At 52.0% G+C, this 57,671-nt stretch carries 55 protein-coding genes (2 of these 55 running past the window's edge); 40 read left to right on the top strand and 15 right to left on the bottom strand.

Features of this window, described 5'->3' with window-relative positions; genetic code table 11:
• The 7 genes from B4C79_RS03655 to B4C79_RS03625 all read left to right on the top strand — a co-directional run.
• A protein-coding gene (locus B4C79_RS03655; protein WP_291743164.1) for an NADH-ubiquinone oxidoreductase-F iron-sulfur binding region domain-containing protein crosses the window boundary here: on the top strand, nt 1-268 show its 3' end. It extends 1,454 nt beyond the left edge of the window; the window shows 268 of its 1,722 coding nt (coding positions 1,455-1,722); its start codon lies beyond the left edge, outside the window; the stop codon is at nt 266-268.
• On the top strand, nt 265-3,003 hold the full coding sequence (fdhF, locus tag B4C79_RS03650; RefSeq protein ID WP_291751341.1) for a formate dehydrogenase subunit alpha: 2,739 nt from the start codon (nt 265-267) through the stop codon (nt 3,001-3,003). Before B4C79_RS03655 ends, fdhF begins: the two co-directional genes overlap by 4 nt.
• 154 nt (nt 3,004-3,157) lie before the next feature.
• Complete coding sequence (locus B4C79_RS03645; RefSeq protein WP_291739296.1) at nt 3,158-5,026, top strand: hypothetical protein; 1,869 nt, start codon at nt 3,158-3,160, stop codon at nt 5,024-5,026.
• An 83-nt stretch (nt 5,027-5,109) separates the two neighbouring features.
• Complete coding sequence (cfa, locus tag B4C79_RS03640; RefSeq protein ID WP_171096896.1) at nt 5,110-6,270, top strand: cyclopropane fatty acyl phospholipid synthase; 1,161 nt, start codon at nt 5,110-5,112, stop codon at nt 6,268-6,270.
• 86 nt (nt 6,271-6,356) lie between these two features.
• Nucleotides 6,357-6,794, top strand: coding sequence for a MarR family winged helix-turn-helix transcriptional regulator (locus B4C79_RS03635; RefSeq protein WP_291739297.1), 438 nt, complete (start codon nt 6,357-6,359; stop codon nt 6,792-6,794).
• Nucleotides 6,791-7,207, top strand: a complete 417-nt coding sequence (locus B4C79_RS03630) for a PaaI family thioesterase (RefSeq protein ID WP_291739298.1) — start codon at nt 6,791-6,793, stop codon at nt 7,205-7,207. Before B4C79_RS03635 ends, B4C79_RS03630 begins: the two co-directional genes overlap by 4 nt.
• Nucleotides 7,207-7,674, top strand: a complete 468-nt coding sequence (locus B4C79_RS03625) for a PaaI family thioesterase (protein WP_291739299.1) — start codon at nt 7,207-7,209, stop codon at nt 7,672-7,674. The genes B4C79_RS03630 and B4C79_RS03625 overlap by 1 nt, the downstream gene beginning before the upstream one ends.
• A 9-nt stretch (nt 7,675-7,683) precedes the next feature.
• Here B4C79_RS03625 and B4C79_RS03620 read toward each other — a convergent pair whose 3' ends face one another.
• The 4 genes from B4C79_RS03620 to dnaA form a co-directional block, all read right to left on the bottom strand.
• A complete protein-coding gene (locus B4C79_RS03620; protein WP_291739300.1) occupies nt 7,684-9,186 on the bottom strand; it encodes an MFS transporter in 1,503 nt (500 codons plus the stop codon).
• 93 nt (nt 9,187-9,279) lie between these two features.
• Nucleotides 9,280-11,805 (bottom strand): DNA topoisomerase (ATP-hydrolyzing) subunit B, encoded by a 2,526-nt coding sequence (gene gyrB, locus B4C79_RS03615; RefSeq protein WP_105027771.1) that lies wholly within the window; start codon nt 11,803-11,805, stop codon nt 9,280-9,282.
• A gap of 32 nt (nt 11,806-11,837) precedes the next feature.
• Nucleotides 11,838-12,944 (bottom strand): DNA polymerase III subunit beta, encoded by a 1,107-nt coding sequence (dnaN, locus tag B4C79_RS03610; RefSeq protein WP_291739301.1) that lies wholly within the window; start codon nt 12,942-12,944, stop codon nt 11,838-11,840.
• 228 nt (nt 12,945-13,172) lie between these two features.
• On the bottom strand, nt 13,173-14,561 hold the full coding sequence (gene dnaA, locus B4C79_RS03605; protein WP_171101578.1) for a chromosomal replication initiator protein DnaA: 1,389 nt from the start codon (nt 14,559-14,561) through the stop codon (nt 13,173-13,175).
• Between the two features lie 283 nt (nt 14,562-14,844).
• Between dnaA and rpmH the strand changes: the two genes are divergently transcribed.
• From rpmH to mnmE, 5 genes are read left to right on the top strand one after another with little or no spacing between them, the layout of a single operon-like run.
• Nucleotides 14,845-14,979 carry a 50S ribosomal protein L34 gene (gene rpmH / locus B4C79_RS03600; RefSeq protein ID WP_008247028.1) on the top strand — a complete coding sequence of 45 codons (135 nt, stop codon included), beginning with the start codon at nt 14,845-14,847 and terminating at the stop codon, nt 14,977-14,979.
• 33 nt (nt 14,980-15,012) lie between these two features.
• Nucleotides 15,013-15,372 (top strand): ribonuclease P protein component, encoded by a 360-nt coding sequence (locus B4C79_RS03595; protein WP_168426848.1) that lies wholly within the window; start codon nt 15,013-15,015, stop codon nt 15,370-15,372.
• Nucleotides 15,279-15,584 carry a membrane protein insertion efficiency factor YidD gene (yidD, locus tag B4C79_RS03590; RefSeq protein WP_341714850.1) on the top strand — a complete coding sequence of 102 codons (306 nt, stop codon included), beginning with the start codon at nt 15,279-15,281 and terminating at the stop codon, nt 15,582-15,584. The genes B4C79_RS03595 and yidD overlap by 94 nt, the downstream gene beginning before the upstream one ends.
• 28 nt (nt 15,585-15,612) lie before the next feature.
• Complete coding sequence (gene yidC / locus B4C79_RS03585; RefSeq protein WP_171101301.1) at nt 15,613-17,313, top strand: membrane protein insertase YidC; 1,701 nt, start codon at nt 15,613-15,615, stop codon at nt 17,311-17,313.
• A complete protein-coding gene (gene mnmE, locus B4C79_RS03580; protein ID WP_291739302.1) occupies nt 17,285-18,664 on the top strand; it encodes a tRNA uridine-5-carboxymethylaminomethyl(34) synthesis GTPase MnmE in 1,380 nt (459 codons plus the stop codon). Before yidC ends, mnmE begins: the two co-directional genes overlap by 29 nt.
• Before the next feature lie 16 nt (nt 18,665-18,680).
• Here mnmE and B4C79_RS03575 read toward each other — a convergent pair whose 3' ends face one another.
• Nucleotides 18,681-19,082 carry a hypothetical protein gene (locus B4C79_RS03575; protein ID WP_105027765.1) on the bottom strand — a complete coding sequence of 134 codons (402 nt, stop codon included), beginning with the start codon at nt 19,080-19,082 and terminating at the stop codon, nt 18,681-18,683.
• A gap of 224 nt (nt 19,083-19,306) precedes the next feature.
• Here B4C79_RS03575 and B4C79_RS03570 point away from each other — a divergent pair, with 224 nt between their 5' ends.
• Complete coding sequence (locus B4C79_RS03570; protein ID WP_168426847.1) at nt 19,307-19,963, top strand: response regulator transcription factor; 657 nt, start codon at nt 19,307-19,309, stop codon at nt 19,961-19,963.
• Between the two features lie 6 nt (nt 19,964-19,969).
• Here the strand turns inward: B4C79_RS03570 and B4C79_RS03565 are convergent, their stop codons facing one another.
• The 4 genes from B4C79_RS03565 to B4C79_RS03550 all read right to left on the bottom strand — a co-directional run bounded on the left by B4C79_RS03565 (nt 19,970) and on the right by B4C79_RS03550 (nt 24,890).
• Nucleotides 19,970-20,569, bottom strand: coding sequence for a hypothetical protein (locus tag B4C79_RS03565; RefSeq protein ID WP_291739303.1), 600 nt, complete (start codon nt 20,567-20,569; stop codon nt 19,970-19,972).
• Nucleotides 20,570-20,588: 19 nt separating this feature from the next.
• Nucleotides 20,589-20,975, bottom strand: a complete 387-nt coding sequence (locus B4C79_RS03560; protein WP_146106599.1) for a hypothetical protein — start codon at nt 20,973-20,975, stop codon at nt 20,589-20,591.
• 207 nt (nt 20,976-21,182) lie between these two features.
• Nucleotides 21,183-24,179, bottom strand: coding sequence for an ATP-binding protein (locus B4C79_RS03555; protein ID WP_105027761.1), 2,997 nt, complete (start codon nt 24,177-24,179; stop codon nt 21,183-21,185).
• 36 nt (nt 24,180-24,215) lie between these two features.
• Nucleotides 24,216-24,890 carry a response regulator transcription factor gene (locus tag B4C79_RS03550; protein ID WP_105027760.1) on the bottom strand — a complete coding sequence of 225 codons (675 nt, stop codon included), beginning with the start codon at nt 24,888-24,890 and terminating at the stop codon, nt 24,216-24,218.
• A 246-nt stretch (nt 24,891-25,136) separates the two neighbouring features.
• Between B4C79_RS03550 and B4C79_RS03545 the strand changes: the two genes are divergently transcribed.
• Nucleotides 25,137-25,625, top strand: a complete 489-nt coding sequence (locus tag B4C79_RS03545; RefSeq protein ID WP_146106598.1) for a hypothetical protein — start codon at nt 25,137-25,139, stop codon at nt 25,623-25,625.
• A gap of 13 nt (nt 25,626-25,638) precedes the next feature.
• On the opposite strand, the gene B4C79_RS03540 is transcribed toward B4C79_RS03545, so the two are convergent.
• Together B4C79_RS03540 and B4C79_RS03535 are read right to left on the bottom strand one after the other, a co-directional pair.
• Nucleotides 25,639-28,017 (bottom strand): GAF domain-containing protein, encoded by a 2,379-nt coding sequence (locus tag B4C79_RS03540; RefSeq protein ID WP_291739521.1) that lies wholly within the window; start codon nt 28,015-28,017, stop codon nt 25,639-25,641.
• A 119-nt stretch (nt 28,018-28,136) separates the two neighbouring features.
• Complete coding sequence (locus B4C79_RS03535) at nt 28,137-28,598, bottom strand: DUF1499 domain-containing protein (protein WP_291739520.1); 462 nt, start codon at nt 28,596-28,598, stop codon at nt 28,137-28,139.
• Between the two features lie 66 nt (nt 28,599-28,664).
• Between B4C79_RS03535 and B4C79_RS03530 the strand changes: the two genes are divergently transcribed.
• Complete coding sequence (locus B4C79_RS03530; RefSeq protein ID WP_105027756.1) at nt 28,665-28,934, top strand: TIGR03643 family protein; 270 nt, start codon at nt 28,665-28,667, stop codon at nt 28,932-28,934.
• Between the two features lie 52 nt (nt 28,935-28,986).
• On the top strand, nt 28,987-30,015 hold the full coding sequence (locus B4C79_RS03525) for a hypothetical protein (protein WP_291739519.1): 1,029 nt from the start codon (nt 28,987-28,989) through the stop codon (nt 30,013-30,015).
• Between the two features lie 6 nt (nt 30,016-30,021).
• Here the strand turns inward: B4C79_RS03525 and B4C79_RS03520 are convergent, their stop codons facing one another.
• Nucleotides 30,022-30,627, bottom strand: coding sequence for an MOSC domain-containing protein (locus B4C79_RS03520; protein WP_171101287.1), 606 nt, complete (start codon nt 30,625-30,627; stop codon nt 30,022-30,024).
• Nucleotides 30,628-30,885: 258 nt separating this feature from the next.
• On the opposite strand from B4C79_RS03520, the gene B4C79_RS03515 reads away from it, so the two are divergent.
• The 22 genes from B4C79_RS03515 (at nt 30,886) to B4C79_RS03410 (ending at nt 54,089) form a co-directional block, all read left to right on the top strand.
• Nucleotides 30,886-32,727: a phosphoenolpyruvate carboxykinase (GTP) gene (locus tag B4C79_RS03515; RefSeq protein ID WP_171101285.1), complete on the top strand. Its 1,842-nt coding sequence runs from the start codon at nt 30,886-30,888 to the stop codon at nt 32,725-32,727.
• A gap of 97 nt (nt 32,728-32,824) precedes the next feature.
• Complete coding sequence (locus B4C79_RS03510; protein ID WP_291739518.1) at nt 32,825-33,625, top strand: TSUP family transporter; 801 nt, start codon at nt 32,825-32,827, stop codon at nt 33,623-33,625.
• 749 nt (nt 33,626-34,374) lie between these two features.
• Nucleotides 34,375-36,327: a tRNA uridine-5-carboxymethylaminomethyl(34) synthesis enzyme MnmG gene (mnmG, locus tag B4C79_RS03505; RefSeq protein WP_291741123.1), complete on the top strand. Its 1,953-nt coding sequence runs from the start codon at nt 34,375-34,377 to the stop codon at nt 36,325-36,327.
• On the top strand, nt 36,324-37,001 hold the full coding sequence (rsmG, locus tag B4C79_RS03500) for a 16S rRNA (guanine(527)-N(7))-methyltransferase RsmG (RefSeq protein WP_291741122.1): 678 nt from the start codon (nt 36,324-36,326) through the stop codon (nt 36,999-37,001). Before mnmG ends, rsmG begins: the two co-directional genes overlap by 4 nt.
• 30 nt (nt 37,002-37,031) lie before the next feature.
• Nucleotides 37,032-37,808 carry a ParA family protein gene (locus B4C79_RS03495; protein ID WP_171101279.1) on the top strand — a complete coding sequence of 259 codons (777 nt, stop codon included), beginning with the start codon at nt 37,032-37,034 and terminating at the stop codon, nt 37,806-37,808.
• Nucleotides 37,809-37,829: 21 nt separating this feature from the next.
• Nucleotides 37,830-38,711, top strand: a complete 882-nt coding sequence (locus B4C79_RS03490; RefSeq protein WP_171101276.1) for a ParB/RepB/Spo0J family partition protein — start codon at nt 37,830-37,832, stop codon at nt 38,709-38,711.
• Nucleotides 38,712-38,859: 148 nt separating this feature from the next.
• The gene (locus tag B4C79_RS03485; protein ID WP_291741121.1) at nt 38,860-39,192 is read left to right on the top strand and encodes an ATP synthase subunit I; all 333 of its coding nucleotides are present in this window, start codon (nt 38,860-38,862) and stop codon (nt 39,190-39,192) included.
• 2 nt (nt 39,193-39,194) lie between these two features.
• Entirely contained in the window at nt 39,195-40,055 is an 861-nt protein-coding gene (gene atpB / locus B4C79_RS03480) for a F0F1 ATP synthase subunit A (RefSeq protein WP_105027748.1), read from the top strand.
• A gap of 59 nt (nt 40,056-40,114) precedes the next feature.
• Complete coding sequence (atpE, locus tag B4C79_RS03475; RefSeq protein WP_008247085.1) at nt 40,115-40,357, top strand: F0F1 ATP synthase subunit C; 243 nt, start codon at nt 40,115-40,117, stop codon at nt 40,355-40,357.
• A gap of 75 nt (nt 40,358-40,432) precedes the next feature.
• A complete protein-coding gene (locus B4C79_RS03470) occupies nt 40,433-40,903 on the top strand; it encodes a F0F1 ATP synthase subunit B (RefSeq protein WP_105027747.1) in 471 nt (156 codons plus the stop codon).
• 24 nt (nt 40,904-40,927) lie between these two features.
• Nucleotides 40,928-41,461 (top strand): F0F1 ATP synthase subunit delta, encoded by a 534-nt coding sequence (locus B4C79_RS03465; protein WP_105027746.1) that lies wholly within the window; start codon nt 40,928-40,930, stop codon nt 41,459-41,461.
• 32 nt (nt 41,462-41,493) lie between these two features.
• Nucleotides 41,494-43,035, top strand: a complete 1,542-nt coding sequence (atpA, locus tag B4C79_RS03460; protein WP_008247088.1) for a F0F1 ATP synthase subunit alpha — start codon at nt 41,494-41,496, stop codon at nt 43,033-43,035.
• 73 nt (nt 43,036-43,108) lie between these two features.
• On the top strand, nt 43,109-43,978 hold the full coding sequence (gene atpG, locus B4C79_RS03455) for a F0F1 ATP synthase subunit gamma (protein WP_105027745.1): 870 nt from the start codon (nt 43,109-43,111) through the stop codon (nt 43,976-43,978).
• A gap of 38 nt (nt 43,979-44,016) precedes the next feature.
• A complete protein-coding gene (gene atpD / locus B4C79_RS03450) occupies nt 44,017-45,408 on the top strand; it encodes a F0F1 ATP synthase subunit beta (protein WP_275271713.1) in 1,392 nt (463 codons plus the stop codon).
• 69 nt (nt 45,409-45,477) lie between these two features.
• The gene (locus tag B4C79_RS03445; RefSeq protein WP_105027744.1) at nt 45,478-45,897 is read left to right on the top strand and encodes a F0F1 ATP synthase subunit epsilon; all 420 of its coding nucleotides are present in this window, start codon (nt 45,478-45,480) and stop codon (nt 45,895-45,897) included.
• A gap of 134 nt (nt 45,898-46,031) precedes the next feature.
• Nucleotides 46,032-46,421: a hypothetical protein gene (locus B4C79_RS03440; RefSeq protein ID WP_105027743.1), complete on the top strand. Its 390-nt coding sequence runs from the start codon at nt 46,032-46,034 to the stop codon at nt 46,419-46,421.
• A 35-nt stretch (nt 46,422-46,456) separates the two neighbouring features.
• The gene (locus B4C79_RS03435) at nt 46,457-47,281 is read left to right on the top strand and encodes a metallophosphoesterase (RefSeq protein ID WP_171101268.1); all 825 of its coding nucleotides are present in this window, start codon (nt 46,457-46,459) and stop codon (nt 47,279-47,281) included.
• The gene (locus B4C79_RS03430; protein WP_291741115.1) at nt 47,278-48,087 is read left to right on the top strand and encodes a hydroxypyruvate isomerase family protein; all 810 of its coding nucleotides are present in this window, start codon (nt 47,278-47,280) and stop codon (nt 48,085-48,087) included. Before B4C79_RS03435 ends, B4C79_RS03430 begins: the two co-directional genes overlap by 4 nt.
• Nucleotides 48,088-48,118: 31 nt before the next feature.
• Nucleotides 48,119-48,547, top strand: coding sequence for a CoA-binding protein (locus B4C79_RS03425; RefSeq protein WP_240605646.1), 429 nt, complete (start codon nt 48,119-48,121; stop codon nt 48,545-48,547).
• Between the two features lie 25 nt (nt 48,548-48,572).
• Nucleotides 48,573-49,667, top strand: a complete 1,095-nt coding sequence (gene hemE / locus B4C79_RS03420) for a uroporphyrinogen decarboxylase (RefSeq protein ID WP_105027738.1) — start codon at nt 48,573-48,575, stop codon at nt 49,665-49,667.
• Nucleotides 49,668-49,939: 272 nt separating this feature from the next.
• A complete protein-coding gene (locus tag B4C79_RS03415; RefSeq protein ID WP_291741114.1) occupies nt 49,940-52,042 on the top strand; it encodes a primosomal protein N' in 2,103 nt (700 codons plus the stop codon).
• Between the two features lie 46 nt (nt 52,043-52,088).
• Entirely contained in the window at nt 52,089-54,089 is a 2,001-nt protein-coding gene (locus B4C79_RS03410; protein WP_291741113.1) for a UvrD-helicase domain-containing protein, read from the top strand.
• A 31-nt stretch (nt 54,090-54,120) separates the two neighbouring features.
• On the opposite strand, the gene B4C79_RS03405 is transcribed toward B4C79_RS03410, so the two are convergent.
• The gene (locus tag B4C79_RS03405; protein WP_291741112.1) at nt 54,121-54,771 is read right to left on the bottom strand and encodes an NAD(P)H-binding protein; all 651 of its coding nucleotides are present in this window, start codon (nt 54,769-54,771) and stop codon (nt 54,121-54,123) included.
• Nucleotides 54,772-54,844: 73 nt separating this feature from the next.
• On the bottom strand, nt 54,845-55,741 hold the full coding sequence (locus tag B4C79_RS03400) for an SDR family NAD(P)-dependent oxidoreductase (protein WP_291741111.1): 897 nt from the start codon (nt 55,739-55,741) through the stop codon (nt 54,845-54,847).
• 112 nt (nt 55,742-55,853) lie between these two features.
• On the opposite strand from B4C79_RS03400, the gene B4C79_RS03395 reads away from it, so the two are divergent.
• Nucleotides 55,854-56,522: a TetR/AcrR family transcriptional regulator gene (locus tag B4C79_RS03395; RefSeq protein ID WP_291741110.1), complete on the top strand. Its 669-nt coding sequence runs from the start codon at nt 55,854-55,856 to the stop codon at nt 56,520-56,522.
• 65 nt (nt 56,523-56,587) lie between these two features.
• Here B4C79_RS03395 and B4C79_RS03390 read toward each other — a convergent pair whose 3' ends face one another.
• Nucleotides 56,588-57,136, bottom strand: coding sequence for a c-type cytochrome (locus tag B4C79_RS03390; protein ID WP_291741109.1), 549 nt, complete (start codon nt 57,134-57,136; stop codon nt 56,588-56,590).
• A gap of 236 nt (nt 57,137-57,372) precedes the next feature.
• On the opposite strand from B4C79_RS03390, the gene B4C79_RS03385 reads away from it, so the two are divergent.
• Nucleotides 57,373-57,671 carry the 5' portion of a cytochrome b gene (locus B4C79_RS03385; protein WP_291741108.1) on the top strand. The gene runs 250 nt beyond the window's last position, so the window shows 299 of its 549 coding nt (coding positions 1-299); the start codon lies at nt 57,373-57,375; the stop codon falls past the right edge of the window.

Genomic DNA, 57,671 nt, shown 5'->3' with positions numbered 1-57,671 from the left:
CAGCGCTGTGAACATGGCCCGCAATCTGATGCGGTTTTTCGTGCATGAAAGCTGCGGGCAATGCACTCCCTGCCGCACCGGAACCGCCAAAGCCCTGGCCTTGATCAATCAACCCAAGTGGAATGTGCCTTTGCTGCAGGAGCTTTCTGCCGTCATGCGCGATGCCTCCATTTGCGGTCTGGGCCAGGCGGCCCCCAATCCGATTGATTGTGTCATTCGCTACTTTCCTCAGGAATTGGAATTCGAGCCACGAGGCAGCCAATCATGAACGCCTCGCAAATGATCCGCTTACAGCTCAACGGCGAAACTGTTGAAGCCCTGCCTGGTGAAACCCTGCTGCAAGTTGCCCAACGCGAAGGCATCCAGGTACCCCACCTTTGCTACAAAGCCGGCCTTGAAGCCGCTGGCAACTGCCGCGCCTGCGTGGTCGAAGTGGAGGGCGAGCGCACCCTGGCCGCCTCGTGTTGCAGGCAGGTCGTAGCGGGCATGGTGGTGCAGACTGATTCAAACAAAGCCATCGCCGCGCAAAAAATGGTGCTGGAACTGTTGCTGGCCGACATGCCCAACCATGCAAACCCAAAAGCGCTGAAAACCGACAATGAATTGACCCACTGGTGCCAGCAAATGGAGATTGAAGGCAGCCGGTTTGACGCGCGAGCAGCCGTGCCTGCCGACCTGTCCCACCCAGCCATCGCGGTAAACATGGACGATTGCATTCAGTGCACCCGCTGCGTGCGCGCCTGCCGGGACGTGCAGGTGAACGATGTCATTGGCCTGGCTTTTCGCGGTGAACATGCCGCAATTGTGTTTGATCAAGGTGATGCGCTGGCCCAATCCACCTGCGTGGCCTGCGGCGAATGCGTACAAGCCTGCCCCACGGGTGCGTTGAGCCCAGCCAAAGCTGCGGCACACCAGCCCGCAGATAAAACAGTGGATTCCGTATGCCCTTATTGCGGTGTGGGCTGTCAGCTTACTTACCACGTGAAGGGCAATACCATTTTGCGTGTCGAAGGTCGCAAGGGGCCCGCCAATGAAGGCCGCCTGTGCGTCAAGGGACGCTATGGCTTTGACTATGTTCATCATGAACAACGGCTCACCCAACCGCTCATTCGCCGCGAAGGAGTTACCAAAAACCCGGTCGATCTGCTGGATCCAGATCAAGTGAATAGCGCATTTCGCCCAGCCACTTGGGACGAAGCACTGGCCTTGATCGCCGGCCGGTTCAAGCAAATTAAATCCACGCATGGCGGCCATGCACTGGCTGGTTTTGGCTCCGCCAAATGCAGCAACGAGGAAGCCTATCTGTTTCAAAAACTGGTTCGCACCGGTTTTGGTACCAACAATGTTGACCACTGCACCCGCCTGTGTCACGCCTCGTCAGTGGCCGCATTGCTGGAGGGTATTGGGTCGGGAGCCGTGTCCAACCCGGTGATGGATGTAAACCAGGCCGAAGTGATCTTCGTAATTGGTGCCAACCCCACAGTGAATCATCCTGTGGGCGCCACCTGGATTAAAAACGCGGTTAAAAACGGCGCCAAACTGATTGTGGCTGACCCCAGGCGTTCAGACCTGGCACGGCACGCCACCCATTTTTTACAGTTCAAGGCCGACAGTGACGTGGCATTGCTCAATGCCTTGTTGCACATCATCATCGAAGAAAACCTGATTGATCGGGAATTCATTGATCAACGTACCGAAGGCTTTCAGGAACTGAAATCGAATGTAGCCAGTTGTACGCCCGAGGCCATGTCATCCATCTGTGGCATTTCACCGGCTGAATTGCGTGCAGTGGCCCGCCTGTATGCCACATCCAGTGCATCCATCATTTTGTGGGGCATGGGCATTTCACAGCACACCCACGGCACCGACAACGCGCGCTGCCTGATATCACTGGCACTGATCACCGGTCAAATTGGTCGACCTGGCACGGGCCTTCATCCCTTGCGCGGTCAAAACAATGTGCAGGGCGCATCAGACGCCGGGCTGATCCCCATGATGTACCCGGACTACCAACAGGTGTGCAATCCCGAAGCACAAAAGCGGTTCGAAGCCCTTTGGAACACAGCACTTTCCAACACCCCCGGGCTCACCGTGGTCGAGACCATGCAAGCCATTCTCGCTGGTGAGGTCAAAGGCATGTACATACTCGGTGAAAATCCGGCCATGTCTGACCCCGATTTAAACCATGCCCGAAAGGCACTGGCCGCACTCGATTTTCTGGTGGTGCAAGACATCTTCCTGACCGAAACGGCAAGCCTTGCCGATGTTGTTTTACCCGCCAGCGCCTTTCCTGAAAAAACCGGCACTTTCACCAATACCGATCGCCTGGTTCAACTTGGGCAACAAGCCATCGACCCGCCCGGTCAAGCACGGCAAGACCTTTGGATTATTCAAAGTATTGCTCAAGCCATGGGGCTGGACTGGGATTACAACAGTGTGGAAGAAGTATTTGATGAAATGCGCCGCGCCATGCACAGCATTGAGGGCATCACCTGGCAACGCCTGCAACGCGAGCACGCTTTGGTTTATCCCTGCGCCCATGAAGGAGACATTGGCCAGGCCGTGGTGTTTACCGAGCACTTCCCGACACCCAATGGAAAAGCTCGCCTGGTGCCAGCCCGATACCGTGGGGCCGCTGAAACACCTGATCTCCAGTTTCCCTTTGTATTGATCACCGGACGACAACTGGAACACTGGCACACTGGCAGCATGACCCGTCGCGCCAGCGTTCTGGATGCCATTGAACCCGAACCCACCGCACTGCTTCATCCCGAAGATTTAAAAGCCTTAAACATTAAGGCTGGCAACACCATTCGGCTTCAATCCCGCCGCGGTAAGGTAGAACTGTTTGCACGCGCCGACACGGGCACACCACCGGGCCATGTGTTTGTGCCTTTTTGTTATGCCGAGGCAGCAATCAACAAACTAACCCACGCAGCACTTGACCCCGACGGAAAAATTCCCGAGTTCAAGTACTGCGCTATTGCGGTGCACAAAAAATAGGGGAAACCCTGATTTTGTCAAACTTTAATGAATAAAGTGACACACAACGAGTGACACCTATTTGCCCGCTTTTGGACAAATTCACAGTTTGTGACATGTTTAGGGTCAAAGAAAAAATGAAATGCACTCGAACTGTGCGTTCTGGAGACCTGTCGTGGCCCTGCAAATTACTGTCTCACCGAACATGATCACGCCCGCGCTTGACCGTGGGATGAAGAACAATATTGCCCGTAAATCAGGCAATAAACACGTGCATGGTGACGTCTACAAACAGCGCACTGCCTGGAAAAAAATCTGTGACTTTGTGAGCTCCACACGTGCCATTCAAGTGGTTGCCAAAGCGCATTTTGAATCCAAACAATACTCCGAAGCAGCCATTCTGCGCAAAGATTACCAAGCCACCCAAAAATCAGACGCGCTGGGCCGCGCACTGACAGAAGACGAGTATGACGACACGGTGTGGAATTCAAGCGGTGTTCAAAACCGCTTGATGCGGGAAGATTACATTCGCTACAGCCCCAATTACTACGACAAGAAAAACGGTACGACCTCTCGCAACCTGTGGGCCCGCCGGTTCTCCAAATTAAGCCATGCCTTGCATGGCCTGTGCGAAATGAATGCCGCACCCACTGGCATGAGTTACAACGTCGTGCGCAACGCCGGCGCGAGTGGCGTTGATGAAAAAAGCACCAAAAACAAAATTCTCATGTTTGGTTTGCTGGGGTTTGTTGGTGTGGCCACTACCGAATTATTGAGCGCAATACGGGGCCTCTCCAGCAACAGTGCCACTTTCCTGGGTCAGGGTATTTTGACTTTGCTCATCGCATTCCCGGTGGCTTCTTCTGCCCTGGGTTTCTTGGGCTTTTGCGCTGGCCTGGCCAGCCAAATCGCGGTTCAAAAACACAAGGTCAACACGAAACAAAAAGAAAACCTTTCAAAAGACGTCAGCGAAAATCTTCAAAAAATACTGTCACAACTCAAATCCATCAAAGGCAAACCCGAGCTGATCCAGATCATGGCCAAAGCAATGCAGGGCAAACATCACATTCTGAAAAAAATCAAATCGAACAGTCTGGATGCTCAAGGCGTTCCCATTGTTTTGAATGCTGCACTGGCCGCAATTGACCCCGGCAAAAGCGACCTTGAAAACATGCAGGCTCTTAAAACCGCTTTGGGGCAATACATGCAGGTTGAAAAACCGGCAGGCGAATCAGCCACCCTTTGGGCACGCTACCGCTATGCCAAAGCAGTAACCACCAAAGAAAGTCACTATGTTGCGCTGGCGAGCACTGTAGACCACATGGATGTTAACAACCCGCATGCAAAAGCCATTCAAGATGCCCGTCGACAAACCGAAGAAATTCTTGCGCCTGCCATCCACAATTTTGCCCTTAAAACACTTGCCTACCCCGCGGCATTGCTTGATCGCGTGGCCAACACCCACATAGCGCCCACCTTGCGAAAATGGGCCAGCGAGAGCTACCAAAAAGCACATGCCAAGAAAATGAGCGACCCCAGCAGAGCAGCAAAAAACTGTTTTAAAGGCGAGTACATGGCCAAAAATATTCACCAATACGGCCCCGTCACACGTGCTTGTATAAAAATTGCCGAAGGCATGCGTTTGTTCAACATGAATGTGGTCTTGGCATCGAATGCCAACCTGTCGCGAATATTCAACAACATGGCACTTTTTGTGAACAACGCTGTGGGTACCAGCCCTGCGTCACGTTCCATGTGCAACAGCCTGGGGCGCTTTTTCGGGGGCGCCGTGTTGGCACTTATCTTCGGTACTTTCATTCCAATTGCCGCCGACGCCACAGGCGGTCCCTCGACTGTCAGCACCAACGGGAATTTCCCGGTGGATTTTTCCATGACCAACATTGGCATCCTGATGTTCCTGCTTTCCGCACCCACCTTGCTGGTTCAAGGGCTTGCACACGTGGCTGCACGGATAGAAGGCTGGGAAGGCAATATCAACAAAACACCCCCGGCTGGAGTTCCCACATTCCGGTTTGCACGCTGAATTCTTACTCCGACAGCTTGTTTGGCAAGCATTAGTCAAGTCTGCAATAATCGGTTTGTCGTCATAGCCACTTCACAGGTTCTATGAAAACACACCCGCACGATTTGGTTGATGCCCAAAAGGTACCCAAGCCTATTGCAGGCCTGTTGCACAGCGCTGGCATACACATTAACGGCACTGAACCCTACGACATTCAGATACTCGACGAACGCTTGTTCAACGCTGTACTCAGCCATGGTTCTATCGGCCTGGGCGAGGCCTACATGAATGGTTGGTGGACCGTGGCGCGACTCGACGAAATGATGTTTCGATTGATGCGAAACAATGCCGACGAACACACCAAAGCCTGGACCAAAATGCAATGGTTAATGCTTGCTTTGCGCGAGAAAGTCATTAATCTGCAAGCGCCCACACGCGCATTTCAAGTGGGTGAACACCATTACGACACTGGCAATGACCTGTTTGAAGCCATGCTCGATCCGCTCATGATCTATTCATGTGCTTACTGGGAACAAGCCCGGGATCTTGAACAGGCACAGTTGCACAAACTCGACATGATTTGCCAAAAATTGCAGTTACAGCCTGGTGAAAAATTGCTGGACATCGGTTGTGGCTGGGGTGGGTTGGCTTGGTACGCAGCAACTCATTTTGATGTGCAAGTGCTGGGTATCACCGTATCGGCGCAGCAACAACAATATGCCCGGGCGCGTTGTGCCGGTTTGCCTGTAGAAATTGAATTGATTGATTACCGCGACTTGCAAGGCCAATACGACAAAGTGGTGTCCGTGGGGATGTTTGAACATGTGGGCTTAAAAAACTACCCAGCCTATTTTGACGCGGTGCACCGTCTTTTAAAACCCGATGGTCTTTTTTTGTTGCATACCATTGGCGGCTTTAATAAAACCGAGGCCACTGATCCCTGGATCGACAAATACATTTTCCCGAACGGAAAAATTCCCTCACCCAGCGAAATTGCCGAACATGTTGACGGCAGACTGGTGCTGGAGGACTGGCACAATTTTGGCACGGATTACGACAAAACACTGATGGCCTGGCATGCCAATTTTGAAAAGGCTTGGCCCACACTTCAAGCCAATTACGATGAACGTTTTCACCGCATGTGGACATATTACCTGATGACCTGCGCAGCTTACTTCCGTGCCCGCAAAGGCATGCTGTGGCAATTGGTTTTCAGTCACCGCGAGAACTCACAGGTCTATCGCAGTAAACGACCCAGGTTCTAACCCCGTTTGATTTATTACACACACGTATTAATTGACGACCCCACTTAATTTCAATATATTACGCATACGTAATAATTGGAATGTACATGGATCGTCGTCTTTTTTTCATGCTGAACCGCGCGCGCGCTGTACTTTATCGCCACGCCGACAGTGGCGTTGAACAAGCCATTGGTGTACCGGCCGCACAAGTCAGTTTGCTGTTTGCGCTGGACAAGTTTCCACAGGCTTCCATGCAAGAACTTGGCGAAGTGCTTGGTTTGAACAGCTCCGCCATGACGGGTCTGGTGCAACGCATGAAAACCGCCAAACTGATTGAACGGGTAGTTTCACAAGAGGACGCCCGCGTGGCTCACCTGAGAATGACCAACAAAGGCAGGGACAAAATGCAGGCGGCCAAACCCTTGTTGGTCAAATTAAACAAACAACTGGTCGAAGGTTTCACCACGGAAGAAATTGATACCGTGCTGAAGTTTTTGAATGCCGTACAAACGCGTTTCTCGCAACCCAAAGGAGACACTGAATGAACACCACGCGCCTGGCCCAAACATTGGCCAGCAGTCCTTTTTTCCAGTTTGCCAAACTGAGTACTGTGAACAAAAACTCAGAAGAACATGTTCAACTGGGTTTTGATTCTTTTCTGAAAAACCACATTGGAACCCTCCATGCTGGCGCCTTGTTTACCGCCGCTCAAGCAGATGCAAAAATGCAACTGCTACAAGCATTGGCACTGCACAGCCATGGCTGGAAAATCGCGGCTTATACCAGCAGAATCGCTTACAAACGACCTGCGAAAGGGCCTGTTTGGATCCACACCACAGCGCCCACAATTGATTTCGACAACAGAGTGGCGCACACGGTGAGCACCTTGAACAACGAGGCCAACGAACCCTTGGCGGAACTTCACATTCAGTTCCGCTTGACCCAAGGAGAGCAATAATGCTGGACACACTGCTTACCCTGATCATGCGACCCCTGGTCAAGATGCAAATGGATGGCAAAGTACCTTTTGCCAAAGCCTGTGGCGTGCGGTTAAGCAGCATGGGCGATGGCGTGGCGCGTTGTGAAATGGCACAGAAGCCCGAACTGCTAGACGACACCGGCAAGCTTGCTGACGGCGCTCTGTTTACTTTGGCCGAGACCTGCTCCGGTGCAGCCATGGCGGGTGGCTTTGCCTCGGTTATTTTGGGAGTTCGACCAGTGGCCGCCCAAGTCGAATTTGAGGTGCTGAAACCCGCACTTGGCCTGATCAATGCCCAGGCCAAGGTGGCGCAAGCCATTTCACCGCTGAAGAAGACACTCCGCACCACTGGAAAAATCAATTTTCCAGTTGAAGTGGAGGTCAGCGATGCGAGCGGGCACAGCGTGGCCCGCATGCGTGTTACCTGGAACCTGAAGAAAAATTAAAGGGTCCGCCTAATGCGCAGTAGGCAGGTGTTTCAGGCTTTTGTACGCCAGTACACTGGCCAGCAACATGAGCACCGCGCCAGCGATTGAAGTCAGTTGCATGCCTTCCATAAAGGCATGCCTGGCGGCCTGTAACAAACTGATTTGTTCAATCGCGGGCAATTGAACGGCCGAAGCCACGGCCCCACCCAGAGTGTCCTGGGCCGCACGCTGAATGTCGCTCGGCCAGGCTGGGTTTAATAAACTCTCCATGCGATCACGGTAAATAGCCACACCTATGCTGCCGAATACCGCAATGCCCACGGCACCTCCGAATTCAGCGCCGGTTTCTGCCAATGCAGAAGCCGCGCCAGCCTTCTCGGGTGGGGCACTGCTGATGATCAATTCTGTGCCCAAAGTAAACATTGGGGACAAACCCAAAGCAAGTATCACCGTGGCCAACACCAGCAATCCCATATCCGCTTTAATGCTCAACAAAGCCAGGCCTGCAAAGCCAATCGCCGTACCCAATAATCCAAACACAACCAATTTGGCGTGCCCCAATTGTTTGGCCAGCCAAGGCGTGATGTTGGTGCCCACCACAAAAGCCAGGGCCCAGGGCACTGTCCATGCACCTGCCACCAAAGGTGTCAAGCCCAGCACCAATTGCAGGTATTGGGCAATGTAAACATAAACACCAAACATGGTCAGGCAACTCAACAGGTAAGTGCCCAGCACAGCCTTGAAGCCGGGTGCCTTGAACAGGTTTAGATCAATCAATGGGTCCCTCAAATTAGCCTGCCTGCGCACAAACCAAACGCCAAGCGCCAAACCCCCTCCGAAACTCAAGGCGCCCATCGTGTTCACGCCCTGTTCGGCAGTGTTTTTCAGTGCATAAATGAGGAGAAGTACCGCACTGAGTGAAAGCGCTGCACTGGGCAGATCCATGCGACCTGCAGATTCATCCTTGTATTCAGGCAACAGGCGTGGTGCAAGTATCAACAGCAAAATCATCACCGGAACATTGATCAAGAAAACCGAGCCCCACCAGAAATATTCCAGCAATACCCCGCCGACCAAAGGCCCCATCACTGCGCCAATTGAAAAACTGCTGATCCAGATACCAATTGCCTTCATGCGCTCGGCGGGATCATCGAACATGTTTCGAATCAGTGAAAGTGTGGAGGGTGCAATTGTGGCGCCTGCCAAACCGTGCAAAGCACGGGTCACGATCAGCATTTCCGCAGTGTTTGAGAATGCCGCCAAAACCGAAGCCACACCGAATGCAGCGGCACCAATCATCAACAAACGCCTGCGACCTATTCGGTCACCCAGTGTGCCCATAGTGATTAGGGCACCAGCCACCATGAATCCATAAATATCAACAATCCAAAGTAGCTGCGTGCTACTGGGTTGAAGGTCTGCGCTAATTGCGGGTATTGCGAGATTTAATACCGTCAGGTCCATGGAATAAAGTACACAAGCCAATGCAATAACAGACAGGCCGATCCACCTTGCTTTGCTGGATTCCATGAATTTGCATCCCCAATAAAAAAACCCCACAACAGAGTGTGTGGGGTTTGAGCTTAATCGAAGATTGTGATTATCTGATCAAGGACGTTGTGCTTAAACGTCAATATTGCCGGCTTTCAAAGCGTTGCTCTCGATGAACGCACGACGGGGTTCAACTTCATCGCCCATCAGGGTCGTGAAAATTTGATCTGCCGCAATCGCATCTTCAATTTGAACACGCAGCAAACGGCGCACTGTGGGGTCCATGGTGGTCTCCCACAACTGCTGCGGGTTCATCTCACCCAAACCTTTGTAGCGCTGTTTGGTAATTGCCTTTTCAGCTTGTTCGCGCAACCAGTGCATGGCCTCGCGGAAGCTTTGCACTGCTTGCACCTTTTGCTTTTCACCTTCGCCACGCTGAATTTCGGCGCCTTCGGAAATCAAGCCTTTGAAGGTTTTTGCGGCATGGGCCAACAAGGGGTAATCCGCACCATGAACAAAGTCAGGATCGATTGTGGTGACACGCACGTTGCCATGGTGGCGACGGTGAATCAACACACGGTGCTTGTCACTTTGCTCATCGAACTGCGAAAACACAGTCATGATTGCGGGGTCGAGTACGGCCTGCAAACGGGCTGCGCTGGCTTTGGATGCTTGTTCTGAATCAAGATCCAGTTCAACGCCTTCCACAATCGCGTTCAGTACATCGGGATCGATCATTCGGCTTAAACGACGCACCACTGCTTCCACAGTCACAAACTGTCGAGCCAGTTCTTCCAGTGCTTCACCCTTGATTGGGTCTTTGCCTTCACCAGGAATCAGCGCCGCTTTTTCCATGGCAATGGTCAGCATGTACTGCGCCTCTTCCTGATCGTCTTTCAGGTAACGCTCATCTTTACCGTGCTTTACTTTGTACAGCGGCGGTTGCGCAATGTACACATGGCCGTGTTCAACCAATTCCGGCATTTGGCGATAAAGCAGAGTCAGCAAAAGTGTACGAATGTGTGCGCCGTCCACGTCCGCGTCGGTCATGATGATAATGCGGTGGTAACGCAGCTTGGCCAGGTTGAAGTCGTCCTTGCCAATGCTGGTACCCAAGGCAGTAATCAACGTGGTAATTTGCTCCGAAGTCAGCAACTTGTCGAATCGTGCTTTTTCAACGTTCAGCACCTTGCCGCGCAGCGGCAAAATGGCCTGAAATTTACGGTCACGTCCCTGTTTGGCTGAACCACCCGCAGAGTCGCCCTCAACAATGTAAATTTCGCATTTGGCGGGGTCACGTTCCTGACAATCGGCCAGTTTGCCGGGCAAACCAACACCGTCCAGCACACCTTTGCGGCGTGTCATGTCGCGCGCTTTGCGCGCAGCTTCGCGAGCACGCGCTGCTTCAACAATCTTGCTGCAAATCAGCTTGGCATCGTTAGGCCGTTCTTCCAAAAACTCACTGAGCACCTTGGCCACAATGTCTTCTACAGGTGCACGCACCTCGCTGGACACCAGTTTGTCTTTGGTTTGGCTCGAAAACTTGGGTTCAGGCACTTTCACCGACAGCACGCAGCACAGGCCTTCGCGCATGTCATCGCCTGTCACTTCCACTTTCTGCTTCTTGGCAATTTCATTGACTTCAATGTACTTGCCAATCACTCGGGTCATGGCGGCACGCAAGCCGGTCAGGTGGGTACCACCATCACGTTGCGGAATGTTGTTGGTGAAACACAGCACCGATTCATTAAAGCCGTCGTTCCATTGCATCGACACTTCAACACCAATGCTGGTGCCGGGAATGCCACCATAAGTTTCGGCTGGGCGTTCACCCGCTGCATAAAACGTATTCGGATGCAAAATTTTCTTGTTGGCATTGATGAATTCAACAAAACCCATCACGCCGCCACTGCCGGCGAAATCGTCTTCCTTGCCAGTGCGCTCGTCTTTCAGACGAATACGCACCCCATTGTTCAGGAAGCTTAGTTCACGCAGGCGCTTGGCCAGAATTTCATAGTGAAAATCGTTGTTGTGCTGAAAAATTTCAGTGTCGGGCAGAAAGTGAACTTCCGTACCACGCTTGTCAGTGGTACCCACAATTTTCATGGGCGACACATCCACACCGTCTACCTGCTCAATGATTCTGTTTTGAACAAAACCACGGGCAAATTCCAGCTGATGCACCTTGCCTTCACGGCGAACAATCAGACGCAACCAGCTCGACAAGGCGTTCACACAACTAACACCCACCCCGTGCAAACCACCTGAAACCTTGTAACTGTTTTGGTTGAATTTGCCGCCAGCATGCAATTCAGTCAGCGCAATTTCAGACGCAGAGCGCTTGGGCTCATTCTTGTCATCCATCTTTACGCCGGTCGGAATGCCCCGCCCGTTGTCGGTCACGCTGATTGAATTGTCTGCATGAATGGTTACCACGATGTCATCGCAGTGACCCGCCAAGGCCTCGTCAATCGAGTTGTCAACGACTTCGAACACAAGGTGATGCAAACCGGTACCATCGGATGTGTCACCGATGTACATGCCAGGACGCTTTCGGACTGCTTCCAGGCCTTCGAGAATCTGGATTGAACCTTCGCCATAATCTGCGTTGTTGCCTTGTACGGGCAAGTCACCGCCATTCTGTGTTTCTGAAGTCATAAGAGTGTTGTTGTTTTCGTTTTATTGTCGTTTTAAATACGCATGGGCATGACGACATACTTGAAATCGTCTTTGCCTGGGGTGGTCACCAGTGCACTGCTGTTTCCGTCTTGTAACGTAAACTGCACGGTTTCCGACTTGAGGTTGTTCAACACATCCAACAGGTAGTTTACGTTAAAACCCACGTCAATCTCGGGACCTTGGTATTCGACTTCCATTTCATCCCGGGCTTCTTCCTGATCCGAGTTGTTGGCCACAATGGTCAAACCATTGGCACCCAACACCCAGCGAATACCGCGGAATTTGTCACTGGTCAAAATCGAGGCCCGCTGAAGCGAGTGCAACAAGGCGTCGCGGGAAATAACCACGTGGTGCTGATGGGTTTTGGGAATTACCCGTTGATAATCGGGAAACTTGCCTTCCACCAACTTGGTGATCAGGGTGATATCCGAGAAGGTGAATTTCGCCTGGTTGCTCGCCAAATCAATGGTTACAGTGTCATCGGTGTCATTCAGCAAACGCGACAGCTCTAGTACGGTTTTGCGCGGAATAATAACCTCATGCTTGGCGGTGCCGCCTTGACCAGGTGCATCGGCATAGGCCAGGCGGTGTCCATCGGTAGCCACAGCGCGAACGCAGGCACTTTCAATCACCAACAAAACACCATTCAGGTAATAACGCAGGTCTTGTTGAGCCATGGAGAAGTGAACCATGCCCAACAGGTTCTTCAACATTTTCTGCGGCAAACTAATTTGTGTGACCCATTCCTTGGGTTCCTGCACCAGCGGGAAATCTTCTGCAGGCAGGGTTTGCAGTGCAAAGCGGCTTTTTTTGGCTTGCACCGACATCTTCTTGCCGTCCAGTTTCACCATCACATCTGAATCTTCAGGCAGCGATCTCAAAATATCCAGGAATTTTCTAGCAGCCACAGTGGTTGCGGTGTCTTCACCACCTGCACCCACTTCAGCACTGGTTTCAATCTGCATTTCAATGTCTGAAGACAGCAGTGTCAGCAGGCCGCCCTGTTTCTTCAACAGAATGTTGGCCAACACCGGCAAGGTGTTTCGACGTTCGACGATGTTGCTGACGATTTGCAGTTTTCGAACCAATGCATCGCGTGAGCTATGAATTAATTCCATTTAATATTTCCTTATAGGATTAGTTAATAGAGTTGATTCAATTCTGTGGACAACTCTATTTTTCCCTTTGAATTGAGCTTCTTAGGTTCTTTCAAAATTGGTGTAGAACTTCTGGGACTCGATCTGCATACTGTGGATAACTTTTTTCGAATTTCCTGGGTTCTTTTTTTTCTGTGGATAACTCGTGTTGTTGTGCACGGTTGTTACACAGTTATCCACAATTCTAAATCAACCCTTCAAGGTTTGGTCCAGCACATGCAGCGCATGGTTCAACTCTGAGGATTGATTTCGCAATTCCGATATCTTGTTTACTGCATGCAGCACGGTGGTGTGGTCTCTTCCGCCAAACAACTCACCAATTTCTACATAACTTTTCTCGGTCAACTCTTTGGCCAAGTACATGGCCACTTGGCGCGGCAGCACAATTTGCGCCTGCCTGCGCTTGGAAAACATGTCTGCAACCTTGATTTTGTAGTAATCAGCCACTGTTTTCTGGATGCTTTCCACGGACACCTGGCCATGGTGCACTGAAATCATGTCGCGCAAGGCTTCACGCACCAGGTCCATGGTCACGGGCTTGTTGTGAAAACTGGCAAATGCCATGATTCGTCGCAGGGCGCCTTCCAGCTCGCGGATATTGCTGCGCATGTGCTTGGCCACAAAAAAGGCCACGTCTTCCGAAAACATAATTTTTTGCTGTTCGGCTTTTTTCAGCAGAATGGCCACTCGCATCTCGAGTTCGGGGGGTTCAATCGCCACAGTCAAACCGCTGTTGAATCGGGAAATCAGCCGGTCGTCCATGCCCTGAATGTCTTTGGGGTAGGTATCGCTGGTGATGATAATTTGCTTCTTGGCCGCAATTAATTGTTCAAAAGCATAGAAAAACTCTTCTTGCGTTCGGCTTTTACCCCCGAAAAACTGAATATCGTCGATCAATAGCAAGTCGAGCGAGTAATAAGAGCGTTTGAATTCTTCAAATGCCTTTTTTTGATAGGCCTTCACCACATCGCTGACATATTGTTCTGCGTGAATGTAACGAATCTGCGTATTGGGGTTCTGCTCCAGCAGGCGATTGCCGATGGAGTGAATCAGGTGGGTTTTGCCCAAGCCCACCCCGCCATACAAAAAAAGCGGGTTATAACTGACGCCCGGGTTGGACGCCACTTGTTCAGCGGCAGCCCTGGCCAGTTGGTTGGCACGGCCCGAGACAAAATTGGAAAAACAAAGGTCACGATTCAAACGGCTGCGTTCGTAAACTGTGGCAGCAATTTCGTCGCGTTTGACGGCGGCAACCTTGGGTGCACCTTGCGTGGCAGCTTCACTGTTGTTTTTGGCCGAAGCCGGGGGAGGGGCCACCAAAGGACTGGCCTGTTTGGCGGCCACTTGCCATTGAATGGCCATGTCGCAACCAAAAAACTCAGTGGCCAGTTCATTGAAACGGCCGCCATAGTTATTCAGTACCCAATCCAGCTTGAAGCGGTTTGGGGCAGCCATGCTCAGGCTGGCGGTGTCTTCATCAAATTCAACCACAGTCAGTGGTTCGATCCACAGCTTGATTTGTTGGGCTGGAATTTCCTTCCGAAGCGCTTCAACACAGTGGTTCCAGAATTGATCAATCACGTTATGAACAGCCTTATTATTCGGATGAACTGCTTTGCAGGAATTAAAACTCAGCGCTCCATTGTATCCAAACCCCCACGGATTGAGTGAGTGATTGGCTGCCTTCACGCGAACTTGCAGATTTTTCTAGGTTTTTCCCGAATTTGCCTCTATAATTTCGGGTTCCCTTGGTGTGAGCTTCGATCCTTGTTGGATTTGTCTTATATGCCGAACCTGGGGCCAAACCAGTTTTAAACTATTTTTCGCCAAATTTTAAGCCCATGTGGGCCAGAGGCTTGCCATGAAACGCACTTATCAACCTTCTAAAGTTCGCCGTCAAAGAACACACGGCTTTTTGGTACGTTCACGCACCCGTGGTGGTCGTGCCGTGCTGCGCGCACGTCGCTCCAAAGGCCGTGCACGTTTGTCCGTTTAAACCTGGCGCTTTGAACATTCTGAATTGCACAGGGTGGGTTCTGGGTCGCATGCGACAAAAATCACTCGATCTGAAACATTTGGTGGTCTGTTAAAAACCAGGCCAGTGGCCAAAACAGATCGATTGATGCTTCACGCACTGTTCGAAGACACCCCACCGCAGTTCGGAATACTGATCCCGAAGCGCTTGGCCAAACGGGCCGTGGATCGAAATACGCTAAAACGTTTGATCCGCCATGCCTGCCAAGAAGCATTGGGTAACTACCAAGGCAAATTCCTGGTTCGCTTAAGCAAACCAGTGTGTGCAGTAGGTCATTCAGATCGAGCGGCGTGGTGGATAGAACTCCAACAACTTTTCAACGATCTCTCACGGCGCGTGCCATCACAGCACTGATCCGTGGCTATCAGCTTGCTGTAAGTCCTCTTTTCCCGCCTTCTTGCCGTTTTTACCCCAGTTGCTCGGAATATGCCCTTGAAGCAGTTAAAATTCATGGCGCATGGAAAGGCGCGGCTTTGTCTTTAGGCCGCATTTGTCGATGCAATCCCTGGAATGCTGGCGGTTTGGACCCTGTTCCTGAAACACGCCGCACCAGTCGCGACTCTTAGTCATTAAGCTCAGTAATTAAGGATTTAAATGGAAACGCGCAGGCTAGTCCTCTTGATGATATTCAGTTTGTCTCTCATCATGCTTTGGGACAATTATCAGGCTTCTATTGGTAAGCCAACCTTGTTCGGCCTCAGCACTGGCGCGCAAACCAGCGACAAAGGCGATGCTACCAAGGCTGGCGGTTCGTCAGCTGGCTCCGGCGCGGCCAATGACTTGCCTCAGGCAGTGGCTCCAACGGCTGGTGATGTTCCAGCTGATCCGAATGCAATCGCTTCAGGCACTGCGGAAGCCGCACCCGCTGCGCAAACCATTACTGTTAAAAACGATGTGCTTGAACTGCAGTTTTCAAGCCAGGGCGCACAACTGATTACTTCAAAGCTGCTGAATCACCCTGCTGCCGAGAATCCGGAATTGCCGGTTCAACTGTTTGAACAAACAGCCAATCGAACCTATGTTGGCCAAGCTGGCTTGGTAGGTGTACCTGACGCGCCCAACCACCGTACCTTGTTTGAACTGGTGTCGGGTTCTACCGAGTTTGCGCCCGGCCAGGATCAATTAAAGCTTGTATTCAAAGCCACAAGCGGTGGTGTTGAAAACACAACCACTTACACCATTTTCAAGAATCGCTACGACATTGACCTTGTGATCAATGCACGCAACGCAGGTGTTGAGCCGGTATCACCCAGTGCTTATGTGCAAATTACCCGCGATGGCAACCCGCTTGAAAGCGATTCTTCCCTGTACGCAACTTTCACGGGCCCGGCTGTTTACACACCCGAGAAGAAATACCAGAAGATCGACTTTGAAGACATCGCTGATCGCAGTGCAGACTATGTAAAAACCGCTGATTCCGGCTGGCTTGCCATGATTCAGCACTACTTTGTGTCGGCCATTATTGGTCAGGATGGTCCCCGCGAGAATTACACGCGCCAGGTAGATTCCAACCTGTATTCCATTGGTTTGGTCAGCAGCCTCGGCACTTTGGCGCCCGAACAAACGGCGACGTACACGGCCAAACTGTATACCGGTCCGCAAGATCAAAGTGTGCTGGAAGCCCTGTCACCCGGGCTGGACCTGGTAGTGGATTATGGCTGGCTCACTGTAATTGCCCAGCCCATCTACTGGTTACTGGAAAAAATTCACAGTTACATTGGCAATTGGGGCTGGGCCATTGTGGTACTGACCATTTTGATCAAGTTGGTGTTTTTCCCCTTGTCAGCAGCCAGTTACAAATCTATGGCTAAAATGCGCAAAGTTGGCCCGCGCATGCAAAAGCTGAAGGAACAATATGGCGATGACAAAATGGGCTTCCAGCGCGCCATGATGGAAATGTACAAACGCGAGAAAATCAACCCCTTGGGCGGTTGTATGCCCATTCTGATTCAGATTCCCGTGTTCATTGCCCTGTACTGGGTGTTGCTGGCCAGTGTAGAAATGCGCAATGCGCCTTGGTTGGGTTGGGTAACCGATTTGGCTGCGCCGGACCCCTTCTATATTCTGCCTGTGATCATGGCGGTGACCATGTTCATTCAAACCAAGTTGAACCCAACGCCACCCGATCCCGTTCAAGCCAAAATCATGATGATCATGCCCTTGGTGTTCTCGGTCATGTTTATTTTCTTCCCGGCAGGTTTGGTGTTGTACTGGGTTGTAAACAACATTTTGTCCATTGCCCAACAATGGGTAATTACGCGTCAAATTGAGTCTGCACCAGCCACAGCACGGTGATCCCATCGTCGCCATCGCCACCGCGCCGGGCAAGGGCGGGGTGGGGGTGGTGCGGTTTTCTTTTCCTTCCCCCTCTAGTTTTCAGGCCTTTTGTACGGCATTTTGCGGCAAGTTGCCCAAACCCCGCCTGGCAACTCTTTTAACGCTTCGTGATTTTGATCAGCATGCCATCGATGAAGGCATTGCCCTGTTGTTCAATGCACCCGCATCGTTCACTGGTGAGAATGTGCTTGAGTTTCAGGGCCATGGTGGTCAAGCGGTGTTGCAAGGTGTGGTGGGGCATGCCCTGGCCTTGGCCCGGCAACTGAATATTCCGTTGCGCCACGCCATGCCAGGTGAGTTTACGCAGCGCGCATTTTTAAACGACAAGCTTGATCTGGCCCAGGCCGAAGCGGTGGCCGATTTGATCGATGCCGGTTCTATAGCCACTGCCAAAGCCGCTGCGGCTTCGTTAAGTGGTGTGTTTTCGAAGCAGGTGAATGAGCTGGCCGATCGCATTGTGCATTTGCGTTTGCTGCTCGAAGCCACACTTGATTTCCCTGAAGAGGAAATCGAATTTCTTGAGAAGGCAGATGCCAAAGGTCAACTTGCGGATATCTTGAACGCACATCGACAGTTGCTCGGTGCAGCGCAGGAAGGAGTGAAGTTTCGTGATGGCTTGCAAATTGTGCTGGTGGGCGAACCCAATGTGGGCAAGTCGAGTTTGCTAAACGCTTTGGCCGGCGAGGAAATCGCAATCGTGTCGGCCATTGCGGGCACCACACGTGATCGAATCAAACAGGAGCTGAATATTCGCGGCGTGCCTTTGGTGCTGGTTGACACGGCGGGTTTGCGTGACACTGCAGATGAGGTGGAAAGAATCGGCATAGCGCGAACCCGAAAGTCGGTGGAAGAAGCCGATTTGTTGCTTATTTTGAAAGACGCAACACAGGGTCTTCAGGATGCATTGAATACCCACCTTGAACTGCCTCTTCATTTGCCCACCATCACCGTGTTGAACAAGGTTGATTTGCTGCCTAAGGTGCCGCAATTGTTGAATGATGTATTGCCGGTATCTGCAAAGAACGGTTTGGGACTGGAGCAGTTAAAAGACGCCATACTGGCCAAGGTGGGCATTGCCCACACGCCGGACCATGGTTTCATGGCACGGCAACGACACGTCGATGCCTTGATGGTGTGTGGTCAGCATTTGGCGGTTGCGCATGAGTTTGCGCAACAGGACGATCGGATTCTGGATTTGTTTGCTGAAGAGTTGCGCCTGGCGCATGATGCTTTGGGAGAAATCACCGGGCGTATGCTGCCCGATGATTTGCTGGGATTGATTTTCAGCCGGTTCTGTATCGGCAAGTAAGGTTGGCAACTAAGGTTCAGTCGCAAAACACCAGTTGTGGGTCAGCAAAGGCCATTTGTTCGATCAGTTCTGATTCCTGCTCAAACACGGCACTCAAAAAGACCAGCTGCTCGCACAGCGATTCAATCGATTCATTGTGGCTATCCGGATCCAGATGTACCACCTGCTGGGTGCGTTCCACTTCGTCCAGGTACTGCGCCATCAGGGTTTGCAGGGTTGGTTTGTTCAGTGCCCAGGTTTTAAGCTGGACCACCAAGGCGAAGCGTGCCTGTGCTGAGGCGGTTTTGCGCAGTTGTTGGGCAAAGTGGTTCAGGCCATGCGCCACATTGTCCAGTTCCATGGTGACTCGCGCCTCGGACTGGCGAAAGTAAAGTGGTTCACAGTCGTGTTGCTGATGTTGGACCAGTGCAATTGTCATGATGGCTTGCTCCGCAAAGGATTCGGTATGAGTCCATCTTACTGAGTTGAATTTTCCTGCCCATTCCGTGAAATGAGGATGCTTGTTTCTGATGCCCCCCCGAAATGCGGAACCCTTTGTAAAAAAAGGCAAAAAGCAGGCTTAATTGTTCCCCTGAATTCATGTACTCTTGGGGTGGAAGAAGAGACCCTAAGGTCCTGTGTGCCCGACTTAGCCTGCGAACAATGAAAAATCAAAAAATATTGGTGCTCGAAGATCATCCGCTGATTTCGATGGTGATCGAGGACGTCTGCAAAGACATGGCCCCTCACGCCCAAATTCATGTGGCGACCAGTCTGGTTCAAGCCCGCGAACACTTGTTTGAAAAACCTGACCTGATTATCTTTGATCTTACCCTCACCGATTCCAAGGGACAGCAAACGATAGACTGGCTGGACTCCATGTTCCCGAAAGTGTGTGGGTTGATTTATACCGGTTTTGTGAATGAGGACATTCAAACCCGCGCCGCGCACTCGGGCTACTCGGTGGTGGAGAAAACCTGTAGCCAGTCGGCTTTGGCCCATGAAATTGAGTCTGTGCTTTTTAAATCCGGCATTTTGAATGGCAGTTCATCCGACAGCGCGCCAGCCAACGAACACCAATCCAATATTGTGGCCTATCCCGGCGCAAAACCATTGACTTGGCGACAAGTGGAAATCATGAGAATGACTGCTGAAGGTTTGTCTGCAAAAATGGTTGCGCAGCGAATTGGGCTCAGTCCGGAAACCGTGCGTGGTCATATTCGGGAAATTTTCAAACGCTTGGAAGTATCGAACAAGGCGCAGGCGGTGAACGTGTTTCTGAAGGCTGAACGCAGCGTGAAAATGAAGCTGAACGATTGATTTTCGTCAGTGGTTGGGGTGGGGCACGCGTTTTAGATCCACGCCCACCGTCAGGGTGCCTATCATGTAATCCCCGTCGTACACTGGCACGCTTACTTGGGCAATCATGGCTTTGGTGCTGTCGTCCCAGCGGGCGCGGGAAATATGCGAATCGGGTTTTCTGGACGGCAGATTGGTATCAAAAATTGCGGTGAATTTTTCTTCATCACCTTGCCAATAATCGGTGGTCACCATATTCATGGCGACGGTTTCCCCTTGGTTGCCCGTCAAAATCGCTTCTTTAAAATAACTTTGTTTGTTCATCGCCGCGGTCAGCAAGGCGGAAACTTTTGAGTTCATGATTTGATCGGCCTCGGGCAAACGGCCTTTCAGTTTGATCCACCTCTCATCCAGTTCCATGATCCTTTCTTTGCCAAGTTGACGGGCATTGGACGCCTTGATGGCCTCAATGACCTCAGGCTTGTTTGCCAAGGCTTTGATCTCCTTGATCAAGGTGCCTGCGCAAAAGGCGTAGGCGTTGGCGTTTGCAAGAAAGAAGGCCGTGAACAACAGACCCAGGTTCAACCAAGACCTTCTGCATCCAAACTTGACGTTGTACTTATCCATGTTCTGCTTATTTGGCGAGTTACTCGGCCAGTACCTTGATGAGTTTCAATTTAGACTTGGTCGGATTGCCTTGCAACTCCTTTCGGGTAAGGTAGCCCAATGCATTGGGATTGTTGGTCAGCAGGTCGACCATGTGTTGGCTGTTGCGCGCAACGGTGGGTGTTTTGCTGATGCCGATGCATTCCAGAAGTCGCTGAACCGTTCGAAATTCCTCGGTGGTGAAACCCAGGGTGCCTGAAATAAAGCGGCTGCGTTCACCAAACTCATCGTCCCGATCAATGACCAGCACGGTGGAATCACCCACAGCCTGGCTTTGGCCTGTGTACAGATCGCGCAGTTTTGTTTTCGAAATTTCATTGAAATGGATGCTGCTGGAACCCACCAACACCACTTCGGCGTTAGCCACGCCGGGGGCTCCTACCATCGTCAACAATGCGAGGCTGGTAATCACTGAATGCAAAAAATGTTTCACGTCAAACCCTTGAAAATACTTTGACTACTTTGGGTAAGTTCTTGACACCACAAATACTATGAACTTTTTATTTTGTTAAATCTTGTGAACTCAGTGTAAGACATGCTGTGTGCGAACACAATTACTTGCGCACAGCTTTGCTCAATGTTTTCCAAAACGATTAATCAACACCAGAATTTTCTCGGCTTCGTCCACGATGGTGGGCCACACATCTTTGATTTCTGTCATCACCATGGTTTGTGCGGTCGGATCTTCCAGTGATTTATCCATTCTAGAGAACTGTTGTTTGACACTCTCTGTACCCAACATGCCCAGTACGCCCGCCAGGGAGTGAATTTCTCGTTTGAAGGTTTGAATGTCATTGTTTTTTGCGCAGTCTTCCAGGCGTTCAATCAGGTTTTCACTGGTTTGTAAAAATTTGCCCAGGTACTTTGCCATTCGCTCTGGCTCAAAACTGTCTACTTTAAAAATTGCAGAATGGCGTGGGCTGGTGGCTGGTTCGGTGGCTGTGGCCGCATGCTCGGACAAGGGCATGCGGGGTGTGTCATGCCTGGTTTCAAATCCTGTCAACACACCTTCTTTGTTGCGCAGGCAGCGCTTGATGGCGTCGAACAGGTTTTTCTCGTGAAATGGTTTGGTGAGCACGTCGTTAATGCCGTGTTCTTCGCAACGCACACGGGTTTGCTCGAAGGCGTGTGCGGTTAGCGCCATGATCGGAGTTACACAATGCACCGCATTTTCCCGAACCCAGGTTGCCAGCTGGTAGCCGTCAACAAAAGGCATTTCAAGGTCTGAAATCATCAAGTCAAATGGTTCGGGCGTGTTTTTAAGTATCTGTATTGCTTCGCGACCATCCTTCGCACAGCGGATCTGGTAGTTTTTCGGACTCAGGAAATCCAGCAGCAATTCCATGTTCAAAGGGTGATCTTCTACTATCAACAGTTTGGCTGAACGCACTTCCGTTTTATCAACGGCCGGTGTTTCGCTGGTTTTGGCAGCTTTGCGTGAAGTGGTGGTTTTTGTGGCTGGTGCAGGTGCAGATTGCTGCACCTGGCGCTCGGCCAGTTTCATCAGGTGCACCGGCAAAATGGGTGTGGTCAACACCCGGTTGTTGGGGTCTGCGCCGTGAATGCGTTGCAGTTCGGTTGCGTTGCGGTTGGAAAGCCAAACCAGGTTGTTGTTTTGGTTCAGGTGATTTGCTTTGAGCAGAGACAAGAGTTCGGGCGAGGTGGTGGCAATGTCGCTGTCGATGAACACAATGTCTTTGGTTTCAAACGGCCGTTGGTCGGTGACCAGTTCTTCCGCCGAAAGCGCGGCCAGTGGCACATAAAACTGGTCAAGAATGCTGGAGATGGAGCGGTGCAGCTTTTGGTCCAGCGAGCAGATGTAGGCTCGTTTGATGTCTGGGCCATGCAGCAAATTCGGATTGCGGGCAGGTGCCTCGGCTTCCTGGGTTTTCAGGTTCAAGGTGAAATAAAACACCGAGCCGCGCCCCGGTGTGGAATGGGCATGAATGTCGCCCTCCATCAGGTGCACCAATTCTTTGGCAATGCTCAGCCCCAGGCCGCTGCCGCCGAACATGCGTGTGGTGCTCGAATCCGCTTGCGTGAACTTGTCGAATACGCGTTGCAACTGGTCTTTACTCATGCCAATGCCAGTGTCGCTGACACTGAATTGCAGGGTAACCTGGTCGTCGAGTTGCTTGAGCACTTTGACGGTGAGGTTGATGTGCCCTTCGCTGGTGAACTTGATGGCATTACCGATCAGGTTCTTCAGAATTTGACCCACGCGCAGAGAATCGCCAACCAGTCGGTTCAGGGTTGATTGCAGGCCTTTGCCTTGAAGGGTGTACAGCAGGCGAATGTTTTTATCCAGCGCTGAGTTACCCAAGGTGCCAAATACTTCTTCCAGCACATCGTCAAGGCGAAATGGACGCTGCTCCAGCTTGAACATGTCGGATTCAATTTTTGACAAGTCCAGAATGCTGTTGAGCAAGTGAAGCAGATTGTCGCCTGACAGTTGAATTTTGGTCAGGTAGTCTTTTTGCTTTTCGTTCAAATCGGTTTTCAGCGTGAGTGCTGTCATGCCGAGAATCGCATTCATAGGCGTTCGAATTTCGTGGCTCATGTTGGCGAGGAACGAGCTCTTGATTCTCGATTCATTCTTCGCACGTTCTTTTTCCACGTTGGCGAGGCTGACCTCTTCAAGCGCTTGTTTCACGCGTTCGCTTTTTTCCAGGTCGCGCTGGAATGAACGAATCATTCGGTTGAATGCGCGAATCAGCAGGTTGATTTCATGCGAGCCCGTGCGGTTGTTTACACGTACTGTGTAATCGCCCTTCATGATTTCTTCACTGGCGTTGTAAAGCGAATTGATAGGGTCGATCACCTTTTTCTTGATGGACACCAAACCGATGAACAAGCCCAACAAAAAGAGCAGGGTGAACACCACATCCAGATAAACGCTGTAGGTGAGTTCTTTGCGAGAGGCGTCAATCAAACCCAGGTAGCGGCTTTTTTCACGCGCAATGAACGAGGACAATTCTGCGGACAATGCATTGGTCAGTTCAATGTGTTCACGGTCGAACAACACACCGAATGTTTCTTTGACTTCGGGCGGCGACAAGTATTCGCCTTCCCGTTTGTCAACGAAGCGGGTAATACCGCTGGCAAACGCGCTGAGTTCGTTTTTCTCAAGTTGATGGCGCAGATCGAGGATTCGCTCAATGGCAGGCTCGTTTTCAGCGATGAATCTCAGCGAGTAAAGCCTTTCACTGAGGTTTTGCCCGATACCCCAAGACACGGCAGAATCTTTGTTTTGACCCGTAATTACATCGACCCAGTAGTCAGCTTCCACCTCGGTGGTGTAAATACGGCTGCCGTTGTGCAGGCCCACAATGTCGAGGTAGTGGTTAATGTACTCTGGGTTGCGGCTGGCTGCGTACAGCAAGACCAGCTTTCGCATGGCTTCAAACTCGGCCAGCGTGCGGGTCAAAATGGCTTCATCGGAGGCCCAGGCTTGGTAATAATCTTCCTGAACGGTTTGCTGGTGAATCGAAATGCTCTTCACACCGATGCCGAATACCGAGAACACCAGAATGAGTAAGCCAAATATTCGAATCAGCAGGGTCAGTTTCATGGGCCAGCCTTGTTATTGGTATTGTTCGGCCCAGGTTCAGTGACTTTGCGCTTCTTCAAGTAACCGCGATTGTCGTTCTGCCTTGGTGAAAATAGACACTGCATGGGCTCGATTCTGAGCGCCTAGTCTAACAAGGACTTCACGCATGTGGGCGCGAACAGTCTCAGGACTCAAGTTCATGTCGCGGGCAGCCTCTTTTGCGGTCATTCCCACAGCAATGCGACGCATGATTTCGACTTGTCGCCAAGTCAGCGGTTTTTTGGAGCCTGGCGCAATGATGTTGGATTGAAACTCGTTTTTGGACTTCATTTTGTCCGCACTCATTCCTTCCTGGCAACTCACGCCTGTGGCCATCAACCCTTTCATGACTGCATCCAACAGTTCATGGTAATCGGCAGATTTTCGCACACAAGGAATTTCCATTTCGTCCAGTTCCTGGAGGATGTCGTCGTGTGTGGTGCCCGTAAATGCCAGCAGTTGCGAGAACGGGAACAGGTCGCGTACGCGTCTGGCAGAGGCGACGCCTTCGCAGTCGGGCAAGTTCAGATCAAAGATGACGAGGCGCGGATTCTCATGAATGTGCTGTTCACTGGCCTGAATGGTGGGCACTTTGAGCACACTCAGGTCTGGTGCATGCTCGGTCAGCATGTCAGCCAGCATCATGGACACCAGTGGATGATCTTCAATCAAAAGTACAGCGTTGGGGTTCATTCGGCAACCTCCCAATTTGTTTGCCAAAAATAAAAACCGGTATTACCGATATGTTTGAATAATCTTACGTGTGAACCCTCGAAGCGATGCCCCTTCATTTGGAGGATGGCTTCATTTGAAGCGTGCGGGTACGAAATGATTTCTCCCTCAAATAGGGGGGGGGTCTCTTTGTGTTGATGGTGTCAAACCTGCCATCCACTAACCTAACGGTATCGAGTCTAAATGCCGTTTGGCCAGGTGAATGTTGTGAGTGAGTCGGAATCAAAACCACTGGAAGTCTGGGTCGCTGAAGATTCACCGTTCTACCGGCTTGTGGTGGAAGAGGCCATTGAAGAAATTGCCAAGGTGACTTATCTGTCCATTTCGCTGACGGTGTTTGAGCGCTTCGGTGATATCCGTGCAGCGTTCAATCAAGCTGAACGGGGCTTGCGGCCTTTGCCTTCTGCCGTGTTGTCAGATCTCCATTTTCCCGACAATGCGCATGACGATTTGCAAGACATTCTGGTGTTCTACAGCAGGTATGTGCATGCTGTGCCAGTGTCTTACATGTCTTGTAATCTGGAAAGCCTGGAGCTTGCTGAAAGCCTTGCGGAGCACCGCTCAGACGCTATACAGCCAGCTCGGTTTTTGCGCAAAGACACCGCAGAGACAATGACCAATCTGGTGAAAACCATTCATGCGATGGTGTTTGCGCCACGCACTCAGCATTCAAGCCTTGGTGCTACGCTGGCCTAAGCCCAGCTTTCACTCAGTTCTCAAAAACCCGGAAGACAATCAGGAAACAAGGCGCGTTTCGCGCAGTGTCCAGAAATGGTGAAATCAGAATGTCGCAAGGTACTTTGTTGTCCGGGTTGATCTCGTATTCTGTTTTTACAAGAATTTTTTGGTGACTTAGAAACCCGACAAGCAACTGGCGATAGTGCCTTGTCGGGATGCGACCGTGGATGAGGTGATATGGATTGCGCCCCAACCACTTGTCTCGCCCCTGGCCCACAAATGTCTCGAATGCCGAATTCACATACAACAAACCAAATGGGTCTTTGGTGTTGCGAATGTCGTTGGTCACCATGATGACTTCGCGAATCTGTTCAATCGCTGAATTCAGCATGTACAAATCGCTGCTTTGATTTTTGCGCTTGGTGATGTCTTTGATCAGGATGGTATAACCAGTGCCCGATTTGAAGACACGCAATGAAATCCAGCGTTTGATGAATCCCACAAACTGTTCAACAGATTTGGAGAAGCCCACTTGGTTGACTGTCTCCAGCAAAGATGCAAACTGGTTTTTGTCCAGGTCCGGAATCAATTCATTCAAGGGCATTGCATGGACAAAAAGTTCTTTGTCTTTTTGCAGCAGGCTTTTTGCATTTCGGTTCACAAAGCTGACATTCAGGCTAGAGTCGATTTCAACAAGACCATCGGTAAGGTTGTCGACAATTAGGTTGTAGGTCAGCAGATTCTTTTCAAGTGATTGCTCCACTCGGCGCGTCTCAGAGATGTCGACAATTGAGCCGTACAGTCCCATCGGCACGCCCTCGTCGCTGATGGAAGGGCGAATCATCATGCGAAACCATTTCTTTTTCTCGTGTTGCCCGAGTGCTTCAAACTCAAGGCTGGCCGGTTTACGGTTGTTGATGCATTCAATAAAAAGCACCGCGATATTGCGGCCAGACAACCTGGAGAGAATGGAGCTGAGGTGAAAAATCGAATTGAGCGAGTCTTTGTTGGAGCCCAATACCTCGCGCAGCATTTCAGTGGTTTTAAGCGATCCACTTTCGAGGTGGTAATACCAGCCGCCCACTTTGGCCAGAGTACCGGTCAAATTCAAAAGACTTTCATCAAAAATAGATTTTTGAACCGAAGACGATTTGTTGATCATCGCCGTAAAATTGGCGATCACCGATGGTTTTTTAAATGCAGTGAATCCCTTTTTCGGGCAAAGCTCCATGCGCAGCCAAGTGCTGTTTTCATCCTGAAAGTTCAGGCGCACCCAAGCTTCCGAGGGCAAATTGCTTTTCAGGCATTGATTCAGGATTTTCGAGAACGTTTCTTGGTCTTCGCCGTAAAGCAAATCAATAAAACTTTCCTTGAGTTTTATTTTTGTGAACTCTTCATCACCTGCGCTGGCCAGGCCGGTGATTAATCCCTGGTGATCGAGTGCGAGCCGGCCTTTCACGGTTTCCCTCAAAAAAGACTTGGGAAACTTTTTCAGGTCCAGATGGGGCTCCATGCGCGACAAACTGTCGGAATCGTTTGACACTTCTTGGTGAAGGGCTTCCAGCGCAGGTTCGCTGATTTTTTTCACCAAACCAAACAAGCGTGTGTCACCTGCGTTGCCGCTGTCATAAACCTGTTCTTCAAAGCGCACAATGTCGCCGCTGGGCAAACGGACGCGATACACAAACGCATTTCCATCGCGTTTAAGTCGCGCTTTCTCGACCATTTCCCGGTCTTCGTCGATTGGTAAGTTATGGAACCAGCTGGCCTGTACCACACGGGTTTGCGAAAGGTTGAGCCATTTTTCCATGGAGGGCGACAGTTCGATCAGCCCACCGTGATCTGTGTTCTTCCAGCTACCCAAACCTTGATTGTTGTAGTTGTGTTGTTGTTTGGAATTCAATTCGTTTGATTCTTTGGCTTTCAGTGCACGCTCAACAAGACTGTGTTCAACCAATTTGGCCAAGGCAATTGCAACGGACACTTCAGATTTTGTCCAGGTTCTCGCAGTGTTGTCGAGCAGGCAAAATGTGCCAATGTTGTTGCTGTTCACCGAGCGAATGGGGATTCCCAAATAAGCGCGAATCCAGGGGCTACCAAGTACCAGGGGGTTGGTCTTGAACACTGGGTGTTCAAGGCAGTCGTTGATGACATGCGGTTGATCATGTTGAATGGTGTGAGAACAAATGGAAAGGTCGCGTGGAACTTCCTTGACTTCGAAACCGCGTTTTGCTTTAAACCAAAGTCGATCAGAATCTACAAATGCAATGAAGCAGAATGCGCAATTGAACGCTGACAAACCCAGGTCCACTAGCGCTTCAAAGTACTCTTCTTTTTCCGTGTCCAGAATATCAAGTTGGTAAAGCTCGGTGAGCCTGACCGCCTCGTTGATTTCTTTTGGACTGCTCATTGTGGAAGTGTCTCCGTCCCTTTTCCTCTCGGTAACCACTTTACACTTTGTCACCCGTACGAGGGACCACACTTTTGAACTACCCAATAAAAAATAGGAAAGTTTCGTGGGTAATTACCCTAGTTCGTGCTTAACAGCGCCCGTATTTGCTCTACACGTTTGCGGTTTGCGTCCAGGTCGCTGTATCCAACCCGCGAGGCCGAACGAACATGAAGTAATCCACTGCCCTGGTCTATGCGAAATTCCACATCGTCCACAAAGCCGAAAAAATCGCTTGTGAAAGTGCTGGCCATGTATTGATCATTGGAAAAGTTTACATCGCCGCCCAAGAGTTCGATGACTTCTTTCACCTTCAGCAAAGGTTCTTCTCCCATGCCTGGCGTGATCGGCAAGGCGGCGATGGAGTGATCATCCGACGGAGAACTCTCGCTGCTTACACAGTTGGGTTTGTTTGGGCAGGGTGCCAACTGCCCATTGGCCAGACCGGGGGGCGCACCGGTTTCTGAGTACAGGCCAAGGCCAAAGAAAACGATGATTACCAATGTGATCAACACGATCAAGCTGAGCAATGCTCTTTTCACGTAAAAGCCCCTTCTGTCATATACTGATTGTTGAATTTTCTCCAGTTTAGCGGTCAGTGAGATCAGATGTCCAAGCCTTTGCAGTTTAAGTTGTCCGAGGAAGATGTTTCCCGCATTGTCGAAATGGCCTGGGAAGATCGAACACCATTTGAAGCGATAGAACTTCAATTTGGTTTGAATGAATCTCAAACCATTGAACTCATGCGCGCAAGCATGAAAGCCAGCAGCTTCAAAATGTGGCGCGAGCGTGTCACTGGTCGCAAAACCAAGCACCTGAAGTTGCGTGGCTTTGTTCGCACCAAAGCCTATGCGCCGGGGCATTACAAAATTCGCTGATGGAGTTCGTTCACTGAGTAACCAGGCACCTGCTTGAACAGGGAGGTTTTAATTGCTAAAAGAACAGCACAACTCCCCATTGGCAGCGCGCAGTGGGCAGGAATGGATGCTCTGGTTCGGGCGGGCTTCGCAGCATCTGCCCGATCTTCACCGCGCATTCCAGTTTTTGGAGAGCAGTTGTGAGCTTCTCGACTCAAATGATGAAGCCGACTTCAAGTCCAGGCCAAGAAAGCTGAAACAACTGATTAACCGTTTTGTTGGTCAGGCGCGTTGCCCCTCTGCGCAATCCTGCGAGCGAATAGCAATTCGCACCCAGGTTCTTGATGGCTGGCTGCAATCGGAATTGCAGCGCCAACACGACCCCAATTTGTTGGTTGAACTGGGCGCGCATGGGCTGCAAAAGTTGCTGGCCATTTGCGAGGGTGCCGATGACAAGCATGGCTTGTTGCTCAAGGCAGTGCGCGAATTCACGCGCGACTGGTTGAGCATTGTCTCAGCGCGAATTGAAAACCCCATTGAGCGTGCGCACCTGGTGTATCCAGTAGCCATGTTGGATCAGGCTGGTCTGGTAGACCCTTCCTGGTGGTGGAAGCAAATCGCTTTGTGTGATCGCCACACCGTGCTGGGTTTGCTGGAACTTGAAATCAATGAAATGAATGAAATGCAGCCCACCAGCAATGTAAGTTGGCGTTCTTTCGACAAGCGGTGGAGAAGGCTGCGCGTTCGCGCACTTCTTGAGTATCTTGGTGAAAAGCGCCTGTTGGCCGAGTTGCTCAGGAAGTCGGCCGTTGATGATTTTGAAGCCGTGGTGGCAGTTCGCATGTTGCGCGATGCCGGTCGCTCGCGAGATGCGATTGTGCAGGCCGAGCAGTGGCTGCGTGCTTTGCCCAGAAGCCCGGTGTTGGCTGAAGCGCTGTTCGATTTGTATTGCGAGGACGGCTGGGATGAAGAGGCCTTGGCATTGGCTGTGACCCACCACGGTTACGACCCCAACCCCGTGTGGATTGAGCGTTTGGGGCGACTGGTGTTGCCCGCAGCCAAAGCGCAAGCCAAAGTTTGGAAAAAACAGCTGGCTGCCTAGGCGGTGTTACAACAAATCCATTTGCCCCTTGCGGGTTTTATAGCGGAACGATTCAAGCACAGTCTTGCCCTGCGGGTTGACAAAGTGTTTTAATTCGATGCCCGCATGCAACTGCCCTGCCTGCACCACGCGCAAATACCAGCCGCAATTGCCCTGCTGAATCATTTGTTTTGGGGCTGCGCCAAAACCCATGCGAATGGCAAACTTGTGACATGGCTCGCGTGGGTCGGTGACCCGCAGCCGAACCTCTCCCAATTCAAACTCATCTCCAATTCTCACCTGGGTTTCATCCAGACCCTCCACCACCAGGTTTTCGCCCAAAAATCCCCAGGGCAAATCGGTGTCCAGGTTTTTCTCCTGGCGGCGCGCTTTCCAAAACTCATAATGCTCAGCGGGCATCATGTACACGGCCTTGTCCAATCCACCATGCACTGACAAATTGCATTGCTCATCGCCTTCCAGACCCAGCTTTTTCAGTTCAATGGGGATCGGGTTTTGTTCAGTGCTTACAGCCTGTTTTTTGATCCCGCTTGCCTCGGTTTTGATGTCACCCGATGCCGTTCGATAGACAAGTGGGGCAACCAGGCCCGTGCAAATTGCAATCAGCTTCATGAGGTTTCCGTAGTCGTGCAGTTTCGCCACTTTACATGGCCTGTGTCGGAAAGCAAACACCGTATGCGATTAGGCGATAATGCCTATAGGAAAAACTTATTTCCGTTTGCTTACAACATGTTAAACTCGAGGGCTAAGTTTGCGGATAAGCGACAAATCGATCGCCCGTGTGCTTGGTGTCATGTTCCGGTCACACTGTAGAGCAACGCCAAAGCCCCCGCACAAAAGAATTACATTTGTCTATCTGGAGGTTTTAGCATGAGTGCAGTGCTGTCTATGGTCAGCCAGACCGTGCCATCGTATGTCAAGCACAAGAAACTTGTGGCCTGGGTGCAAGAAATTGCTGCCCTTACCGAGCCCAAGAATATTGTGTGGTGTGATGGTTCACAAGAAGAGTACGATCGCCTTTGCGCAGAAATGGTTGAAGCAGGAACACTGCGCAAACTCAACCCTGAAAAGCGCCCCAACTCTTACCTGGCCTGGTCTGATCCTTCAGACGTGGCCCGCGTGGAAGACCGTACCTACATCTGCTCTGAAAAGAAAGAAGATGCAGGCCCCACCAACAACTGGGAAGATCCCGCAAAAATGCGAGCTACCTTGAACGGTTTGTTCAAGGGCTCCATGCGTGGTCGCACTTTGTATGTGGTTCCGTTCTCCATGGGCCCATTGGGCAGTCCAATTGCGCACATTGGTGTTGAATTGTCTGATTCCGCCTACGTGGTTGTGAACATGCGCATGATGACGCGCATGGGCAAAGCTGTGTATGACGTGCTGGGCGAAAACGGCGAATTTGTGCCTTGCGTACACACAGTGGGCGCGCCCTTGGAAGCTGGCCAGAAAGACGTTGCCTGGCCTTGCAACCCAACTACCAAGTACATTGTTCACTACCCTGAAACTCGTGAAATCTGGTCTTATGGTTCCGGTTACGGCGGTAACGCCTTGCTGGGCAAGAAATGCCTGGCTTTGCGTATTGCCTCTACCATGGGTCGCGATCAAGGCTGGTTGGCCGAGCACATGCTGATTCTGGGTGTTACCAACCCAGAGGGCAAGAAGTACCATGTGGCTGCAGCCTTTCCCTCGGCTTGCGGCAAAACCAACTTCGCCATGTTAATTCCACCCGCATCCATGAAGGGCTGGACTGTTACCACCATTGGTGACGACATTGCCTGGATCAAGCCCGATGCAAACGGTAAGCTTCGCGCCATTAACCCGGAAGCGGGTTATTTTGGCGTGGCCCCCGGCACCAACACCAAAACCAACTCCAACTGCATGGCTTCGCTGAACGCCAATGTGATTTTCACCAACGTCGCTCTGACAGATGATGGCGATGTGTGGTGGGAAGGCTTGTCCAAAGAAGCGCCTGCGCACTTGGTCGACTGGACTGGTCAGGACTGGACCCCGGATTGTGGTCGCAAGGCCTCTCACCCCAACGCCCGCTTTACCGTGGCCGCAGAACAAAACCCTGTGATCGACAACAACTGGGACAACCCAGCAGGTGTTGAAATCGACGCTTTCATTTTTGGTGGTCGTCGTTCAACCACCGTTCCGCTGGTTACCGAAGCCCGCAATTGGGTTGAAGGTGTTTACATGGCAGCCACCATGGGTTCAGAAACCACAGCGGCGGCTTTCGGTCAGCAAGGTGTGGTTCGCCGCGATCCGTTCGCCATGCTGCCATTCTGTGGTTACAACATGTCTGACTACTTCCAGCACTGGCTCGATTTGGGCAAGAAGCTGGAGTCGTCTGGTGCCAAGTTGCCCAGCATTTTCTGCGTAAACTGGTTCCGTACCGATGCAGATGGCAAATTCATTTGGCCTGGTTTTGGCGAGAACATGCGAGTACTGGCATGGGCCTTGGAGCGAGTTGAGGGCAAAGGCAAGGGCGTTGACCATGTATTTGGCACCTCACCGAGCTACGACGACATTTCTTGGGATGGTCTGGAGTTCAGTAAAGAGCAGTTCGACTCTATCACCGCGATTGATAAAGCGGCTTGGCTTGAAGAGTTGAATCTGCATGCTGAATTGTTCGAGAAACTGAAGTACAACCTGCCAGCTCAACTGGAAGAAACCAAAGCACAAATCGCAAGCCGCTTGGCGGCCTGATTTGGCTTGAACGTTTTGACTTTTTTCTGATACTCCGGAATTAGTCCTATGGCGGGCGCCCACAAGGCGCCCGTTTTCTTTTCTGCGGAATTTCTTCATGTTTGAAAACATTGAGTTGTGGGTGTTGCTCGCCTTGTGCGTCGCTGCATTTGGTGCGGGGCTGATCGATGCCATGGTAGGTGGTGGGGGGTTGATCCAGATTCCGGCCCTGTTCGGGTTAATGCCTTCCCAGGGTCATGCCACCTTGCTGGGCACCAACAAAATATCCAGCGTGGTGGGTACCACATTCGCGGCTTACAAATACGCCAAGGCCATTCAGGTTCCATGGAATGCAGTTGTGCCAGCCACGGCGATGGCGCTGATAGGCGCCTACTGCGGCGCATACATCGTGACGCAAATTTCGACCGAGGTGCTGCGTTTGATGTTGCCCTTGCTGTTGATCGCTGTGGCCATTTACACCTTTTTGCGCAAGGACCTGGGCAGTGTACATGCACCCAAGTTAGACAAGAATCGTGAACGATTCTTCGGTGCTTGCGTGGGGTTGGCAATTGGTTTTTATGACGGGTTTTTCGGCCCGGGCACCGGTTCGTTTTTGATGGTGGCTTTTGTTGTGTTCTTCGGCTTTGATTTTTTAGCCGCCACCGCAGGCGCAAAAATGGTGAACATTGCCTGCAACCTGGCTTCGCTTGCCTGGTTTGCGCCCGCAGGGCATGTGATTGTTGCTTTGGGTTTGTTGATGGCTGTGTTCAACCTGGCCGGTGCAAGGGTGGGTGCCAGTTTGGCCATTCGCAAGGGCGCCGGGTTTGTGCGTAAAGCGCTGTTGGCGGTTGTGTTTTTATTGATACTGCGCACCAGTTACGACAGTTATTGGCCATACTTGAAAGCGTGGTTTGCGTGATTGTTCCACGTGGAACATGTGGGGAAGTCGGGTTTGGCGCAATATACGGGATGCTATATGGATGATCTGAGGCTTGTGTGCTGCACCAGCTGGCCTAAGCAAGTCTTCTGATTCCGGCTTGATGCCTCTGGCTTGGGGCATGCGAAACGCGAACGCGTCTTCGCATCGACCTTTCAGGTCGCCCCGCGCTGCGAATCCGCCGGGAAGCCTCGCAAAACCGGCAAGGCGACACAGCACCCAAGCCTTGCCCTAGCTAACGAACGCAGTTTCCGTCGCTGTCGCATGCACCGTCGCCAGCGCACTCAGGCTGCAATGCCCTCGCAGCGCCGATCAAGAAAACCTGCCCTTGGTGTTGAATTCACCGTCCGTTCGGCAAGGCCGAAAGCGCAGCCCGCCCGCTGTTTAGCGGGTGCGCTTAGGGCGGTTAATCAACAACAAGGGGGTTATCAGGTTTTCTGGCGAAAGAGGGTATGCGCCTGAGCAAGCGACGTAAGCGAGGTGCGAGGTAAGGAGTCGAGTGAGACAAATGGGCGCGCGAGCAGGTGTGTACCAAAGCAGCCGATCAATCAGGAAAGTATGCGATTGAGCAACCTTGTCTGTTTTCTGTTCCACGTGAAACATGTTCACTTGGGCAAAATCATGCCGAAGCATATAATTGCGCCATTGTCGCCGAATCAAGTGTGTTTGATTTCGGCATTTGAATGTTGAATCCCATGTCGGATTCCGGCACCCAGTGCCAGGAGTGAATCATGTTTTATCCCGAAGAGTTTGATGTCATTGTTGTGGGCGGTGGTCATGCAGGTACCGAGGCCGCACTTGCAGCCGCGCGCGCTGGAAGCAAAACCCTGCTGCTGACCCACAACATCGAAACACTTGGGCAAATGTCGTGTAACCCGTCGATTGGTGGTATTGGTAAGGGCCATTTGGTCAAAGAGGTGGACGCCTTGGGCGGTGCAATGGCCATCGCTACCGACGAAGCTGGGATTCAGTTCCGTATTCTGAACAGTTCCAAAGGCCCGGCTGTGCGGGCTACCCGTGCGCAAGCAGACCGTGTTCTGTACCGCCAGGCCATTCGAACGCGTCTCGAGAACCAAACCAATTTGAGTATTTTCCAGCAGTCTGTTGAAGATCTGTTGTTGGAAGGTGATCGAGTGTGCGGTGCGGTTACGCAGATCGGCTTGAAGTTTAAGGCCAGAGCTGTGGTGCTGACGGCGGGTACTTTTTTGAATGGCAAAATCCATGTGGGTTTGCAAAATTACTCCGCTGGTCGGGCAGGGGATCCTCCCTCGATTGGTTTGGGCATGCGTCTGCAAGAAATGAAGTTGCCGCAAGGTCGCCTGAAAACCGGTACGCCGCCACGTATCGATGGCCGCAGCATCGACTTTTCAGTGATGCAGGAACAGCCCGGTGATCTGGATCCTGTGCCCGTATTTTCTTATTTGGGCAACACAGCCATGCATCCGCGGCAGTTGCCTTGCTGGATCACGCACACCAACCAGAACACCCATGACATCATTCGCGGTGGCCTGGACCGCAGCCCGATGTACACAGGCGTGATCGAAGGTGTGGGGCCACGTTACTGCCCATCGATCGAGGACAAAATCCATCGCTTCGCGGACAAGGAATCTCATCAGATTTTCCTGGAACCCGAGGGCTTGAGCACCAATGAGTATTACCCGAACGGTGTTTCTACGTCTTTGCCATTCGACGTTCAGTTGAAACTGCTTCACTCCATTAAAGGTTTGGAGAATGCGTACATCATGCGGCCAGGGTATGCGATTGAATATGATTATTTCGACCCGCGCGCGTTGAAAACCACGCTTGAAACCAAGGCCATTGAAGGTTTATTCTTCGCAGGCCAAATCAATGGTACTACGGGTTATGAAGAGGCGGCCGCCCAAGGTTTGTTGGCGGGCGTGAATGCGGCACTGATGGTGCAAGGCAGAGAGCAATGGACTCCCCGCCGTGATGAGGCGTATCTGGGCGTGCTTGTAGATGATTTAACCAGCAAGGGTGTGGCAGAGCCTTACCGCATGTTCACCAGCCGCGCAGAGTACCGTTTAAGCTTGCGTGAGGACAATGCAGATCAGCGCCTCACGCCAATTGGCCGCAAGCTCGGTTTGGTCGATGACACCCGCTGGAAGGCTTTTTCAGAAAAGCGGGAGTCAGTGGAGCAGGAAAAGCAGCGTTTACGTTCCACGTGGATCAATCCGAAAATTGTGACCCAGGCCGAGGCAGAGCGAGTGCTGCACAAAGGAATTGATCGCGAGTACAACTTGTACGACTTGCTTAAACGCCCGGATGTCAGTTATCACGATCTCAGCACGCTGAGTAAAGAGAATGGCGAAATGGCTTTGAGCAATCCTTTGCAACAGGGTGATTTGGTTTCTCAGTTGGAAATCGAGGTGAAGTACGCCGGTTATGTGCTGCGCCAACAGGCTGAAGTAGAGCGTGGTGCGGGCAATGAATCAATCCGACTCCCAGCGGACTTTGATTATTCGGGTGTAAACGGTTTGAGCAAAGAGGTGCAGCAAAAGCTGAATACCCAGAAGCCGGAAACCATTGGTCAGGCTGGTCGTATTCAAGGTATTACACCCGCAGCCATTTCCTTGTTGCTTGTTCATCTAAAGAAACGTGATTTGCTGAATCGAAGTGCCAATGCCGATAAGTCTTCCGGTGGAACCACGGAGCAAGTGGCTTGAATTCACTGCACCGAAAACCAAAGTCTGAAATCCTGGGGGTTTCAGATCAGGCACTGTTGGAAGAGGGGATCGCCAGTCTACGTTTGGGGTTGAATTCAGACCAGCATGCGCAGCTTTTCAAGTATGGCCAACTGATTCAGAAGTGGAACCGGGTTTATAACCTCACTGCCATTCGTAACAATCGGGAGTTGATCACACACCATTTGCTGGACTCCTTGGCTGTGTTGCCTGAAATCTCATTTGCTTTGCAGGCTACGACCAATCCAAGAATTCTGGATGTGGGTGCAGGCGCGGGCCTGCCCGGTTTGGTGTTGGCGATTGCGCAGCCCAGCTGGCAAATCACACTGATTGACACGGTTCAAAAAAAAGTCGCTTTCATGCAGCAGGCCATTGCCAGCCTGGGTTTGAAGAATGCGCAGGCTGTGCACGGGCGGGTGGAGGAATTCCAGGTCGACGCCCCGTTTGATCTGATTTGTTCCCGCGCTTTTTCCAGTATTGGTAATTTCATTGCACTTAGTCAGCATGTGTTGGCTGAGCATGGCCAGTTTGCCGCCCTGAAAGGGAGGGTTGAGGTGGACAGCGAAGTTCCTGCTGGTTGGCAAATTAATGCGCTTCATCCAATTGATGTGCCATTCTTGGACGAGGCAAGGCACTTGTTCATGATTAAACGCTAAAATCAAATCATTCATTCACAGGACAAGAAGATGGCGAAAGTTTTCTGCATAGCCAACCAGAAAGGTGGCGTGGGAAAAACCACCACAGCAGTGAATCTGGCTGCCGGTTTGGCCATGGCAAAACAGCGCGTGCTACTGGTTGATCTTGACCCCCAAGGCAACGCCACCATGGGCTGTGGCATCGACAAACGCAGCGTAAAACACACGGTTTATCAGGTGTTGGTGGGCATGGTGGGCGTGGCCGAGGCGACCGTTCGCGCAGAAGGCGAGTTTGATGTTTTGGCAGCCAACCGCGAACTTGCTGGCGCTGAAGTTGAAATGGTCGAGTTTGAAGACCGTGAAATCAAGCTGCGTGAAGCCATCTCCGAAGTGGATGATCAATACGATTTCATTTTGATCGATTGCCCACCCGCACTGTCTCTGCTCACCCTGAACGCCTTGTGTTGCGCCAATGGCGTGGTCATTCCCATGCAGTGCGAGTATTACGCACTGGAGGGCCTGAGTGATTTGGTCAATACCATCAAGCAAGTGTGCAAGAACTTGAACCCGAACCTGACCATTATTGGTCTGCTGCGCGTGATGTACGATCCGCGAATGACGCTTGCTCAGCAGGTTTCCGCTCAGCTGGAAAAGCATTTTGGCAACAAAGTATTTAAAACCATTATTCCCCGCAATGTGCGCTTGGCTGAAGCACCAAGCTACGGGGTGCCCGGTGTGTTGTTCGATAAAACCAGCAAGGGTGCAAAGGCCTATTTGGACTTCGCCAACGAAATGGTCGACCGACTGGGTCTTCCCATCGCCGCATAACTTAATAACCAACAAGAAGCCATGAACGCAATCAAACGCACCAAAGGTCTGGGCCGGGGCCTGGAAGCGCTATTAGGCCCTTCTGGCGACGATGCCAACAAAGACATGGGTGAGCAGGTGATGACGCTGCCTTTGGGCAAGCTTCAGGCTGGTAAGTACCAGCCGCGATCCCGCATGGATGAGTCATCCCTGATGGAGCTGGCTGAGTCCATCAAAAGCCAGGGCATCATGCAACCCATTCTGGTTCGCCCGATCGGTTCTGGTAAATACGAAATTATTGCAGGCGAGCGTCGTTTCCGTGCGTCGAAACTGGCGGGCCTGGAAGAAGTGCCGGTGTTGGTGCGTGCGGTGCCCGACGAATCCGCTTTGGCCATGGCGTTGATTGAAAACATTCAGCGTGAAGACCTGAACCCGCTTGAAGAGGCCTTGGGCGTTCAGCGCCTCATTCGCGAATTCAATTTGACCCATGAAGATGCTGCCCGTGCCATCGGTCGATCCCGCAGTGCAACAAGCAACATGTTGCGTCTGCTCAACCTGGCTGAACCTGTTCAGACCATGTTGCTGGCTGGCGACATTGAAATGGGTCATGCTCGCGCCTTGCTTGCTTTGACGGCGGCCGAGCAAATTGCCTGTGCCAATGAAGTAGTCAACAAGCGTTTGTCGGTGCGTGAAACTGAAAAGCTGGTCAATGACTGGGCCAGCGACGGCGACCGCCAAGCGGCCAAACCCAAACAAACCGCAGACGTACGCCGGCTTGAAGAAGGTTTGGCCGACTGGTTGGCCAGCGCCGTTCAGTTAAAAGCCAATGCAAATGGCAAGGGCAGTGTTACTATTAAATTCAATAATTTGGATGAGCTGGACGGCGTGCTCGAGCGCATTGGCTTTCCCAAAGAAGAGCTTTAACTTTTGCACCAAATCGGTGTGAAAAATAAGCCGTTTTCGTTTGACTAGGGGGCGTACAAACCCCTATAATCTGGCGGTTTGTCAAAAACACGTGAACCCTGCGGAAAACACGTATCCGATCAAGGTTAAATGTGGCAGCGCAGCAAATATGTGGAAAATAGTCGGGCTCCAATGGGTCGTCGGGGTGGCAGTTTGCCTCCTCATGTTGTTGGTGTCTCCCATTCACGCGCAGTCTGCCGCTTGGGGTTTTGCCGCCGTTGCGTTGCCGAGCACGTTGTTCGCCGCGCGGTTGGCCTTGGGTAGCAAAACGCCCATGGGCGGAACGTTTGTGTTTTTGACCGGAGAATTCCTGAAGGTTGGCGCAACAATCGCAATCATGTTTGTAGCGAGTCAAGTTGATCCGAACATTGTTTGGTGGTCCTTGATCCTCACAGCGATCGTCACCCTCAAAAGCTATTTTTTGGCATTTTTCTTGAGATAAGTATGGCATCTTCACCGAATGGGCTAACCCCCTCAGAGTACATCGTCCATCACTTGCAGCATTTCGCTACCGATAAGCAAAAATTTATCGTCGATTTCTCAGTGATCAACCTGGACACGATGTTTTTCTCCATCCTGTCTGGTCTAATTGTTATTCTCATGCTGCGCAAAGCAGCTTCCAAAGCCACTTCTGGCGTACCCGGTCGTTTTCAGGGTTTCGTCGAAATGATGGTGGAAATGGTCGAGAACCAGTCCAAAGCCATCGTTCATGGCGACCGCAGTTTTATCGCGCCCCTGGCACTGACCGTGTTCCTCTGGATCGTGGTTATGAACGCTTTCGACTTGGTTCCAGTTGATCTGATCCCCATGGCTTGGGGTGAATTGTTGTACGCACTCGGCTTCGCAGCCAGCCCAGGTGATCCCTACATGCGTGTGGTGGCTACAGCCGACCTGAATGGTGCCTTGGGCATGTCTCTGGGTGTGTTGGTACTCATGCTGTACTACTCAGTCAAAATCAAGGGCGCGGGTGGTTTCGTTCATGAATTGTTCTGCGCGCCTTTCGGTGCCAACCCACTGCTGTGGATTCCCAACTTTGTATTGAACCTCATTGAATTTGCCGCGAAGACCGTGTCCCTGGGCATGCGACTGTTCGGCAACATGTACGCAGGCGAATTGGTATTCATGCTGATCGCCTTGCTGGGTGGCGCTGCTGCGTTGTCCTTGGGTGGAGCATTTGCCTTCTTGGGTCACGTGTTGGCCGGAACAATCTGGGCGATTTTCCACATTCTGATCGTGTTGCTTCAGGGCTTCATTTTCATGATGTTGACCTTGATCTACATTGGCCAGGCGCATCAGGGCCACTGATCGATTTTTAGTTTTTTTGGTTTTTTTAATTTTTCATTTTTTCAATTTAAGGAGTTGTCATGACTAACGTTGCTTTCGTAGCTCTTGCTTGCGGCATTATCATTGGTTTGGGTGCGATTGGTGCCTGTATCGGTATCGCGATCATGGGTGGTAAGTACCTGGAAGCTTCTGCTCGCCAGCCAGAACTGATGAACGAACTGCAAACAAAGATGTTCGTTTTGGCCGGTCTGATCGACGCTGCGTTCCTGATCGGTGTTGGTATCGCGATGATGTTCGCGTTTGCTAACCCATTTGTTGGTTAATTTACAGCCACTTCCTTCGAACAACACCGCACGAATGTTTTAAGTCCAATTCGTGCGTTTTAGAGGAAACATGCCGTGAACTTAAACGCAACGCTGTTTGCTCAGCTCGTCGTTTTCTTCATCTTGGCGGTCTTTACGATGAAATTCGTATGGCCCCCGCTGATCAAGAGCATCGATGAGCGTGCAAAGAAAATCGCAGACGGCCTGGCCGCTGCAGAACGTGGTAAGCAGGCTTTGGCAGAAGCCGGTCGTAAAGCTGAACAGGAACTGGCTGTAAGCCGGTCTGAGAATCAGCAGCGCCTGGCCGAAGCAGAAAAGCGTGCCCAGCAGATTATTGAAGAGGCAAAACAACAAGCCGAAGTTGAACGCAAGCGAATTCTTGCGCAGGCTGAAGCGGAAGCTGCGAACGAAGCACAACGTGCCCGTGACCAGTTGCGCGATCAGTTGGCAACTCTCGTGGTGAAAGGCGCTGAACAAATCCTGAAGAAGGAAGTGAACGCCCAGGCCCACGCAGATTTGCTGAATCAACTGAAAGCGGAACTGTAAGCCTAAAGCTTAAGGAAACACAACATGGTCGAACTATCCACCATCGCCCGTCCTTACGCTGAGGCAGCGTTTGATGTTGCAAAAACCTCAAACCTGAACCAGTGGAGTGATTGGCTACAGTCGTGGTCGGCAGTCGCAAGCAACGAAGACATTAAATTGCTGGTCAGCAACCCAAAGTTGACTGACGAGCAAGTGTTGAAAGTGTTTGTTGAACTGACCAAGACACCGGCGGAAGCGCAAGCAATGAATTTTTTGGGTGCGCTTGTGGAAAATGGCCGTTTGCTGGCCTTGCCAGAAATCGCTCGACAGTTCGAAGAATTGAAGAACAGCCATGAAGGCTCTGCAGACGCGATCATCGCCTCTGCATTCCCCATGTCTGATGCTGAAGTTCAAAACGTACGTGGTGCATTGGAAAAGAAATTTGGTTCCAAACTGAACGTGACAGTTCAGGTGGACGAGTCGCTGATTGGTGGCGTTTGCGTCACTGTGGGCGATCAAATTTTGGATAGTTCGGTGCGCGGCAAACTTAACGCGATGAAGGCGGCTTTAACAGCCTAACTTGGCCCTCAAACGTAATTGGAGCAATCAATATGCAGATTAATCCCTCTGAGATCAGTGAACTGATCAAGAGCCGGATCGAAGGCCTCGGATCATCGGCCGACATCCGGACACAAGGTACGGTAGTGTCCGTGAGCGACGGTATTTGCCGCGTTCATGGTTTGTCAGATGTTATGCAAGGTGAAATGCTGGAATTCCCAGGCAACACCTTTGGTTTGGCGCTCAACCTGGAACGTGATTCCGTGGGTGTCGTTATTTTGGGTTCTTACGAGCACATTTCTGAAGGCGACATGGTCAAGTGTACCGGCCGTATTCTGGAAGTGCCTGTTGGTCCCGAGCTGCGTGGTCGAGTGGTGAATGCATTGGGTGTGCCTATTGATGGCAAGGGCCCAGTGAATGCCAAGATGACTGACGTGATCGAAAAAGTGGCACCTGGTGTTATCGAGCGTAAGTCAGTAGACCAGCCACTGCAAACCGGTGTAAAGGCGATTGACGCCATGGTTCCAGTTGGCCGAGGCCAGCGTGAATTGATCATTGGTGACCGCCAGACTGGTAAAACAGCTGTGGCGATCGACGCGATCATCAACCAGAAAGGCACTGGCGTAACTTGCGTGTACGTGGCTGTGGGCCAGAAAGCCTCCTCCATCGTGAACGTGTTGCGCAAGCTGGAAGAACACGGCGCACTGGAATACACCATTGTTGTGGTGGCTTCCGCTTCAGAATCAGCAGCCATGCAATACCTGGCTCCTTACTCTGGCTGCACCATGGGTGAATATTTCCGCGACCGCGGTGAAGACGCCCTGATCGTGTACGACGACCTGTCCAAGCAAGCTGTAGCCTACCGTCAAATTTCCCTGTTGCTGCGTCGCCCACCCGGCCGCGAAGCTTACCCAGGCGACGTGTTCTATCTACACAGCCGTTTGCTCGAGCGCGCATCACGTGTGAATGCCGAATATGTTGAAAAGTTCACCAAGGGTGAAGTGAAAGGCAAAACCGGTTCATTGACCGCACTGCCAATCATCGAAACCCAGGCTGGTGACGTAACAGCGTTCGTTCCAACCAACGTGATTTCGATTACTGACGGTCAAATCTTCCTGGAAACCGACTTGTTCAACGCCGGTATCCGTCCAGCGATTAACGCGGGTATTTCCGTGTCTCGCGTGGGTGGTGCAGCGCAAACGAAGGTGGTCAAGAAGCTGTCAGGCGGTATTCGTACCGACTTGGCCCAGTACCGTGAATTGGCTGCGTTTGCGCAGTTTGCTTCTGATCTTGACGAAGCAACCCGCCGCCAGCTGGAACGTGGTCGCCGTGTGGTTGAGTTGTTGAAGCAGCCCCAGTACGCCCCATTGAAAACATGGGAAATGGCACTGGCCCTGTTCGCAATCAACAATGGTTATTTGGATGATGTCGAGGTATCGAACGTTCTTCCTTTTGAGGTTTCTCTGCGTCAATTCATGCAGACAAGCCACAAGGACCTGATCGATCGTATCGAGCAGACTTACGAGTTGTCGAAAGACGATGAGCCAAAGCTGCACGAGGCCGTGAAATCATTCAAGAAAACTGGCGCGTATTAATCAGAGCGATCTGATTGTACCCACCGCATAACTCGGAAGGTCTCGTACCTTCCCAGTCATTGGAGGAAATACGATGTCAGGAATGAAGGAAATCCGGACCAAGATCAAGAGCGTGCAAAACACGCGAAAGATCACGAAGGCGATGGAAATGGTGGCTGCGTCCAAAATGCGCAAAGCCCAGGACCGTATGCGTTCGGCTCGTCCCTACGCGGACAAAGTTCGGAATATTTGCGCCAACCTGGCCAAGGCAAACCCTGAATACCGCCATGAATACATGGTGGCGCGCGACGAGATCAAAAACGTGGCTGCGATTGTTGTGACAACTGACAAAGGTCTGTGTGGTGGCTTGAACACCAACATTCTGCGATTGGTGACCAGCAAGTTTCAGGAGTTTGGTGCCAAGGGCGCAAAGGTACGAGCAACCGCAATCGGTACAAAGGGCGCTGGCTTCTTTAACCGCATTGGTGTTGATGTGACTTCCAAGGTAACGGGTCTTGGCGACAAGCCCCACCTTGAAGCACTGATCGGCGCGATCAAGGTTCAACTTGATGCGTACGTTGCAGGCGAAGTGGATGCTGTTTATTTGGCATACACCCGCTTTGTAAACACCATGAAGCAAGAAGCCGTGTTCGAGCAATTGCTGCCCTTGGGTGGCGACAGGCTGCAAGCCGATGAGGGTTCCACGTCGTGGGACTACATCTATGAGCCGGATGCGAAGGCCGTGATTGACGATTTGTTGCTGCGCTACATCGAAGCATTGGTGTATCAGGCAGTGGCAGAGAACATGGCTTCAGAACAATCAGCACGTATGGTTGCGATGAAGGCAGCGTCAGACAACGCCAAGAATGTGATCAGTGAACTGCAACTTACCTACAACAAAGCCCGCCAGGCTGCCATTACGAAAGAATTGGCAGAGATCGTCGGCGGCGCAGCGGCTGTGTAAGCGGATGTTCGGAACGATTTTGAATTAAGGAAATAACGATGAGTACTGCGACAAACGAAGGAAAAATCGTACAGTGTATCGGCGCGGTTATTGACGTTGAGTTTTCACGCAACAACATGCCGAAAGTGTACGACGCGCTAACCATGGAAGGTTCCGAACTGACACTGGAAGTTCAGCAGCAGCTGGGTGACGGTGTAGTTCGTACCATCTGTTTGGGTGCATCAGACGGCTTGCGCCGTGGCATGGCTGTGAAAAACACAGGCAAGCCAATTTCAGTTCCCGTGGGCCAAGGCACACTGGGCCGCATCATGGACGTGTTGGGTCGCCCAATTGACGAAGCAGGTCCAGTGACCACTGAGTCAACACGTGCCATTCACCAAAATGCCCCTGCTTTCGACGAGCTGTCACCTTCGACAGAACTGCTCGAAACAGGCATCAAGGTGATCGACTTGATCTGCCCATTCGCCAAAGGCGGTAAGGTAGGCTTGTTCGGTGGTGCGGGTGTGGGCAAGACCGTGAACATGATGGAATTGATCAACAACATCGCCAAGCAGCACGGTGGTTATTCCGTGTTCGCTGGTGTGGGTGAGCGTACTCGTGAGGGTAACGACTTCTACCACGAGATGAAAGACTCCAACGTGTTGGACAAAGTTGCACTGGTTTATGGCCAGATGAACGAGCCTCCCGGCAACCGTTTGCGCGTTGCGTTGACTGGCTTGACCATGGCTGAATACTTCCGTGACGAAGGCCGCGACGTTCTGCTGTTCGTGGACAACATTTACCGCTTTACATTGGCCGGTACTGAAGTGTCTGCGTTGTTGGGTCGTATGCCTTCTGCGGTGGGTTACCAGCCAACACTGGCCGAAGAAATGGGTCGCTTGCAAGAGCGTATTACTTCGACCAAGAAGGGCTCCATTACTTCAGTGCAAGCTGTATACGTTCCTGCGGATGACTTGACCGACCCGTCACCTGCTACAACGTTTGCTCACTTGGATGCGACAGTGGTGTTGTCTCGTGACATCGCTTCTTTGGGTATTTACCCTGCGGTGGATCCACTGGATTCCACATCACGCCAGGTTGACCCCAACATCATCGGCGAAGAGCACTACAACGTGGCTCGAGGCGTGCAGCAAACACTGCAGCGTTACAAGGAACTGCGCGACATTATCGCGATTTTGGGTATGGACGAATTGTCTCCAGAAGACAAGCTGGCCGTAGCCCGTGCGCGTAAAATCCAGCGTTTCCTGTCACAGCCTTTCACAGTGGCTGAAGTATTTACCGGTTCACCTGGTAAGTATGTGTCACTGAAGGAAACCATTCGCGGCTTCAAGATGATTGTGAACGGTGAGTGTGACCACTTGCCAGAGCAGGCTTTCTACATGGTAGGTACCATTGACGAAGCCTTCGAAAAAGCCAAGAAAATTCAGTAATCCGATTGGTGTGTCGTGCACCGGCCAAGGTGAAAACCCAAGCCGGTGCCCATCACAAAGGAAATGAGTATGTCGACAATCCGCGTGGACGTGGTGAGTGCAGAAGAATCAATCTTCGAAGGTGAAGCAGAGTTTGTAGCTTTGCCCGGAGAGCAGGGTGAACTGGGTATTTACCCACGTCACACCCCGCTGATTACACGCATCAAGCCCGGTACAGTTCGCATCAAGATTGCGGGTCAAGCTGAGGAAGAAGTGGTGTTTGTAAACGGTGGCGTGTTGGAAGTACAACCCAACGCAGTGACTGTTCTTGCAGACACAGCCCTTCGCGGCAGCGACCTGGATGAAGCCAAAGCAACGGAAGCCAAGCGTTTGGCTGAAGAGGCATTGGCCAATCGCAGTGCGGACATTGACTATGCTCAAGCACAGGCTGAATTGGCTTCCGCGATTGCACAGTTGCAGGCCATCAAGCGCTTGAGAAAAGTACGCTAAGCAGTACAAGGTTGAAAAGCCAGTGAAAAGCCACGGTGAAAGTCGTGGCTTTTTTCTTGAGCGGAACCATTGTGAAACCCTTTGGAACCTACGTGCGGGGATTCGCAACATAAATGGCAATCAAGGAGCCATTTATGTATCAGAAATTCGATGATTTGTTGAAAGACCTTCAACAGAGTCGCCCAAGCAACATGACCCCTCTGGGTCGCGTGTTCTTCTTCAACGACCAAGCCGTATTGCTGCAGCACGGGGAGATGGAAGGCATCACTTGGGTTGATATTCACATTGAATTGAAACGTTTTCGCGTGGACAGCCTGGCCGCTGCCAAGAAGGTGTTGCAAGCCAATCGCGAAATGGGCGCATCGACACCCATTCCCTCCTGGTTTGCAGTTGATCCCAAAAATGATTGCCTGGTATTCATCAATCGCCTGGACTGGCGGCATATCACCTGCAAAATTCTGGAAGACCATATTTTGCGGTGCATTGAACAAATGGGAAGTGCGTTGGCTACTGAGGGTGTGTAATCCGCTTTGAATTTTCTACAGGTTAGAATAAAGGCATGAAAATCGCCTTGTATTCTGACCTGCATCTTGAAACGATGCGCCACTTTCCCGCTTTGGCGGCTGTTCCACAACCTGCTGAGGATGTGGACCTGATGATCCTTGCCGGTGACATTCACCAAGGCACTCAGGGCTTGAATGCCCTGGCAGACTTGGGAGAGAAACAGCACATCTACGTGGCAGGCAATCACGAGTATTACAACCACGACATTGAAATTCTTGACGACCATTTGTTTGAACTGGCCGCGAAGAAGCAGTTGAATTACCTGCAGCGCACCAGCGTGGTGATTCAGGGTGTGCGTTTTTTGGGTTGTACCTTGTGGACCGATTTCAATATTCAGCCCGGTTGGCGGTTTGGTGCCGAGCTCGTGGCCAAGGCGTTTTTGCCGGATTACAAGTTAATCCGCATGCGCGGCAAACAGTTTTCCCCAAGCATGGGCATCGATTTGCACTACCAGAATATCGATTGGCTGGAGTCTGCACTGTCTTCACCGTTTGATGGAAAAACCGTGGTGATTACTCACCATGCGCCCCACCCGCAAAGTATTCACCCACGCTTTAACTTAAGCCCGATCAACGCGGCGTTTGTATCTGACCTGAGTCGTTTGATGGGCAAAGCCGATGTGTGGGTGCACGGGCACATGCATGATTCCTTCGATTACACCGTTCACAACAACGGTGGTCAAACCCGCGTGTTGGTGAATCCGCGTGGTTATGTTCGCAAAAAAGGCAAAGCGCGAAAAATGGAGCGTGGGCAAGTGCAGGTGACGCCGCAGGCTTTTGAGAATCCTTTCTTCAACCCGCACCTGGTGTTTGAAATATGAAGTTGACGGCCAACCTGAGTTGGCTTTACACCGAGTTCGATTTCCAGGACCGATTGGATGCTTGTGCACAGGATGGGTTCAGGCATGCAGAGTGCATGTTTCCTTACGATTATCCTGCTGAACTGTTGCGCGACAAGGCGCTTGAGGCTGGCGTGCAATGGGTGTTGATTAACGCACCAGCAGGTGATTGGGGCAAAGGCGAGCGCGGGTTGGCCAGTTCGCCTTCGCGGCGCGACGAATTCAAACGTTCGACAGAACAGGCAGTGAATTACGCCACGGCGTTGGGTGTGCGCAAAGTGCATGTGTTGGCGGGCGTTGTGAATTCAAACGATGAACAAAGCATGCGGGCAGCTTGGAACTGTTACGAGAAAAACTTGTTGTGGTTGGCCAGCACCATGAAAACTGAGGCAATTGACTGGTTGATTGAACCAATTAACCGGTTTGACGTGCCTGGTTACCTGTTGAGCCGCCAGGCCGACGCCCATGAACTGTTGAGTCGCTTGAACCAGCCCAACCTGGGTGTGCAAATGGACTTGTATCATTGCCTGCGCACCGAAGGCGAGGTGCTGAATGCGCTGAGCGAATACTTACCTTCTGGGCGGGTGAAGCACATGCAACTTGCTGGTGTACCCAATCGCGACGAGCCAGGGGCCAGTGAGTACGCGCCGGTGTATGCCCATTTGAAAATGTTGGGCTACAACGGGCACATGGGTTGCGAGTATCGGCCCAAGGCAGGCACCCGTGATGGCCTTGGCTGGATCCGAAGTACCGGTTTTTCAGGCACAATGGAGACCTTCGAAACTTGAGCTTGGGCGGGCAACCGCTGGAAGAATGCGCATGCAAGACGCTGAACTGAAGCAACTGCTCGAAAACACCAAAACGATCGCCGTGGTGGGTTTCTCCTCGCAGGCCCACAAGCCCAGTTTTTTCGTGGCCAAGTACCTGCAATCGCAGGGTTATCGAATTTTGCCAATTAACCCGGCTTTGCAAGGGCGGCCCAGTGGCTTGATGGGCGAAACCTGTTACCCCGACTTGAAAACAGCGATCGCGGAAACCGGTTTGAAGATTGATGTGGTGGATGTGTTTCGCCGTGCTGAACACACCCCCGATGTATTGGCCCAGGCCATGAATGTGGGTGCCGGCGCAGTGTGGTTGCAGCAGGGTATTCGCAACGACCTGGTGGAAGCCAAAGCCCGCGCGGCGGGTTTGCCCTTTGTGATGGACCGTTGTTTGAAAACCGAACACCAGCGTCTGTTTTTAGTTTGAATTTATACAAGAAGCACTTACGAACATGAGCAGTTTTCAGCCCGTCAAGAACGACACCTTTCTGCGTGCATTGCGCCGCGAAGCCACTGAGTACACCCCTGTCTGGCTGATGCGCCAGGCGGGCCGCTATTTGCCTGAATACCGGGCAACGCGCGCGAAGGCCGGTAACTTCATGGGTTTGTGCACCAACCCCGAAGCAGCTTGTGAGGTGACTTTGCAGCCGCTGGAGCGCTACAAGCTGGACGCTGCCATTTTGTTCTCGGACATTCTGACCGTGCCTGACGCCATGGGTTTGGGCCTTTACTTTGCAGAAGGCGAAGGCCCCAAGTTTGAGCGCCCGCTGGTTACTGAGGCCGATGTGGCCAAACTGGCGGTGCCTGACATTGGCACCAGCCTGCGCTATGTAACAGATGCAGTCAGCACCATTCGGGGTGCCTTGGGTGGGCGTGTGCCGCTGATTGGTTTTTCAGGCAGCCCTTGGACTTTGGCTTGTTACATGGTTGAAGGCGGTGGCAGCAGCGATTTCCGCAAAGTGAAAACCATGCTGTACAAGCGGCCAGACCTGATGCACCGTATTCTTGAAGTGACCACGGAAGCTGTGAGCCAATACCTGCGTGCGCAAATTGACGCGGGTGCCCAGGCAGTGATGATTTTTGACAGCTGGGGTGGTGCCTTGGCTGATGGCGCATTCCAGAAGTTCAGCCTGAATTACATCAAGAAAATCGTAGCCAGTTTGCCTTTGCAGGCGAACCGTGGCAGCTTCACGGAAAACATTCCCTCCATCGTTTTCACGAAGGGTGGTGGTTTGTGGCTGGAAGACATTGCATCGAGTGGTGCCAGCGCCGTGGGGGTGGACTGGACCGTGAACCTGGGCCAGGCCCGTGCACGAATCGGCGACCGTTGTGCCATCCAGGGTAACCTCGACCCCAATGTGTTGTTTGCAGAGCCAGCTCAAATTGAAGCTGAAGTGGCCAAGGCACTCGAAAGTTTTGGGGTGCCACAAGCGGGTGCAGGCCATGTGTTCAACTTGGGGCATGGCATTTCCCAATTCACCAACCCGGACAGCGTTGAAGTGATGGTGAACGCTGTACATGCCTACAGCCGCAAACAAAGGCAGTAAAAACTTGGACTTATGCACATTTTTGGCGCAAGGCAGAAGAAACGTTTTTTTGCATTGCACGACGAATGGAAAAGCAGGCAGATCAGTTAAGTTATTGTTTTAAAACAGTAAAAAAGCATTTTACAAAATTTGTACTTTACATGAATGCTCACATCCTGTAGCACACCCGTGGATTATTTCCACGGATGTCCACAAAGTTATCCACATTGACTGTTAAAAAATTTGTATTCCGTTTAATTCAAGCCAGCTAGTCCATGAACTTAAAGTAAGCTGTGAAGACAGACCCAAACAAAAACACGTCATCTAACCCGATCAAGGGACATACTTTGCTGGTGAATGTGTTGGTTGCTGCACCGCTTCCCAAAGCTTTCACTTACCAATGGCACAGTGAACACATGCCCCGATTTGGAATGCGTGTCATTGTGCCGTGGGGGCGTCAGCATCGAATTGGTCTGGTTCAGGGTGTTGCTCCTGATCAGCAATTGGCCGAGAACATCAAACCCGTGCACTCGGTGTTGGACCAAGGTGAATGCCTGAGCGCCCAGTGGCAGGCCTTGATTGAATTTGCCGCCAAGTACTACCACCATCCTTTGGGCATGATCGCGCTTGAAGCCTTGCCCAAGGCCTTGCGGGTTCTGAATGCCCGTGGAGAGGAGCCGGTGATGGTGGCCAAATCCCGAGAACATGCCATGAAGTTGCTGGCAGAGCGTACCGATCCGGACACCAGTGTCAAAGCCAACAAAACCAAAATCGACAAACTTGAAAAGCCGGAGCTGAATGCCGAGCAACTGGATGCAGTGGCACAGTTGTCCGCAGCAATGGGCTTTCAGCCCTTTCTGTTGTATGGGGTCACCGGCAGTGGCAAAACCGAGGTGTACCTGCACACGGTGGAAGAACGATTAAAGCGCGGCGAGCAGGTGTTGGTGCTGTTGCCAGAAATTAACCTGACCCCTGCAGCACAGGCTTTGTACAAAGAACGCCTGGCCCCGCACAGGGTTGTGGTAATGCACAGCAACTTGGCCGAACTGACCCGAACCAAGGCCTGGTTCGAGGCCGCTACGGGCGCTGCCGATGTGATTATTGCCACACGCCTGGGCGTGCTGACCCCACTGCCCCGACTTGGCATGATTGTGGTGGACGAAGAACACGACCCTTCATACAAGCAGCAAGACGGCATGCGTTACCATGCCCGCGATTTGGCGCTGATGCTGGCCAAACAGCGCGAGGTGCCGATTGTGCTGGGTTCGGCAACCCCTGCCCTGGAAAGCTGGTTGAAGGCCGACCTTGGGGCGTACAAGCGCTTGTGTTTGAAAAACCGGGCGGTGCTGGGTGCCAGTTTGCCAAAAGTGGAACTGATCAACACGGCCAACTTTCCGGCCAAAGAAGGATTGAGCGAGCCAGCCATGCAGGCGCTGGTGCAAAACTTCGAGGCCGGCAAACAAAGCATTGTGTTTTTGAACCGCCGGGGGTATGCGCCACAAATGGTGTGCAATGCCTGCGGTTGGGTGGCCAATTGCGACCATTGCACAGCTCATATGGTGTGGCACAAGAATGAACGCATGCTGCGTTGCCACCATTGCGGCGCTGGCCAGCGGGTGCCCACGCATTGCCCCACCTGTGGCAATCAGGACTTGACCGGGTTTGGCCGCGGAACCCAGCGCATTGAGGAAACACTGGCCGGCTTGTTGCCCACTGCAAATATTTTGAGAATTGACGCCGACAGCACCCGCAACAAAGGGCAAATGGAAGCGTTGCTACAACAGGCGCACAGTGGAGAGGCCGATGTATTGGTGGGCACACAGATGATTGCCAAGGGCCACGATTTTGCCAATGTGGCCCTGGTGTTGGCCTTGAATGTAGACGCCTCGCTGTACTCGCATGCTTACCGTGCCCCTGAACGCCTGTTCGCCCAGTTGATGCAAGTGGCCGGCCGGGCGGGGCGCCGCGCAGGCGATGCCCGCATGGTGGTGCAAACCCGTTACCCCCAGCACCCTTTGTTCGATGCATTGAAAGCACACAATTACGAAAGCTTTGCCAGTCACGAAATGCAGGCCCGTAAGGATGCACGCATGCCGCCGTTTTCCCACCAGGCCACCATTCGGGCCGACCACAAAAAGCTGGCCAACTGCCTTCAGTTTTTAAGCACGGCGAGGGAGCTGGGTGAACCTTTGGTGGATGCAGACAGCCCTGTTTTTATGTGCGACCCGGTGCCGTTGACTGTGGTTCGGGTAGGCGGTATTGAGCGGGCGCAAATGCTGATTGAAAGCGAATCGAGACCTGCGCTTCACCGGTTTTTAACCCAGTGGCTGGCGCAATTGCACGAGCTGCCCGGCAGTGTGCGCTGGTTTTTGGAAGTGGACCCGGTCGATTTGTAAGTGCCCTCTGGTACAGTAATGCCTTCCCCTGGAGTTTCCCCCCTGTATGTCTGTTGGCCTGAACAAAGCCCAAAGCGAAGCTGTGAATTATGTCGACGGCCCCTGCCTGGTACTGGCGGGTGCGGGCTCGGGTAAAACACGGGTGATCACCCAAAAAATTGCGCACCTGATTCAAAACAAAGGCGTGAGCGCCAAGAATATTGCAGCGGTTACCTTCACCAACAAAGCCGCCAAGGAAATGGAAGAACGCGCGGCCAAGCTGTTGCACGGCAATGAAGGCAAAGGCCTGTTGGTGTGTACATTTCATAGCTTGGGCATTCGAATTTTGCGGGAAGAACACAAGCATGCCGGGCTGAAGGCACGTTTCTCGATTCTGGACGCGACCGATACTTATGGTTTGGTACAACAGCTGTACAGCACCACCGACAAGCAGTTGATACGCAAGGCGCAAAGTGTCATTTCACTGTGGAAAAACGGCCTTGTGGACCCAGACGCTGCTTTGGCGCAGGCCACTACCGAAGAAGAAGGTGATATTGCACGCCTGTACAAAAGCTACGAGGCCACCTTGGCGGCTTACCAGGCTGTGGATTTTGATGACTTGATTTTGAAACCCACCCGCCTGTTGGCCAGCAACGAAGAAGTGCGCAGCCGGTGGCAAAACCGTTTGCGTTATTTGCTGGTGGATGAGGTGCAAGACACCAATGCTTGCCAGTACGATTTGTTGCGCTTGATTGCAGGGCCACGCGCCATGTTCACTGCGGTGGGTGATGATGATCAGGCCATTTATGCCTGGCGGGGCGCCACCATTGAAAACCTGCGCCAGTTGACTGAAGATTACCCGCAGTTGAAGGTGATCAAGCTGGAGCAGAATTACCGGTCGACCTTGCGAATTTTGCAAGCCGCCAACCGCTTGATCAAGAACAACCCCAAACTGTTTCCAAAAACGTTGTGGAGCGACCATGGTCCGGGCGAGCCGATTGTGATCAGCCCCATGGCCGATGATGAACATGAGGCTGAGCAAGTGGCCATGATGCTGAGCGGCCACCGGTTCGAGCGGCGAGCCAAGTACGGTGACTACGCTATTTTGTACCGCAGCAACTTTCAGGCGCGTATTCTGGAGCAGGCTTTGCGCCGCCAGAAAATTCCGTACATTTTGAGCGGCGGGCAAAGTTTTTTTGAACGCGCTGAAATCAAGGATGTGATTGCCTATCTGCGCCTGCTCGTGAATCAGGACGATGACCCCGCATTCATTCGCGCTGTGACCACGCCCAAGCGTGGCATTGGCCAGAAAACACTCGAGGCTTTGGGCACTTACGCTGGAACGCGTGGTGTTTCATTGTTTGAAGCACTGTTTGAAACCGGTGCTGAAAGCCACTTGAATGCAGGTATGGTCGATGCGCTTCGCACTTTCGGTACGTTCATCAACAAACTGGAATACCGGGCACAACGAGAACCTGCGCGTGATTTGCTTAATGAATTGTTGAGCACCATCAAGTACGAGGAGTGGCTTTACGAGCAGCAAGACGAGCGCGGTGCACAGGCCAAGTGGCAAAACGTACTCGACTTTGTGAAGTGGATGGGAGACAAAGGCGAGGAGGAAGGTTCAACCCTGCTGGACCTGACCCAGAAGGTGGCGTTGATGACCATGCTGGATCGGCAAGACGACGGCACCCGGCCTGATGCTGTGCAGCTAAGCACGCTGCACGCCGCCAAGGGGCTGGAGTTTCCGCATGTATTTTTGATTGGTTGCGAGGAAAGTATTTTGCCAAGTTTTGGCGACGGGGAAGGGCGCGAGCTGACCGATGACAGGCTGGAAGAAGAACGCCGCCTGATGTACGTGGGTGTCACCCGTGCGCAACGTAGCCTGAACATTACCTGGTGCAGGAAGCGCAAGAAAGCGCGTGAGTTGGTGAGCTGTTTTCCATCGCGGTTCATCAAAGAACTTCAGCTGGAAACCGACAAAGACCTGCCCGACGACACGCCCAAAATGAGCCCAAAAGACCGCTTAAGTGCGTTGAAAGGCATGCTCACCAAAGTGGGAACCTGATTGCAATTTTAGGCCGTTCTACGAAATCTGCTTACTGAAAGTTTTCTGACTCCAGAACTTTCACACCGGGTTCGGCTTTCAATGCCTCTTGCAACATGATGCGCGCCAGTTTTTCAACCTTTACACTGCGCAAACGCTTGGGTAAAAGCGGGTTGAACAAACGGCTGGCCACCAAGCCGATTTCTTCGCCAAGCCGAAACTCTTCGCGCTGGCCATCGAGCAAACCAGGGCGTGCAATGACCACGCTCGGAATGCCGGAATTTTTAACAGCTTGTTCAGCCTCGCCTTTGGTGCGCAAGTACAGACCTTTCGCTTTGGCGTTCGCCATCATGGCCGAATTGAGCACGAAGCAAGGCACTGAATGCTGTGCCGCGAGTGCCGCAAACTGAGCCACCAGTGTGTAATCGACAAAGCGGAACTGTTCGGCTGTTTTTGCCACCTTGATGGTGGTGCCCAGGGTGCAAATGACCGCATCGGCTTGCCACCACGGTGCCTCTTCCGGGATGGCGTTGAAGTCAATTAGCTGGTTGAGCAATTTCGGGTGAGGTGTCAGTGGCTTGCGGGTAAGTGCGACCACCTTGCCCACTTGCGGATGCGCCAAGGCTTGTGCCAACACATGGTGACCCACCACACCGGTAGCGCCAACTAGCAGCAAGGTTTTTTGAATGTTCGTTGAACTCAAATCAAGTCCCCAATAAAAAAACGCGGCAGTCTTAAGACTAACCGCGTTTCGCTGTCAAAGTCCAAAGGCGTTGTTATGCGCTCTGTGTTTGCTTTTCTGCAGCTTTGCGCTTTTTGCGGGCAATTTGCTTGTCGCGCATTTTTTTCATTTGACCCACGATGATGGCTTGGTAGGTTTCAGGCAGGGTACGCACCATGGCATCCATGGCGACAGCGTCTGGGCCAACCAGCACGCGGCGCTTGTTGCCCTTGACGGCCTTCAAAATAATGTCGGCTGCTTTTTCGGCGCTGGTAATGAAGAACTTCTCGAAGAATTCTTTGCCCTGTTCAGAGTCGGCACCTGTGAACTCTTCAATTTCAGGAGAGGCCACGCTTTTGCGGGCAATCGCTGTTTTAATGCCGCCGGGGTGAACGCTGGTGGCAGATACGCCGCAGTTCATCATGTCCAGTTCCTGGCGCAGGCTTTCCGTGAAACCGCGCACGGCAAACTTGGTGGCGTTGTACGTGCTTTGTGTAGGTTGTGCACACAGGCCAAACAAGCTGCTGGTGTTGATGATGTGGCCTTCGCCCGAGGCTTTCAGGTGTGGCAAGAATGCCTTGGTGCCGTAAACCACGCCCCAGAAGTTAATGCCCATGATCCATTCAAACTTGTCATAGTCGATGTGTTCAACCGGGGTTGCATAGGCCACGCCTGCATTGTTGAAAATCAGGTTAACCTTGCCGTGGTCTTTGGCGGTTTGATCGGCCCAAGCGTACATGGCTTCGCGGTTGGATACGTCCAGTTGCTGGCTGGTGACCTTGACATTGGGTGCCGCTGCTTTCACCATTTTCACGGTTTCGGCCAGGCCTTTGGTGTCGACATCGGAGATGGACACGTGGCAGCCTTCTTTGGCCAGTTGAAGCGCCAGGGTGCGGCCCATTCCAGATGCGGCGCCAGTGATTGCGGCAACCTTGCCGTTGAATGATTTCATGTGTCGGTCTCCAATGTGCTGTGTTGTAGCTGTAATTTGACAATCGTGGTTGTCAATTTAATGTTGGGCCTGCATACTGTCAATGCCTATTTTTTGAGTATATCTTCCAATTATGAATGCGAAAGCACCGGAGCAAATTGCCAAAGCCGCAGGGCGTCGTTACCGCGGGGTGTCCAATGAAACCCGCAAGGCCGAGCGGCGACTCAAGTTGATTGAAGCGGGCATCAAGGTGTTCGGGTTGACCGGCTACCATGCGGCCACGGTGAAAGGCTTGTGCCAGGAGGCAGGGCTAACTGAGCGATACTTTTACGAAAGTTTCAGCAATGCAGAGGCTTTGTTCACCGCCTGCTACCTGCACATTACAGACACCTTGCGCGAGAAACTGCAGAAGGTGTTGTTGGGTATGGAAGATGACAACCTGGAGCAGGCCACCCGCACAGGTTTGATGGTGTTTTTTAGCCAGTTCAAGGAAAGCCCGCAGGCCGCCCGAATTTTGTTGGTCGAGGTGTTGACGGTAAACCGGCACCTGGAAGAATTGAGCTTGAAAACTTTGTACAGCTTTGTGGAAATGCTGGAAACACTGGCCAAACCCCTGATTGAACAGCGAAAGGACGGGGCAGTGAAAGGCCTGGATTCCACTTTGTTGGCCTCGGGCCTGGTGGGCTCCGTGCTTTACATGGCCGCCCGTTGGAGCTTGGACGGCTGCAAAAAACCTGTAGAAGATGTGGTGGAAAACGCCATGCTGATATTTCGTGGCGTTGGCATGCTGCTGACAGAATAAAAAAACCCGCCATCAGGCGGGTTTTTTTACAGCTGGCTTATTTGCCTTGCCAATTGTTTCGCGAGTTACTTTGCAGCTTCAGGAGCTGGCTCAGTGGCTGCTTCAGCGGCGGGAGCAGCAGGCTCGGGTGCTACGAAATCAGCACCGACCTGTTTGCCCATGTAGGCCACTGCACGGGCTACTTCGATGTCGTCGAGGTCGGAATTGCCGCCTTTGGCTGGCATGGCGCCAATGCCATTCACAGCGTTTTGCCAGAGGGTGTCGAAGCCTTTGCTCAAGCGGGCTGACCATTGACCCTGGTCACCGGTTTTGGGAGCACCCGCTGCGCCAGCGGTGTGGCAGGCAGCGCAAGCCGCGGCATAAACCTGTTCGCCAGTTTTCAATACCTTGGGTGCATTGGCATCGACGAAGTCAACCGTGCCCACAGGTGCCAGGCGCGCGGCGATGGATTCTTCGGAAAATGCATTGCTGCCAGCGGCGGGCTTTTCGCTGCTGCTGACGTAGTAAGCCAGCAAAATAATGACGAAAATCGGAATGACAAACGCGGCAACCACTGCATAGATAAGTTGCTTGGGTGTCTTGATTAGAAGTTCGTGTTCGTTTGAATCGCTCATACGACGTCCTGATTGAAAGCGCTGGTTGAAACGTAATTATTAGGGCTGCACAATACTGGCTGACAAACGCCGATGGACGCGCCTGCGGGCGTGCCCGATTGAAGTTTAAGCCTTGCGGCATGTACGCAGCTGCAAAACAACTGTAAATTGTATCTTGAAAAAGGCTTTAAACCCAACTATTTATTGCTGAAAAATGCAAGCCTGTGCTGCAAAGGGATGAGATTTTGAAAAGTGCATTGAGCGAAAACCATCGCTACGGTTTGCCCATGGTGGTGGTTCACTGGTTAATGGCGGTGGGCATTTTGACGGCCTTTGGCGTGGGTTTGTACATGGTGGACATTCCCGGCATTACGCCGTTCAAGTTGAAATTGTTCAACTGGCACAAGTGGCTGGGCGTTACCTTGTTTGCCCTGGTGTTGTTGCGCATGGTGGTTCGAATGTTGTCGAAAACCCCCAAATACCCGGCACATTGGGGGCACAACACGGTGCTGCTGGCCAAATTGGGGCATTTGGCCTTGTATCTGTTCATGTTGGG

The organism is Limnobacter sp. UBA7229 (assembly GCF_002473065.1).
Taxonomy (GTDB): Bacteria; Pseudomonadota; Gammaproteobacteria; order Burkholderiales; family Burkholderiaceae_B; genus Limnobacter; species Limnobacter profundi.
This window is presented reverse-complemented; position numbering and strand designations above follow the sequence as displayed.

Coding starts and splice junctions, on each gene's coding strand:
- fdhF (WP_291751341.1), top strand. CDS start 265: ATGAACGCCTCGCAAATGATCCGCTTACAGCTCAACGGCGAAACTGTT.
- cfa (WP_171096896.1), top strand. CDS start 5,110: ATGAAAACACACCCGCACGATTTGGTTGATGCCCAAAAGGTACCCAAG.
- B4C79_RS03635 (WP_291739297.1), top strand. CDS start 6,357: ATGGATCGTCGTCTTTTTTTCATGCTGAACCGCGCGCGCGCTGTACTT.
- B4C79_RS03630 (WP_291739298.1), top strand. CDS start 6,791: ATGAACACCACGCGCCTGGCCCAAACATTGGCCAGCAGTCCTTTTTTC.
- B4C79_RS03625 (WP_291739299.1), top strand. CDS start 7,207: ATGCTGGACACACTGCTTACCCTGATCATGCGACCCCTGGTCAAGATG.
- B4C79_RS03620 (WP_291739300.1), bottom strand. CDS start 9,186: ATGGAATCCAGCAAAGCAAGGTGGATCGGCCTGTCTGTTATTGCATTG.
- gyrB (WP_105027771.1), bottom strand. CDS start 11,805: ATGACTTCAGAAACACAGAATGGCGGTGACTTGCCCGTACAAGGCAAC.
- dnaN (WP_291739301.1), bottom strand. CDS start 12,944: ATGGAATTAATTCATAGCTCACGCGATGCATTGGTTCGAAAACTGCAA.
- rpmH (WP_008247028.1), top strand. CDS start 14,845: ATGAAACGCACTTATCAACCTTCTAAAGTTCGCCGTCAAAGAACACAC.
- yidC (WP_171101301.1), top strand. CDS start 15,613: ATGGAAACGCGCAGGCTAGTCCTCTTGATGATATTCAGTTTGTCTCTC.
- B4C79_RS03575 (WP_105027765.1), bottom strand. CDS start 19,082: ATGACAATTGCACTGGTCCAACATCAGCAACACGACTGTGAACCACTT.
- B4C79_RS03570 (WP_168426847.1), top strand. CDS start 19,307: ATGAAAAATCAAAAAATATTGGTGCTCGAAGATCATCCGCTGATTTCG.
- B4C79_RS03565 (WP_291739303.1), bottom strand. CDS start 20,569: ATGGATAAGTACAACGTCAAGTTTGGATGCAGAAGGTCTTGGTTGAAC.
- B4C79_RS03555 (WP_105027761.1), bottom strand. CDS start 24,179: ATGAAACTGACCCTGCTGATTCGAATATTTGGCTTACTCATTCTGGTG.
- B4C79_RS03550 (WP_105027760.1), bottom strand. CDS start 24,890: ATGAACCCCAACGCTGTACTTTTGATTGAAGATCATCCACTGGTGTCC.
- B4C79_RS03540 (WP_291739521.1), bottom strand. CDS start 28,017: ATGAGCAGTCCAAAAGAAATCAACGAGGCGGTCAGGCTCACCGAGCTT.
- B4C79_RS03530 (WP_105027756.1), top strand. CDS start 28,665: ATGTCCAAGCCTTTGCAGTTTAAGTTGTCCGAGGAAGATGTTTCCCGC.
- B4C79_RS03520 (WP_171101287.1), bottom strand. CDS start 30,627: ATGAAGCTGATTGCAATTTGCACGGGCCTGGTTGCCCCACTTGTCTAT.
- B4C79_RS03515 (WP_171101285.1), top strand. CDS start 30,886: ATGAGTGCAGTGCTGTCTATGGTCAGCCAGACCGTGCCATCGTATGTC.
- B4C79_RS03510 (WP_291739518.1), top strand. CDS start 32,825: ATGTTTGAAAACATTGAGTTGTGGGTGTTGCTCGCCTTGTGCGTCGCT.
- mnmG (WP_291741123.1), top strand. CDS start 34,375: ATGTTTTATCCCGAAGAGTTTGATGTCATTGTTGTGGGCGGTGGTCAT.
- B4C79_RS03495 (WP_171101279.1), top strand. CDS start 37,032: ATGGCGAAAGTTTTCTGCATAGCCAACCAGAAAGGTGGCGTGGGAAAA.
- B4C79_RS03490 (WP_171101276.1), top strand. CDS start 37,830: ATGAACGCAATCAAACGCACCAAAGGTCTGGGCCGGGGCCTGGAAGCG.
- B4C79_RS03485 (WP_291741121.1), top strand. CDS start 38,860: ATGTGGAAAATAGTCGGGCTCCAATGGGTCGTCGGGGTGGCAGTTTGC.
- atpB (WP_105027748.1), top strand. CDS start 39,195: ATGGCATCTTCACCGAATGGGCTAACCCCCTCAGAGTACATCGTCCAT.
- atpE (WP_008247085.1), top strand. CDS start 40,115: ATGACTAACGTTGCTTTCGTAGCTCTTGCTTGCGGCATTATCATTGGT.
- B4C79_RS03465 (WP_105027746.1), top strand. CDS start 40,928: ATGGTCGAACTATCCACCATCGCCCGTCCTTACGCTGAGGCAGCGTTT.
- atpA (WP_008247088.1), top strand. CDS start 41,494: ATGCAGATTAATCCCTCTGAGATCAGTGAACTGATCAAGAGCCGGATC.
- atpG (WP_105027745.1), top strand. CDS start 43,109: ATGTCAGGAATGAAGGAAATCCGGACCAAGATCAAGAGCGTGCAAAAC.
- atpD (WP_275271713.1), top strand. CDS start 44,017: ATGAGTACTGCGACAAACGAAGGAAAAATCGTACAGTGTATCGGCGCG.
- B4C79_RS03445 (WP_105027744.1), top strand. CDS start 45,478: ATGTCGACAATCCGCGTGGACGTGGTGAGTGCAGAAGAATCAATCTTC.
- B4C79_RS03440 (WP_105027743.1), top strand. CDS start 46,032: ATGTATCAGAAATTCGATGATTTGTTGAAAGACCTTCAACAGAGTCGC.
- B4C79_RS03435 (WP_171101268.1), top strand. CDS start 46,457: ATGAAAATCGCCTTGTATTCTGACCTGCATCTTGAAACGATGCGCCAC.
- B4C79_RS03430 (WP_291741115.1), top strand. CDS start 47,278: ATGAAGTTGACGGCCAACCTGAGTTGGCTTTACACCGAGTTCGATTTC.
- B4C79_RS03425 (WP_240605646.1), top strand. CDS start 48,119: ATGCAAGACGCTGAACTGAAGCAACTGCTCGAAAACACCAAAACGATC.
- hemE (WP_105027738.1), top strand. CDS start 48,573: ATGAGCAGTTTTCAGCCCGTCAAGAACGACACCTTTCTGCGTGCATTG.
- B4C79_RS03410 (WP_291741113.1), top strand. CDS start 52,089: ATGTCTGTTGGCCTGAACAAAGCCCAAAGCGAAGCTGTGAATTATGTC.
- B4C79_RS03400 (WP_291741111.1), bottom strand. CDS start 55,741: ATGAAATCATTCAACGGCAAGGTTGCCGCAATCACTGGCGCCGCATCT.
- B4C79_RS03395 (WP_291741110.1), top strand. CDS start 55,854: ATGAATGCGAAAGCACCGGAGCAAATTGCCAAAGCCGCAGGGCGTCGT.
- B4C79_RS03390 (WP_291741109.1), bottom strand. CDS start 57,136: ATGAGCGATTCAAACGAACACGAACTTCTAATCAAGACACCCAAGCAA.